Consider the following 48,326-nt stretch of genomic DNA (forward strand, 5'->3'; position numbering starts at 1 on the left):
GGCGGGGGGGGGGTGGGGTGGGGGGGGTGGTGGGGTGGCTCTTCGTTTACCCACCTCTCCCCGGGGGCGGGGGGCCCCTTCAGATCCCCCCCCCCCCCCCCCCCGCGTCCGCATGGCGACTCAGATGAAACCGCCGGGTCGGTGGTAGTGCGTGTCCAGCTTTCGGCGGTACTCGAGGTCGCCGAGGTGTGTCTCCCGGTGGAACTCGGGTGATTCCTTCACCTGGTCCTTGGAGCAGTCGACGTAGATCTTCTGTTCCTGCGGGTCGATGCGGGAGACGAGGCCGGCGGGGAGGAGCACCTCCTTGCCGAAGATCCACACCCCCGTGTCGACCACCAGGTAGGCGTCCCCGACCTCGTCGGAGTGCTTGTCGACCTTGCCGATGCTGCCGTCGGTCGCCTCGACCTTGTAGCCGGTCAGGACCGTGCCGGCCAGATGGCCCGAGGTCGAACCGTAGCTCCACGCATGCTCAGTCACGCGAACAACAACTCCTCCGGTCGGTGGAGGACGACGAGATGGTGTCTGTCGTCCTTCCCTTCTCCGTGTCGGTACGGGCGGACCTCGTGTCCCGCCCACGGTCCGCCTGCCCCGCCCTCATGCTCTCATTCGTGCCACTTGGCCCTGTTTTTCCTCTTCCTTGGTTTTCCCTGCTTCCCCGGTCTTTCCGGAGCCCGTCACGCTGCCCAGCCAGCCGAGGGCGAAGCCGACGGGAACGGAGAAGGGGACGACCGACTGGAGCGGCAGCCAGGCGAAGTCGTGGCCGGGGAGGAGGGAGGAGGGCAGGCCCGAGACCACGGGGGTGAAGGCCTGCAGCACGAGGACGCAGCCGGCGCCGCCCGCGAGCGTCCACAGCAGTCCCCGTTCCGTGAAACGGCTCCAGAAGAGGGTGTAGACCAGGGCCGGCAGAAGGCTGGAGGCCGCGAGGGCGAGGGCCACCCAGCTGAACATCTGGATGTTCCAGTCGAGGGCCGCGTAGGTGAGCGCCATGCCGGCCGCGCTCACGGCGACGGCGCCCCAACGGGCGGTACTGATCTCCACCCCCTTGTCCAGGACGTCCGTACGGCGCAGCACCTGCCGGTAGAGGTCGTGGCCGACCGCCGCCGAGGCCGTCAGGGTGATGCCCGCGATCACCGCGAGGGACGTGGCGAAGACGGCGGTGGCGACGAGGACGAAGAGCACGGCGCCCGCCGCCGTGCCGGGGCCGCCGGCGAGGACCCCGGTGGTGAGCATCAGGGCGCCGGTGCCGCCCGGGCTGACCGCGGCCAGCTTCGCTCCGCCGACGGTCGCCGCGGTGCCGAGGCCGATCACCACGGTGAACACGATGACCGTCGTGACGACGAGCAGCGCGCCACGGACCGAGCGGCGTGCCGCCGCGGGGCCGGGGGTGGCGTGCAGGCGCATCAGGACGTGCGGCATGACGGCCGCGCCGAGCACGATGCTGAGCTGGAGCCCGACGAAGTCGAAGGTCCAGCTGGCGCTGGGGTTGGAGCGCTGGAGCAGCCCGGGACGCAGATACGCGGAACCGGCGCCGTTGTGGTCGCGCGCCGCGTCGAGCAGGGCGGCGGGACTCCAGCCGAAACGGGCGAGGAGCGCACCGGCGACCAGGGTCAGCGCGACGAGGACGACGACCGACTTCGCGCTCTGCAGGGCGGTCGCGCCGCGCATCCCGCCGACCGCGGTCGCGCAGGTGATGAGCACGCCGGTCATCACGGCGATCGTCCGCTGCGCCCCCACCGTCTCCAGGCCGAGGAGCTGGGCGGTCACGAGCGCCACGGCCGAGAGCTGGACGACGAGGTAGAGCAGGCACACGAGCAGGGTGACGACCGCCGCCGTGATCCGGACCGCCGTGCCCGGCGCCCGGTCCGCGAAGACGTCGGCGAGCGTGAAGCGTCCGCGCGCCCGCAGCCGCCCGGCGAGGAAGTGGAGCACGGCCAGGGCGGCCAGGGTGCTGCCCGCGACGAACAGCCCGTCGAAACCCATCAGGGCGACGGTCCCCGCCGTCCCCACCACGGTCGCCGACGAGACGTAGTCCCCGGCGAGCGCGAGGCTGTTGCGCACGGGTTTGTCGCGGCGGCGACCGATGTAGAAGTTCTCGGCCTCCTCGCGTTGCGGCCCCAGGAGCAGGCAGGCGAACAGGGCGGCGACGACGACGAGGAGGAAGCCGATGAGGACCGCGGCCCGGGTGTCACCCGTGGACATGGACGGTTCGGCGGCGAGGAGGCTGTGGACGGGCATGGTTCTCCGGAGCGCGTGGGACGGGAACGGGGGCCCACGACAACACGGTGCGGGCCGCCGCGGCAGAGGCACGCCCGCAGACGGGTCACGGGCACACCGGCACGGCCCGGGTCTGTGCGTACGTCCAACACCCGGCGGTGCCAGGGACGTTACGCAGGGGGCGTCGTGCGCCGGCGCCGACGGCCGCGCCGACGTCCGTGAGAGGCGGGGACTCGGGGACGAGCGCCGCGAACAGGTCCTGCGCGGACCGCACGACGTGGCTGTTGCCGACGGGCACCCCCCGGTTCACCGACCTGCTCATGTACCGCCTCGACGTCAACGTCCGCTCCTCCCTGGTCCTCGTCCTGATCACGGCGGTCGACCGTCTGTCGGCAGCCGTCCGGCGCCGGCTGCCGTGACCCACGCGCCGTTCGCCGGTCCGGGGCCTGGTCTGCGACGATCGAGGGATGTCACGAACGTTCGAGGATCTGGTCACCGAGGCGGAGTCGGTCCCGGTGGAGGGCTGGGACTTCTCCTGGCTGCGGGGACGGGCCGACGAGCAGCGCCCGCCGTGGGGCTACCAGCGCACGATGGGCGAACGGATGGCACGCGCCTCGGCCGCGCTGGACATCCAGACCGGCGGCGGGGAGGTGCTCGCCGGGGTGCCGAAGCTGCCGCCGCTCGCGGCGGCCACCGAGTCCTGGCCCCCGAACGTCGCCAAGGCCACCCGCCTGCTGCACCCCCTGGGCGTGGTCGTCGTCGCGGACGAGGACGAGCCGCCGCTGCCGTTCGCCGAGGGGGCGTTCGACCTCGTGGTCAGCCGGCACCCGGTGACCGTCTGGTGGGAGGAGATCGCACGGGTGCTCCGGCCGGGAGGCACGTACCTCTCCCAGCAGGTCGGCCCGGCCAGCGTCTTCGAACTGGTCGAGTACTTCCTCGGCCCCCAGCCGGAGGAGGTGCGCCGCAGGCGCCACCCCGACGACGCCCGCCGGGCGGCCGAGGCGGCCGGCCTGGAGGTCGTGGACCTGCGCTCCGCTTCCCTGCGCACCGAGTTCCTCGACGTCGGCGCGGTGATCTACTTCCTGCGGAAGGTGATCTGGATGGTCCCCGGCTTCACCGTGGACCGGTACCGCGACCGGCTGCGCGAACTGCACGAGCGGATCGCGGACGAGGGCCCGTTCGTCGCGCACACCACCCGGTTCCTCATCGAGGCCCGCAAGCCGTCCTGACCCGCCCAGCCGGAACGGGCGAGAACATGGGGGGCCGTTCCCCATGTCGCCGGGACACCTTCCGTACCAGGATCGGGGGTGCGCCGAGCGGTGGACCGGGTGGTGGAGGAGGGACGATGGCGACGGAGACGGGACAGGGGCGGGCCGGGACCTCGCTGTCGGCGCTCGCACGCTGGTGGGAGGCCGGGCAGCTCTCCGGCGAAGCCGACGGGGGCGGGAACGGCGACGGCGACGGGGGCGGAGGCCGTCCGGACTGGGCCGCGTTCGCCGAGGAGGCGACAGCCGCCGCACCGGCCCGGGCCGTGGCGCCCGCGGCGGAGTATCCGGGGCTCAGCGGTTTCGAGTGGGTACTGCGGCCGTTCACCGCCCGCGCCGGGGAACGGCTGGACCGGGGCGTGTCGGGACGGGCCCGGGAACTCGTCGACATGACCGCCGTACGGAGCGACCTGGAGCGGCAGCTCAGCGGCAGGCTCGCACGGGCGGCTGCGCGGACGCTGGTCCTCGAACTGCACGAGGCCCGGACCGCCGGCCGCCTCGAAGGAGAGGACGCACGGGCCCGTTTCCGGGACTTCCTGGGACGTACGGCGTCCCGGCGCGGCCTCACGGCCCTGCTGGCCGGACGGCCGGTGCTCGCCCGCATCCTGGGGCGTACGGCGCTCGACACGGCGGACGCGGTCGGCGAGGCCCTCGAGCGCCTCGCCGACGACCACGCCCGGCTGACCGCCGGTCTCCTGGAGACCCCGGGCGGGGGACCGGGACCGCTCGTGGGCGTCGAGACCGGCGCCGGGGACGGGCACCGGGGCGGCCGGAGCGTCATGCTGCTGCGCTTCGCCGACGGAACCCGCCTGGTGTACAAGCCCCGTCCGCTCGCCGCGCACCGCCACTTCAACGACCTCGTCACCTGGTTCAACGGACTCCCCGGCACCGCGGACCTGCGCACCCTGCGACTGCTCGACCGGGGCGCCTACGGATGGGTGGAGTTCGTCGCCGCCCGCCCCTGCGACACCGTCGCGGAGGTCGGGACGTTCTACCGCCGCCAGGGCGCGCTCCTCGCCCTGCTGCACCTGCTCGACGGGACCGACCTCCACCACGAGAACCTGATCGCCGCCGGCGCCCACCCGGTCCTCGTCGACGTGGAGACCCTCTTCCACCCGCCGCTGCCGGGCGCCGCCGCCACCGACGACCCCGCCGCCCGCGCCCTCCACGACTCCGTGTACCGGGTCGGGCTGCTGCCCCAGCTCCTGGTGGGCGACCACACCGCCCTCGACGTGTCCGCCGTCGGCGGCGGACACGAGGCGGTGTCACCAGTGGCCCGGGCGGACTGGGCCGACGCCGGCACCGACCGCATGCGCCTGGTGCGCAGGGCGGGAACGTTCGGCGAGTCGGCCAACCGGCCGCGCCTCGCGGGCGGCGAACCCGTCGAACCCGGCGCCCACATCGAGGCGCTCTGCGCCGGGTTCCGCACCGCGTACACGGCGCTCAGCACGGCCAGGGACCAACTCCTCGACGACACCGGGCCGCTGACGGCGTTCGCCGAGGACGAGGTACGGGTGGTGGTGCGCCCCACCTGGATGTACGGCACGCTCCTCGACGAGTCGACCCACCCCGACCTGCTGAAGGACGCCGACGCACGGCAACGGGTCCTGGAGAGCCTGCGGACCGACGCGTTCGGCACGGTGCTCACCCCCGGTCTCGTCGCCGAGGAGATCGCCCAACTCTGGTGCGAAGACGTCCCGTTGTTCACCGCCAGGCCGGGCGGCGACCGTCTGTGGGGCGCGCCGGAGCGGCCACCGGCCGGCCGCACGGAGCTGCCGGGGGCCACCCGCGTCGCCGTGAAGATCGCGGCCCTCGACACGGTCGACCGGCAGGACCAGGAATGGATCGTGCGCGCGGCGATGGCGACGACCTCCCGCACGCCCGCGCACCGGCCCGCCGAGGGTCGGCGCACCCGTACGGCGGACCGCGCCCCGGAACCGGAACGGCTGCTCTCGGCGGCCCGGTCCGTCGGGGACCGGCTGGTCTCCCTCGCGTACCGCGAAGGCGCACGCGGCAACTGGATCGGCCTGGAACTCCTGGACGACCGCTACTGGCGCATCGGCCCGATGCCGGCCGACCTGGCCGGCGGCTACACGGGACCGGCGCTCTACCTCGCCCAACTGGCCGCGCTCACCGGAGCCGCGCACTACGCGGAGGCGGCCAGAACCGCCCTGGCGCCGGTGCCCCGACTGCTCGACGCGCTGCGCTCCCGGCCCGGGGACCTCGGTGCGGTGGGCTCGGGCGCCTTCTCCGGACTCGGCGGCATCGCGTACGCGCTCGCCGGGACGGCACGGCTGCTCGACGACCTGGAGGTCGGCTCATGGGCGTCCGCCGTACTGCGGCTGGCAGGGGAGGCGGCACGGTCCGAGCGGGAGTACGGGGTGGGCACGGGCGCCGCCGGCGGACTCGCCGCCCTCCTCGCGGCCCACGGGGCGGACGCTTCCACTTCTGCTTCCGCTTCCGCTTCCCGTGATGAGGCGCGGGAGACCTGGGGAGCCGCCCGGGCCTGTGCGGACCGGCTCGTCACCGCCGATCCGACGGCCGCCGGACGGGGGTTCACGACGGGGGCCGCCGGGATCGGATGGGCCCTGCTGCGGTTCGCGGAGGCGTCCGAGGCCGTCGCCGGGCCAGGGGGAGGCCCCGCCGGTGCCGGGACCGCCGACCGGTACAGGACCGCGGGTCTGGCCGCGCTGCGGGCGGCCGTCGACGGGGAGCCGGCCCGCGACCGGGCAGCGGGCAAGGGGCCGGAGAGGGGCCGAGGGCCGTACGGGGACCAGGGACCGGACGAGGGCCGGGGACCGGACGGGGGTCGCGGGGGAGTCCCCGTCCGGGCGGCGGTCGACGGCCATGGGAGCGGCGCCCGGGACTCGGCCTGGTGCCGGGGCCGCGCCGGGATCGCGCTCGCGGTGCTCGACGCGCCGGGCGCCCTGGACGACCCTTACCTGGCGGCCTGGGCCCGCGGGGCCGTCGAGGAGCTGGGCCGGGGCCGGCCGGCTCCCGACGACAGCCTGTGCCACGGCGAGGCCGGACTGTGCGAACTCCTGGGCCACACCGCGCTCGCGGAGGCGCGCCCGCACTGGATCCGGCGGGCCGGAGCGCTCCTCGCGTCCGTCGAGGAGACCGGTGCGCGGAGCGGCGCCCCGGGCGGGGTTCCGCACCCGGGCCTGCTGACCGGGCTCGCGGGAATCGGCCACGGTCTCCTGCGGGCGGGGTTCCCCGAGCGCGTACCGTCCCTGCTGCTCCTGCGGACGCCCGGCCCGGGACCCGACCTGTAGCGCCGCGACCGGCGGCGGTACGACCCCACGGAACACACCGACACACCGACCGCACCACCCGTCACACCGCACCACCCGTCACACCGCACCACCCGGCACAGCGCACCACCGCACCACTCGGCACGACCACCACTCCTGCGGACACCAAGGACGAGTGAGGACCCATGCAGATCAGTGACTCGGTGAGGTACGTCGACGGCGGCGCCGGCGCGGAGACCGCGGCCCAGGACCACCCGGTGGGCGAGGTGACGTTCGGGGCGAGCGGGGCCCTCGGACTGCGCAGCAGGCTGCTCGGAACGGCCGGCCTCGACGCCGCCGCCTCCCTGGACATGCCGTACACCACCGGCACCGTCCCGCTGTCCTAGGAGAGGGCGCGCACGACTCGACGAAGTGGCGTGGATGTCGTCTTGACGCGGTGAACGGGGGCCGGGGCGATCCCCGGCCCCCTGCCGTGAGCGAAAAGGACCAAGTAACCTGCGCCCATGCGAGCGACGTCGTCGGTCATCGTGGGGCGGGAAGCCGAGATCGGACTGCTTGACGATGCCCTCGCGGGCGTCGGAAGGGGCGCCGGCCGGGCGGTGTTCCTCGTCGGCGAGGCGGGGATCGGCAAGTCCCGGCTGGCCGGCGAGTGCGCCCTCCGCGCGTACGACCGGGACATGCCGGTGCTGCGTGGCCGCGCCACGTCCACCGGGCTCGTCGTGCCGTTCCGGCCGTTGATCGAGGCGCTGTCCTCACGGTTCCGGGCGGCCGGCGCCCCGGACGACCCCGAACTCGTCCCCTACCGGCCCGCGCTGGCCGGCCTCGTGCCGGAGTGGCGGGCCGGCGCGGTGGCGCCCGGATACGCGATCTCGCTGGTCGAGATGGCGGAGGCGCTGCTCAGACTGCTCGCTGTGCTCGGCCGCGAGCGGGGATGCGTGATCCTCCTCGAGGACCTGCACGACTCCGACACCGAGACCGTCGCGGTCGTCGAGTACGTCGTCGACAACGTGGCGGACCTGCCCGTCCTCCTTGTGGGCACGCTCCGGCCCGACCCCGGCCCGGCGCTCGACCTCGCGCTCGCCGCGGAGCTCCGCAACACCGCCTCGCTGAGGGAGCTGGGACCGCTCGGCGCCGACGCCGTACGGGACATGGTGGACGCGTGCCTCGACGCCGGACCGGGTGAGGTGCCGACGGCCGCGCACCGGCACCTCGCGCAGCGGGCCGGCGGAAACCCTTACCTGGTCGAAGTACTTCTGGCCGACCTGCTCGACACGGGCCGGCTGAGCAGGGCGGACGGCGGGTGGCAGCTCGTCGGCCAGGGCGAGGCGCCGGTGCCGACGGGCGCGGTCCGCAGCTGGGCGCGCCGTCTCGACCGGCTCGACGAGCCGGTACGGGAGCTGCTGCTCATCGCGGCGACACTGGGCGGCCGGTTCTCCGTCGGAGCGCTCAGGGCGGTGACCGGGCTCGACGACCGGGCCCTGTTCGCGCACCTCAGGTCGGCCTCCGAGGCGGGGATCATCGCCCCGGACGGGGCCGCCCACGATGACTACACCTTCCGCCACGTCCTCACGGCGGACGCGCTGCGGGCCTCGCTGCCGCCCGCCGAGCAGGCCGCGCTGGCCAGACGGGCGGCCTGCGCCATCGAGGGGTCCGCCGGCGTGCTGTCGGGCGAGGAGCGCCAGTTGGTGGCGACCCTGTGGCTGGCGGCGGGTGACAGGGCGACGGCCTCCCGGCAGTTCGCCGAAGTCGGACGGCGGATGCTGGACGCCGGAGCGTCGGGCTCGGCCGCCGTGCTGCTCGAACGCGCCCGGGGACTCGCGGCCGACGAGGAGCGCGACGCGGTCACGGTCCGGCTGGCGATCGCCCAGGCCGAATCGGGGCGGCTCGACACGGCCGCCGCGCTGCTCGACGACCTGCCGCCGGTGCCCGCCGGGTCGCGCGCGGCGGAGGAGCGCGCCCAGGCGCACACGCAGGTCGCGTGGGTCGCGACCATGGCGGAGCGGCAGGAGGAGGCGCGCCGCCGCATCCGGGCGGCCCGCGCCCTCTTCGGTGGCGCGCCGAGTCCCGAGCAGGAGGCGGCGCTCGTGGTGGTCGAGGGCCATCTCGCGCTGCTGCCGGGCCGGGACGGCCGCGAGCCGCTCAGGGAGGCGGAACGTTCCGCCAGGCGCGCCGCGCTCACCGCGGAACAAGGAGACAGACCCGTGGTGGCCTGCCGTGCGTGGCAGCTCCTCGCCCTGCTGTCCCGGGAGCACGGCTTCGACGAGGCGGACGCCTGCCTGGTGCGGATGCTGGAGGTCGCCGAGAAGCACCGGCTGGCGGTGTGCCGGGCCGAGGCACTGGTGCGGCTCGGCACCAACGCGTTCATGCGCACCGGGGAGGCGACCCAGCTGGAGACCGCCCGTACGGCGGCTCACGAACTCGGTTCGCTGGCCCTGCTGCAGACCGTCGACGGGCTGCTCGCCATGCAGAGCGTGCTGACCGGGCGCTGGGACCGGGCCACGGAGATCGTCGAGCGGTCCGTGGAGGCGAGCGCCCGCCTCCAGAACCTGTCGGCACACCGCTATCTGCTGCTCGTCGACGCCATGCTCGCCGCCCACCGGGGGCGGGGCCGCGACCAGGAACGGGCCCTGGCCCGGTTCCGCCGCGCGGGCGGCGAGGAGTCGATGCTCGTCCCCCTGCAACGCGGGCTGTGCCAGGCCGTCGGCGCGCTGATGGCGGAGGACGGGGAACGAGCGAGGGCCGAACTCGACGCGGCGGCGGCCTGGGAACGGGAGCACCCGAGCTTCTTCTACCTCAGCGGCCGGTACGGGCTCCGCCCCCTGCTGCGGATCCTCGACGGCGACGGCGACGGTGACCGCGACGGCGGGGACAGGGGCCGGAAGGAGTACCGGGAGGCGCTGGCCTCGCCCGGCGGACAGCTGGCCTGGAACCGGATGTTCCTCGGCATGGCGGAGGCGGTGCTGCGCGGCAGGAACGGCGACCCGGACGGCGCGCGGCGCGCCGTGGAGGAGGCCGGCCGCGCGGCGGCGGTGTTCCCGCAGGCGTGGCATCTCGCCCTGCGGCTGACCGCAGAGGCGGCGCTCACCGACTCCTGGGGCGAGCCGGTCGCGTGGCTGCGGACCGCGGAGGAGTACTTCCACGAGGCGGGCGTACCAGCGGTGGCGGGGGCCTGCCGGGCCGTCCTGCGGCAGGCCGGCGTCAGCGTTCCGCAGCGCCGGGGCGGCCGGGAGCGGATCCCCGCGGAGCTGCGCACGGTGGGCGTCACGCCGCGCGAGTACGAGGTGTTCGCCCTGCTCGGGGAGCGGCCGGGCAACCAGCAGATCGCGCGGCGCCTGTGCATCTCCCCCCGGACGGTGGAGAAGCACATGGCGAGCCTGATGGCCAAGACGGGCTGCGCGGACCGCTCGGCGCTGTGCGCGCTGTCGGCGGAACGGGCGGAGGAGGAGAGACTGCCCGGCTCCACGCCGCAGGCGCGGCCGCCGGCCGCCTGACCGTCACGGACGAGAAGAGCCGCCCCGTCGGGCAGGGGGCGGGGCGGGGCGGGTGGGCGGTTTCGGCGGTCGCGACGCGGTCGTGCTCGTTCCCCGACGGCACGGCACGGTCGGTGGTGCGGCGGTGCGGCCAGGGCGTGTCAGGTGGCTCGGCGGTCGCGGCGTGGTCGTTTCTCCGGCGGCGGCTGCGGGAGCGTCCGGTGCTTCGGCGGTCGCGGCGTGGTCCGTACTCCCGTACTCCTCCCGTACTTCCGTGGTCGCAGCCGCACCCGGTGCTCGCCGCCCGGTGGCCGGAGTGTCGGGCCGTGGGGGCCGGTGGACCCGGGATGGGGGCGCTTCCCCTCCGTATGGGGGTCAGGTCCCCCATGACACGGGCGTCCGCCGCGCGACTCTGCGGGTCCGGCACCGATGTGCGTCGGGCGGGGGCGGCGGATCATCGAGCGACCGACCAACTCCCGTCCCCCTACGGAGGTTCGCTCGATGCCGCGTCCGTCCGCGCGACCCGCAGCGTTACCCGGCACTCTCCGGTTCTCCGTCCTCGGCCCGCTCGCGGTCCATCGGGACGACCAGGCCCTGTCCCTCGGTCCGTTGAAGCAGCGCGTCGTCCTCGCGACGCTGCTCGGCTGCGCCAACCGTCCCGTCTCGGTCGACGCGTTGACCGACGCCGTCTGGCCGGAGGAGCCCCCGCGTACCGCCCGCAAGAACCTCCAGGTGTACGTGAGCACCCTGCGCGCGCTGCTCTCCGAGGACGAGGAACAACGCCCCCGGCTCACCCACACGGGCGGTGGATACGCGCTGCGCGTGGCGGAGGACGAGCTCGACCTCCTGCGGTTCCGCTCCCTCGTACGGGCCGCCGAAGGGCAGGGCCCCGGCCCCGCGGCGCGGCTGCTGCGCGAGGCCCTCGGCCTGTGGCAGGGGCCGCCGCTGGGCGACGACCTCCGGCAGTCGCCCCGACTGGCCGAGGAGGCCGAGCGGCTGGAGCTGCGCCATCTGACGGCGTACGAGAACTGGGCGGAGGCGGAGCTGGGTCTCGGCGGTGCGCCGGAGGTGGCCGAGGGACTGCGCGACCTGGTGGAGCGGCACCCGCTGCGGGAGCGGCTCCGCTGTGCCTGGATGTGCGCGCTGAGCCGGTCGGGCCGGCAGGCAGAGGCGCTCGCGGTCTACGACGACTACCGGCAGCTCCTCGCCCGGGAACTGGGCCTCGAGCCGAGCGGTGCCATGGCGGCCCGGTACCGGGCGATCCTCGCGGGTGACGACCGGGCCGGTGCGGCCGGGGCCGCCGGGCCGCCGGGGCGGCCGACCGCCGAAGGCCGCCGTCCGGCGCCCGTCGTCCTGCCCCCCGATCCCGTCGACTTCGCCGGACACGGTGAGGAACTGCGGCACGTCGTCGACGTGCTGGAGGACGACGAAGCCGGCCGGGTCGTCCTGCTGTCCGGTCCCGCGGGGGCGGGGAAGACCACCCTGGCGGCGCGTGCCGCGCACCTGCTCGGCGACCGCTTCGCCGACGGGCGGCTCTGCGTCTCCCTGCGGGCGGCGGACGGCCGCCCCCGCCCCCTGACCTCCGTGCTCGCCGAGATCGGCGAACGGACGGGCCGTGCCGGGCTGTCCGGGCCCGGGGCGTGGCGCGAGTGGCTCGCGGAGCACCGCGTCCTGGTGATCCTCGACGACGTCCCCGAAGAACGCGCCGTACGGCCCCTGCTGCCGTGCGGCGGAAAGGGCAGGGTGCTGCTCACCGCACGCGGTCAGCTGGGCGGCCTGGCGCCCGTGCACCGGGTGGCCGTCCCGCCCCTCGGCACCGCGGAGGCCGTGCAGCTGCTCGCCGGGCTCGTCGGCCGGAGCCGGGTGCGGGCCGACCGGGAGGCCGCGCTGCGCATCGTGCGCGCGTGCGGGGGGGCGCCGCTCGCGGTCCGGGTCAGCGGGATGCGGCTCGCGGTGCTCCGCCATGTGCCGCTGCGGGAGTTCGCGGACCGGCTGGCCGACCCCGCCGGCGTACTGGACGAACTGACCTCGGGGGACGTGTCCGTACGGCGATGGCTCGCCGACGGCTGGGAGGCGCTGCCGGCGGAGTGCGGCCGGGATGCGGGACGTCTTGCCGCGGGTACGGGGGACGGCCCGTTCGGCCTGAGCGAGGCGGCCGATGCCCTCGGCTGCGACGAGCGGCACGCCGTACGGGTGGTGGAGGCGCTGATCGACGCCGGGATGGTCACCTCACCGGGCGGCGAGGTCACCGCGCACGCGGCGCAGTACGAACTGCCCCACCTGATACGCCTGTACGCCCGTGCCACCCGGCTCGGGGCGCCGGTACCGGCGCCGGGCTGAGAGCGGCCCCCGGGCCGAGTGGTTCGGGCCCGGGGGCGTGCGGCGGTCACAAGGTGGCCGCGAAGAAGGCCGCGAAGAAGGCCACGGAGGTGGTCAGAGGGGCGGCAGCCGTCGGTGCAGGAGGCAGAACTCATTGCCCTCCGGGTCGGCCAGGACGTGCCAGTTCTCGGCGCCGGTCTGGCCGACGTCGACGGGCTTGGCACCGAGCGCGAGCAGCCGCTCCAGTTCGGCGTCCTGGTCGCGGTCGGTGGCGTTGACGTCGATGTGCAGGCGGAGCTTCCCGGTCCGGGGCTCGCTGCTGGGGCTGAGGACGAGCGTGGGCTGCGGGCCGCCGAAGCCGACGCCGGGCGGTCCGATCTCGATGCTCCCGTCGTCGTCCCGGTCGAGTTCGACGTAACCGAGGACCTCGCTCCAGAACACGGCGAGCCGTTCGGCGTCGGCGCAGTCGATGACCAGTTCACTGATCCGGCATGCCATGCCCGTCACTCTACGCGGACGCCCCGGGAGCCGACCGGGACTCTCCGCACTTCCCGGGCCGTGGCTCCGGGGCCGGCAGGCCCACGTGCCGGGCGAGGAACGCGAGGCATTCGGCCTGGAGCGCCACCGCGCGGGACGCGGCCCGGTCGGCGTGGCCGACGCCGTGCTCCAGCCGCAGCAGGACCGGACCGGGACCGGTCGAGGCGTGCTGGAGCGCGGCGCACATCTTGCGGGCGTGCAGCGGATCTGTCCTGGTGTCGCCGTCCGCGGCGGCCAGCAGCACCGCCGGGTACGCGGTCCCCGGTGTGACGCGGTGGTACGGCGAGTAGCCGAGCAGCGTCGGCAGCAGCTCCGGGTCCCGCGCGCTGCCGTACTCGGGCGTCCAGCTGGGGCCGAGGCCCGACAGCTCGTAGCGCGCCATGTCCAGGAGCGGCGCCATGCATACCACGGCGGCGTACTTCGCCGGCTGCTGGGTGAGGGCCGCTCCGACGAGGAGCCCGCCGTTGGAGCCGCCCATGACCGCGAGCCGGCCGGGCTCGGTCCACCCCGCCGCGATCAGCCGGTCGGCGGCGGCGTCGAAGTCGTCGAAGGTGTTCTGCTTGTGCTCCCGGCTGCCGGCCCGGTGCCAGGCCTCGCCCTCCTCGCCGCCGCCGCGCAGCCCCGCCCAGGCGAACACCCCGCCCGCCCCGACCCAGGCGAGGACCTGGGCGCGGTACCGGGGGGACATGGTGCGGCCGAAGCCGCCGTACCCGGTGAGCAGCGTCGGACGCGGCACGTCCGGGCTTCCCGTCGGGGAGATCACGAACATGCGGACCGTCGTCCCGTCCCGCGAGGGGAACGCGACCTGGCGGGTGACCGCGCCGCCGGCCCCGGACGCGTCCGGGGCGTCCCGCTCCCAGCGCGTCACGCGACACGTGCGCGCGTCGAAGCGGAGCACCCGCGGCGGCGTGACGAAGTCGGTGTACGCGAACCAGGCCTCGTGACCGCCGGGCGGCCCGGCCGTGAAGTCGCCGACCGCGCCGGTGCCGGGCAGCGGGACCGTGGCCACCTGCCGGCCCGCCACCAGGTCGTGCACGGTCACCTCGGCGACGGTGTCGCGGGTCCACGCGGCGAGGCCCAGGGGGTGTTCGAGATCCGGTCCCGACAGAACGACGAGGTGGGTCAGCACCGCGTCGGGCCGTTCCGGGATCACCTCGCGCCAGGCGGCGGGGCCCAGGTGGAGTTCGGCCGGCCGGCACGCGACGACCCGGCCGCGGGCGGCGTCGCGGTCGGTGCGCAGCCACACCGGGTCATCGGGGCCGGTGCCGGGCACGGCGTACAGGCGGGTGGCGGCCTCCCTGCCCTCCTGGACCGGCCGCAGCAGCGGCCGGTCGAGCGGGCCCGCGGTGAGGTCGGCGAGGTAGAGGTCGGTGCCGCGGCCGGTGCCGAGCGTGGCCGTGACGCCGAGCCAGCGGCCGTCCGCCGTCACGGAGACGCTGTAGAACTGGGTCCTGTCCCGGCCTTCGCCGAAGACCAGGACGTCCGCGTCGGCCGCCGTCCCGACCCGGTGCAGGTAGACCCGGCGGTGGTAGCGCTCCTCGCCGGGGTTCAGCCGCGGGTCCAGGTGCCGGACGTAGTAGAACGCCTCACCCCCCGGCAGCCAGCCGACCGACGACTTCCGCACCCTGTCCACCGGCCCGTCGACGACCTTCCCGGTCGCCACGTCGATCACCTGGAGGAGCGAGTCCTCCGTGCCGTTCCTCGACATCTGACACGCGAGCAGGTCGCCCTCCACGGACGGCTCCCAGGCGTCGAGCACGGTGCGTCCGGTCGGGTCGAGGACCCCGGGGTCGAGAAGCACCCGCTCCACCCCGCCGTTCCCGCCGGCCCCGTCGGCTCCGTCGGCCCTGTCCTTCCCCTCCGACCCGCCGGTCCCGGCGTCCGCGACCATGAGCACCGGATGTTCCCGGCCGGCGTCCTGCCGCAGCCAGAAGACCCGGTGGCCGCGGACCTTGGGCGACCTGGCGCGGTCGACGGCGTCGAGCGCCGCCACCTCCGCCCTCCACCGCTCCAGTCCGGGCCAGGCCGCGCGCTCCGCCTCGTAGAGGGTCTCCTGCTCCGCGCTCCAGCGGAGCGTCGAGGGGGCCTCGGCGTCCTCCAGCCACCGGTACGGGTCGGGGACGCGCAGCCCGTGGAGCTCCTCGACGACGTCCTGCCGCTCCGCGTGGGGGTACTGGCGCCGTGGCGGTCGCACGTCGTCGGTGGTCACTCGATGCTCCCTCGTTCGTGTCGGGGCTGTCGGGGCTGTCGGGGCTGTCGGAGCTGGTGGGGCGGACGGCGCTAGTGGGACTCATGGGGCGGGCGGTGGGCGGGTGCCGACGCGGTGGCCGTACCGACACCGGCCTCCACGACGGGCCCCTCGGCCTGTCCGCCGGCCGTCTCCGTACCGGGCAGGGCGAGCCAGGCGTAGACGCCGGACAGCACGACGATCAACCCGGACACCGCGAAGATCGTGTCGATCGGGCCGAACCGGAGCCCGCCGACCGAGCCCGCGAAGCCGTGGAGCACGGAGCCGGCGAGCCAGCCGGACAGGACCGCCGAGAGCATCGACGCCAACTTCGTCACCGGATAGAACACGGCCATCACCCGTCCCCGGTAGTCCGGGGGCGCCGCCGCGAGCAGCAGCGGAGCCATCGCGGTGTTCAGGACGGTGAGCGGGACGGCGAAGACGAAGAGCAGGGCGACACCGGCGAGGAAACCGCCCTGCCGGGAGTACGCGACGAGCAGCACACCGCTCACGAGGAGACTGATCCAGGTGCTCCGCCGCGCCCCGAACCACTGCACCACCCGGCCGGCGCAGAGGGCTCCGGTGATGCCGCCCACGCCCATGGCCATGCCGACGTATCCGTAGAGGTGGGGCTCGGCGTGGAGGTTGTCGGTGGTGAAGAAGACGTTGAGGGTGCTCAGCGCGCCGATCCCGAACTGGCCGATGACGGCGAGCAGGAGCAGCGCGACAAGGAACCTGCTGCGCGCGAAGAACCGCAGGCCGTCCGTGAACTCCCGCCGCAGGCCGCCCCCTTGCTTCCCGCTCGGCTTCCCGCCCGGCTTCTCCGGGGAGCCCGCCCCGGCCGGTCCCGCCGGCGTCGGACGCACGCCGATGGAGCGGATCGCGACGTACGACACCGCGTAGGAGAGCGCGTTGAAGAGCAGCGCCCACTGGAGTCCGGCGGTGAACAGGAGGGGCGCGGCGAGCGGCGGACCGATGATCCAGGCCGTCTCACCGGTCGCCTGGGCGATGCCGGCCGCCCTGGCGCGGTCGGCGTCCCCCTTCACGAGATCCGCGAGGATCGCGAAGCGCGCCGGAGAGAAGAACTGGCCGGCCGCGTGCAGCAGGAGCACCGTCACGTAGACGAGGGCGAGCCAGACACCCGCCGGGAGGGCGTCGGTCGGCAGGAACGAGACGACGGTCAGCAGGGCCACCAGGACGCCGCGGACCGCCTCGCTGAGCAGCATCGTGCCGCGCTTGTCCCAGCGGTCGACGAACACGCCCGCGAGCGGACCGATGACGAGCACGGCGGCGCTCGACGCCATCAGGACGCCGCTGACCGCCACCGGCGCCCAGGTCTCGTCCTTCGCGAGGACGGTCGCCACCCACAGCACCAGGGTGGTGCTGAAGACGGCGTCGCCGACGGACGAGACGGCCTGCCCGAACCACAGCCGGGTGTAGTCGCGGTTGATCAGCGTCAGGCGCGGCGTCACGACGGCCTCGGCGACCGGACGACGAGCGCCATGAGGGCGGTCACCAGGGTCGTGTGGTAGGCCTTGCGGAAGAACTCCCCGGCCCCGGCCAGGGCGGACGGGGACGCCATGAGCGCCGCCGACCGCGCCGGGATCGCCCCGTCGGGCCGCTGGGCCCGCACCAGGCACTCCACGGCGGCGGCGCCCGAGGGCGTGCGCAGCGGATCGCTCCCCAGGATGTACTGCGTGAGGACGAGCTCGGCGGCCAGGTCCCACCGGTCGTGCGCCACGCAGTGCCACAGCATCCGGTCGACCAGGTCCGTCGTGTGCGCCGCCGTGTGCACCGGCGCGTTCCCGGTCGGACCGGGAGCACGCCGGCCGAAGTCACCGAGGTAGAAGGCGGTGTGCGTCAGGGCGTACGCCTCCGGGGTGGTGAGCGGCGCCCCGTCCCGCGGCCGCGCGTCCCCGGGACCGGCGGCGCGCGGCGCGACCAGCGGGCTTCGCGGGACGAGCTCGGCGTACGGCTCGATGGCGTGCCGTACGCCCGCCTTGTCCGCGTAGTAGCGGATCTCGATGCGCCGGTACGGTGACCTCCCGCCGGCCGAGAGGAAGCCGGGGTCCAACCGGTCGACCGCGTCCCGGCACAGGGTGTCGTCGATCCCGTCGGGGGCCAGCGCGGCGAAGACCAGCCCGTACGTGGGGGCGTACGCGGGGTCCTCGTCGAACAAGCGCGGGAACTCCGGTTGCTGCCAGAGCTTCCGGACGAGGGCCGTCGCCCCGTCGAGCGCGTCGGGGGTGTCGGGGGCGCCGTCCGGGTGTGCCGCGCGGTGGCAGAGCAGCGCCAGTTCCAGCGCGGCCTTCGCCCTGCCGTGCGTCGCCGGACGGGCGCGCGCCGAGAACGGGTCGAAGTGGTCCAGATTCCCTCCGAGCCAGTCGAGCGCGCCGGCGGAGAGCTGCTCCAGGGGTGCGAGTGGGGGCATGGCTACAGGCGCCCCGTCTCGTGCAGATGGTCGAGCAGAGCCGTGTCCACGACGTCACGGAACCTCGCGAGCGTCCGCGCGTTCTCGTCGTAGCGGTACAGGTCCTGGCAGGCGATCCAGCGGTCCCGGGTCTCCGCACCGGGCAGGTAGCCGTCGTCGACCGTGCCGACCTCCCAGTCGGGTTTTCCCGCGGTCTCCCAGCAGCTGGCCAGGGTGCCGTCGGCGCTCACCACCGCGCCGTAGCGGCCGTCGGCGTGACCGCAGGTGACGCAGGTCTTCCGGGCGCCGGGGCGGCTCACGGTGAAGCCGAGGTCGAGCGCCCGGCGCTGCCAGCGGGTGAAGGCGGCGGGGAGTTCGCCGGTGTGCAGCAGGCTGTTGGCGTATCCGACGCCCACGTCGCCGACCCGGGCGAAGTACAGGGTGCACCGTGCGGGGTCGACCGCGCCGACGAGCCGGTCGATGAGCGCGTCGACCCCGTGGAAGGTCTCCTGGGAGACGTTCACCCGCAGCGTCCACTGGATCGGCGTGACCTCGGAGGCCTTGACGATGTTGCGGACGATCTTGTCGAAGGTTCCGCTGCCGTCCGCCCTGCCGACCCGGATCCGGTCGTGGTCGGCGCGGTCGCCGTCGAAGGTGACCTGGATCGACGTCAGGCCGCGGTCGGCGAGCCGCCGCGCCAGGGACGGGGTGAGCAGGGTCGCGTTGGAGATCATCCAGGCCGAGGTCGGGGCGATGTCCGCGGCACGCTCCAGGAGTTCCAGACAGGCGCGCGGGTTCAGCAGCGGCTCCCCGCCGAAGAGGAGGATCCTGAGCTTCTCCAGACCGACGGCGGCCATCTGCCGCTCGGTGAAGCCCAGGATCGAGGTGATCGTCTCCGAGGTGAGGCGGGTCCTGGCGATCCGGGGCGGCCGGCTGCCGCCCGCCTGGTCCTGCGCGGTGTTCTGGAAGCAGTATCCGCAGCCCAGGTTGCAGTGGGTGCTGGTGAGGACGGTCAGCGCGTAGGCCTTGACCCGGGCGGGGGTGAGCATGCCGCTCTCGCGCAGCCGGTGTTCCGCCTCGGGGCGCAGGCCCCCGTCGGCGGTGACGTGCCGGCCGCCGAGACGGGCCACTCCGCCCGGACCGAGGAACCACCAGTTCCGCTCGCCCCGGAGAAGACGCGCGCCGGAGGGGAGGGCGTCGGAGGGGAGCGGGCCGGGGGAGAGGGCGCCGGCTCGGCCGGTCTCCGACCCCGTCACCGCTCCGGTCGCTGCTCCGGAGCTCGGTACGGGCGCGGGGCCGGCCACCTGCGCGGAGAGCACCGCTCGCTCGGGGCCCACTGCCTGGTCGGTGCTCATCGTGCCTCCCGCACTGCCGGTGCTCCCGCCGTGGAAAGTCCGCCGGTCCGGCCGCTCGTGACGATCAGCGTCGCCAGCGCCGTGACGAGGGTCGCCTGATAGGACTTCCGGAAGAAGTCCACGGGTGTCGCGTCCGCCGGAGCGCGCCTGAGGACGGACCGTCCGGGGATCGCGCCGCCGGGCGACCGGACCTCGGCGAGCATCCGGAACCCGGCCGCTCCCGACGGGGTGTCCAGCGGATCCGCGCCCAGGCAGTACTGGGCGAGCACCAGTTTGCCGACGAGGTCCCACTCGCCGAGCCCCACACAGTGCTCCGTGAGCCGTTCCACGAGACGGAGCGCCTGCCCGCGCGCCTCCTCGGTCAGGCCGGGGTCGCGGAGGCCGAAGTCGCTCAGGTAGAAGACGGTGTGCGTGACCACGCACACGTCCAGGCCGGCCACGGGCAGCCCCTCGGCCCGGGCCGGCAGACTGGCCGCGTACAGCTCCCGGTACGAGGCGAACCGGTGCTCGGCTCCGGCGAGGTCGGCGTAGAACCGCGCTTCCAGGTGCAGGTACGGCGACTTCCGGCGCGGCGCCAGATAACCGTCGGCAGCCAGCCGGGCCAGCACGGCGCGCGGCGCGTCGGTGACGGCCCCGGCCGGTGCCAGAGCCGCGTACATCAGCTCGAACTCCCGGGCGTACCGCCGGTCGAGGGTGAGGAGCCGCGGGAAGTCCGGCTTCTCCCAGGCCCGTTCGACCACTTCGGTCGCCCGGGCCAGGGCGGCGTCGGCGGGCGCGGTCTTCCCCCAGTACCGGCAGAGCAGGGCGAGTTGCAGGAGGGCCTTGACGCGCGGGGTCACCGGCAGCTCGGCGCGGCCGGCCGTGGAGTCGAGGTACCCCGCGTGTTGCCCGATCCAGTGCCGCACACCCGCGGACAGACTCGTCACGGCCTCATCGAGGCCGGCTGGTCGCGTACTCATGGTCCTCCTTCGGGGTTGCGGATGCCTGGGTCGTCGGGGACGCCACGGACGCCCGGGCCACCCGCTCGACGATGTCGGCCGCGCGCGCCGCGCCGCCCTGCGCGGCGAGGCCGACGCCGAGCGCACGGGCGCGGCTCCGCAGACCGTCGTCGCGCCACGCCCGCTCCAGCAGCGCCGACGGGTGCGTGGACAGGCCCGCGGGCGGATGCGTGGACGGGTCCGCGGACGGGTTGTGGGGGACACGTACGGCCACGCCGGCCCGTACGCAGGCGCCGGTGAGCAGCGGCTGCTCGGAGCCGTTGGGCGAGAGCGCGAGGGGGCGTCCGCGCACGAGGGCGGCCAGCACCGGAGCGGAGGTGCCGTTGGCCAGTACCATCCCGGCCAGGTCGACGAACGGGCCCATCCACGGCCTGCGGACCAGCAGGATGTCGGCGCCCGGAGCGGGCCGGGGGTCGGTGGACCGGCCCTGCTCGACCACCGCCTGGAACCGGCCGCCGGTGAAGATCTCGTTGAGCCGGGGCCACAGGCTCCTGCCCCCGAAGAACCGGCCCAGGTGGACGTAGACGACGGGCTTCCCGGACCGCGCCAGGTGATCGCCGACCGCCGCCACCTCCGCCGGGTCGGGCGTCGGCTCCCAGTCGAGCGGACCCACGTGCCGTACCCGCCCGGGGAGTTCCGCGCCCGGGTACTCGAGGTCCGGATCGCCGCGGAGCAGCAGTGCGTCACCGGACAGCGGGTCGTCCTGCCACCGGGAGGCACGCCCCTCGAGACCGGTCTCCTCGCGCGTGGCGGCGTAGATCCGCCGGCAGTCGAGGGTCCGGCTCCGCCGGGTCCTGCCCAGGTGCGGTTCGCCGCCGCCGCCCGACCGGTAGTCCCACAGATGGACCGAGAGCCCGATCACCACCACCGGGACGTCGAGCTCCTCGGCGGCGAGAAGGGCGCCGTTGCACAGCACCGAGGTGACCAGCAGGTCGGCCCCGAAGTCCCGGGCCGCGCGGAGGGTCGCCCGGTACTGCGCCGGACCGGTCTTCCCCCACCAGGTGGCGGAGAACGCCCGACGCCCGCCGAAGTCCTCCGCCGCCGCGAACGGAAGCCCGGCCTCCGTCGCGAAGGGCCCGGCGGTGGACCGGCCGAGAACGCCGACGTGATGACCGCGGCGCCGCAGTTCACGCCCGGCCGCGATGGCCGGGTAGAGGTAGCCGCCGTCGCTGAGCGGGCAGAGCAGGATCTTCACGACGTGCGTGCTCCCTCGGACGGTGGCGGATGGGTGACTGGGCGGCGGGTCCCGCCTGGCGGGCCGGGCACGGGCACGCGTACGGGTCCGGCGCGGGAGGGGAGTGGGCCGCGGGCCCCCCGGCTCCTGGCACGATCTGCCGAGAACCGGGTGGCCCGCGCGGTGCTTCAGAACTCGTCGACCTCGGGTCAGGAGAGGTCGCTGGAGTTGTTGACGATGCAGCCGGCCTCGGCCTCCTCGTCCTCGCTGTGCGCCACGACCTCGATGTCCTCGTCCTCGGTCGGCTGCGGGTTCGTGTTCTCGGGCATGTTCGTCCTCCTCGGTCGGCGGCGTCGCTGCGCCGGCTGGGAATGAACGTACGGATGCCCGGTATGGGAACGCCTGGCCGCCGGTTCGACGCCGGTTCGTCGCCGGTTCGAGGCCGGTATACGGCGACCACGCGGACGTGGAACGGCCCCCGGGCCCGCCCGTACACCGCGCCACGCGGTCCCGTCCGCCCCTTCGACGGGCGCACGGACCCGCGCCGGCCTGGGACCCAACCGATTACCAGGCGTTCCCGAACCGGAAGTGTGGCGCCCCGGGCCACGATCCGGGCGACGCCCCGCGCGCCGCATCGGCGACGTACGGGCACGGAGGAGGAGACGTGGACCTGGCGGAGCTCATCGGCCTGCGGCCGGTGCCCTGCGGCGGCCTCCTGGTGGCGCTCACCCGCCGCTGCCCCCTCAGCTGCGCACACTGCTCCACCGACTCCTCCCTGTCGGTGTCCGAGCGGCCCGACCCCGAGCACCTGCTGCGCTTCGTCGGCTCGTTCGGTACGGAGGACCGCCCGGAGGTGGTCATGCTCACCGGCGGCGAACCGCTGCTGCTGCCCGAGCTGGTCGAACGCCTGGCCGGACACGCGCGTGCGGCGGGTTCCCGGGTGGCCCTGCTCAGCGGCATGTTCTTCGCCCGTGACGGACGCCTCCCGGACCGGATCATGCGGGCGATCACCACCCTCGACCACTTCTCGGCGAGCCTGGACGTCCACCACGAACGCGAGGTTCCGCGTACGGAAGTGCTCCGCGTCCTCCGGACCGTCCTCGACGCCGGCGTTCCCGTCAGCGTCCACCTCACCGGTACAGGACCCGACGACCCGTATCTGGCGGAGGCGGTCGCGGACGTCCGGCGCGTCTTCGCCGCCGAGGTGCCCATGCTGGTCAACGAGGTCCGGCCGCTCGGCCGCGCCGCGGGCCTCGTCCGGGAGACCCCGCCGGGACCGGACGGCTCCCTGGCGGCGCCGTGCGCCCTCGCGGCCTGGCCGGTGGTCGCCTTCGACGGGACCGTGGCCGCCTGCTGCAACCAGTGGACGGTGGACCGGCGTCCCGTACCCGGGCACCTGCGACTCGGCCACATCGCCGAGGACGACTGGCCGGCCGTCCGTGCGCGTTCCCTGGACTCCCCGGTGCTGCGGATGCTGCGCGCCGTCGGCCCCCGGCGGCTGCACGCCCGCCACGGGACCTCACCGGCCCCGAACGGTTACTGCCGCAGCTGTCACGCGCTCGCCGACCACCCCGAGGTCCTCGCGGGCGCGGCCCGTGACGCCGGCGGCCGCGTCGGCGAACTCCTCGACCGGCTCGGCGCGCAGCAGCAGCTGGCCGCCGGACCAGCGGCCCTGGTGCGCCGCCTGGGCTGCGCCCGCTACGCGCACCTGGTCGAGTCGCCTCCCACGGAGGAGGGCAGCCGTCGATGAGCACGTGGAGCCGCCGATGAACACCACCGTGTCGTCCCGGAACCGGAGGAACCGCCGATGAGTACCACCGTGTCGTGCCGGAACCGGGGGGAACCGCCGATGAACCCCACCGCCTCCCTCGCGCTCAGGACCACGCTGACGCCCACCGCGCCCGTGCTGCGGGCCGCGATCGCGTCCCTGTGGCGACCGGACGGGCTGCGGCAGCGGTATCCGCGCTACCTGGCCGCCATGCACGCGCTCGTACGAGCCTCGGTGCCGCTCCTCGAACGGGCCGCCGTACGGTGCGCCGAGCTCGACGACCCGTCGGCGCGGCGCCTCGCGGCGTACTGCGCCCGCCACGCCGAGGAGGAGCGCGACCACGACCTCTGGCTGCTCGACGACCTCGCGGCCACCGGTGCCGGGCCGGACGCCGTGCCGCACCCCGTCGCCGTCGAACTCGCCGGTGCGCAGTACTACCGGATCGAGCACGAGCACCCCGTCACCCTGCTCGGCTACATCGCGGTCCTGGAGGGCAACGCCCCCGGGCCACGGCTCGCCGACCGCCTGGCCGAGACCACCGGGTTCCCCGGCGGCGCGTTCCGCACCCTCAGGGAACACGCGGAGCTCGACGGCGGTCACCTCGACGACCTCTACCGGGAACTCGACGCCCTCGCGCCGACCCCGGCCCTGCGGACCGCCGTCTCCCTCAGCGCGCTGCACACGACTCACCTGCTGACCCGCCTCTTCCGCTCCCTCGCCACCGCTCCCGGAGGACACCCGTGACCGACGACGCCGCTCCGTACGACGCCCCCTCGTCCTCCGCCTCCGGTTCCCCGTACACACCCACCCTGGAGGCGCTCGCCGCCGCGGGGTTCGTCGTCGACGCGCTCAGCGACGAGCAGCACGAGGTCCTGCGCGCGCTCACCCCGGAGGAGCTGGCCCTGCTCGTCGACATCAGGGGACGGCTCGACGCGGCGGCCCCCGAGGTACAGGCCCATGCCGACGTGGCGGGCGGCGCCCTCTTCTGACCGGAGGCGCCCCGCAACCCCGCCGCCGTCCCGTGCCCACCGGAGGAACCCATGCCCTGCGCCTCGTGCCGGAGCGCACTGCCGCCCGGCGCCCGGTTCTGCCCGTCCTGCGGCAGCCCGAGCTCCCCCGGACCGGTCATGGCCAAGCCGACCGGCCGCAAAGTGGTGACCGTCCTCTTCTGTGACCTGGTGGGTTCCACGGCACTCTCCGGAGCACTGGACGCGGAGACCCTGCGCTCGGTGACACTCCGCTGGTTCGACCTGATGCGGTCACGGATCGAGGAACAGGGCGGCACCGTCGAGAAGTTCATCGGGGACGCGGTGATGGCCGTCTTCGGCGTGCCGGCCGTGGGGGAGGACGACGCCCGCCGGGCGCTCGCGGCGGCCCTGGCCATGCGGGAGGCGCTCGCCGGGCTCAACGCCCGCCTCGAGCAGGCCGTCGGCGTGCGGCTCGAGATGCGCATCGGGGTCAACACCGGCCAGGCGGTGACGGGTTCGGCGACGCTGCGGCAGGCGATGGTCTCCGGCGAGGTGGTCAACGTCGCCGCGCGCCTGGAACAGAACGCGGGGGCGGGGGAGATCCTCATCGGCCCCGACACCCTGGCGGCCGCCGGGCCGGGCGTCCGGACGACGGAGACGGGCCCGTTGCTGCTGAAGGGCAAGAGCGACCGTGTCGCCGCCCACCGCCTGCTGGGCCTGGACGAGGAGGACGGCCCGGAGGCACTGCGCCGGTTCGACCTCGCGTTCGTCGGAAGGGTGCGTGAACTCGCCCTGCTCGACGAGGCCTTGCGCCGTGTGACGCGGACTCGCCGGGCCGGTCGGGTGGTGGTCGGCGGGGAGGCGGGCCAGGGCAAGACGAGACTGGTACGCGAGTGGCTCCACCGGACGGGGACGACGGAGGGGGCGGCGACGGGGGACACACCAACGACGGCGGACATGGCGGGCACGCCAGCGACGAGGGCCAGGGCAACGACGAGGGCCAGGGCAACGACGAGGGCCAGGCCGGCTCCGACGGCCACCGCTGCCCCGGCAGTCACGGCGACCCCGGCGGTCGGATCCTTCGCAGGAGCCGAGCCGCGCCACGGCGTAGGGCGCTGCCGGGCCCGTGGCGAGCAGCCCAGCCTCGGACCGCTCGCCGACGCCGTGACCGGTCTGCTGAGGACCGCCGGCACCGAGGCCGTACCCTCGCCCGAACTCGATCTGCTTCAACAGGGTCTGCTCCTGGACGGTACGCCCAACCCGTCACCGGCCGACACCTGCGCGGCGCTCGCCAAAGTCCTCGCCGAACTGTCCGCGACGGGACCCGTCGTGCTGGTGATCGACGACTGTCACTGGGCCGCGCAGCCGCTCTTCGACGCCCTCGACCGGCTGCTGCGCGCACTCACCGACGCGGCCGTCCTGGTCGTTCTGCTCACCCGCCCCCCGCTGTTCGACGTACACCCCGAACTGGCCCGGTCCGCCGTACCGCTGGGCGGGCTCTCCGACGCCGAGGCGCAGCTCCTCGCGGCCGAACTGACCGGAGGCACGCCGGGCGACGAGCCGCTCGCCCCCCGGGTCCTGGCGCGGGTCGGCGGGAATCCTCTCCACCTCGAACAGCTGCTGATCGCGGGGAACCCCGTGGACGCGGACAGCGTCCCGCTCCAGCTGCAGGCGCTGATCGGCGCCCGGATCGACGCGCTCGACCCGCCGGAACACCGGGCCCTGGGCCTGGCCTCCGTCCTCGGCGGCGACTTCACCGTCGGCGAACTGACCGCACTCGCCGGGCATCCCGCGGAGTCATGGACCGGGGCCGAGGTCCGGCCCACGCTGCACCGGCTGGTCCTGCACCGTTTGATCAGGCCGGACGGTGAGGCGTTCCGGTTCGCCGGAGGACTGATCCAGGAGGTCGTCTACGCCACCCAGTCCAAGATGGACCGGGCCGACCGGCACGAACGGGCGGCCCGACTGGACTCGGTCCGTGCACGGGGCAGCGCCGCGGTCGGCGCCCATCTGGAACAGGCGTACCGCTACCGGGTCGAGCTGGGCGCCCAGGACCCGCACACCGACGGGCTGCGCCGGCGCGCCGCCGACGCGCTCGCCGAGGCCGGGCGGCTCGCGCTCGCCCACGCCGACCCGGTATGGGCCGCCGACCTGCTGTCCAGGGCCACGGCCCGGTACGCGGCGGGCGAACCGGGGAGCACGGCGACACGCCGGAGGCTCGGCCAGACGCTGCTGGACCTCGGGCGCGGTGCGGAAGGCAGGGCGCTGCTCGAAGAAGTACTGGAAGAAGCACTCGGGGAAGTGCCCGGAGAAGTGCTCGCCGAGGCGCCGGCCGACGGCACGGCCGTGCTGGAGGCCGCGCACGCGCGGCTCGCGCTCGCCTCCGCCGGTCCGTCCGCCGGACGAGCCGAGTCACCCGCCGAAGCGGCGGGCGCCACCCTGCCGGTCTTCGCCGCCGCGGGCGACGACCTCGGCCAGGCCAAGGCCTGTCTGCGGCTCGCCCAGCGCGCCCAGGAGCAGGGCAGGCACGGGACGGCGGAGCGGCTGCTGGCCCGCGCGCTCGGCCACGCGGTACGCGCGGACGCCGAGCCGGAGCGGGCCGCGGCCCTCGGCGCGACCGGGGTCTCGCTCTGGCGCGGCCCCCAACCGGTCACGGACGCCGTGGCCCGCTGCCGTGACCTCCTCGCCGACCAGGGGACCGGCCGCAGGGCCGTCCGCCTGACGCTCAACTGCCCGCTCGCGGTACTCCTCGCCCTCCACGACGACCGTGACGGGGCCCTGAACTGCCTCGCGGAGGCGGAACACCTCGCGAAGCGGCTCGGGTACGCCGAGGCCGGCGCCTTCCTTCCGATCTTCGCCGCGACCGTCGCCGACCTGGCGGGCCGGCCGGAGGAGGCGCTTCTGAGCCTGGAGCGGGCCGCCACCGCGGCGGGGGAACTCGGCGCCACGGCGCTGCGGCGCGGGGCCCTGCTCGACGCCACCCGCGTCCGGCTGGACCTCGGCGACTGGCGCACCGCCCACGGCACCCTCGCCGAACTGGCGGGGGAACGCGCCGAACCGATCCGCCCGCGCGCCGAGTCGGCCGACCTCGACGGCCTGCGCGCCCGGATCGCGGCGGCGCGGGGGCGGTCCGAGGCCGCCATCCGGCTGGCCGCCCGCGCGGTCGCCACCGCCGCCCGCACCGACTCGCCCATCGTCCAGGGCCTCGCCGCCCTCGACCTCGCCCGCACGGCCCTCGTGCTGGGCCGCCCGGCCGATGCGGCCGAGGCGGCGGCCCGCGCCCGCGGGTACTTCGCGGCGAAAGGCCATCTCCCCGCCGTACGCCAGGCTGAGGCAGCGTCCGAGGCGGCCGCCGTACGCCGACCGGAGACCCGTGCCGTACGCCGCACGGAACCCGGTCCCGAGCCCTCACCCCGCCACGACCGCCCGCCGGGGCCGCCGGGACACGGTCCTGGCGTCAGCCGAGCCACAGCCGCAGGAACAGGCACCGACACAGGCACAGGCACCGGCACCGACTCGGACTCCGGAGAGGAGGCACCACGATGACCACCGTGCGGCGACCGGCGCCCGGACTCACCTGGGGGCTGCGCGGACGCGGTCCCGAGGACGTACCCGTGGAGGCCGACGGCCCACCGGACGCACCCGAGGGGGGTCTCGGCCTCCTCGGCGGTACGGGGCACGGCATCCGTGTCTGCGTGGTCGACTCGGGTGTCGAACGGGACCACCCCATGGTCGGCCCGCTCGCCGGATCGTGGCGGGTGGTCAAGGACGACGGCGACGGCGACGGTGTCCGCGTCCGCGTCGAGGAGACGGAGGAGGGGGACGCCTGCGGTCACGGCACCGCCTGCGCCGGGATCATCCGGCGTACCGCGCCGGACTGCGAGCTGACCAGCGTCCGGGTACTGGGCGAGCGTTTCTCCGGCAGCGGGGACGTCCTGCTCGAAGGCATCCGGTGGGCCGTGCGGCAGCGGTTCGACGTGGTGAACCTCAGCCTGTCCACCAGCAGCGACCGCTTCGTGGAGCAGTTGCGCCGACTGGCCGACGAGGCGTACTTCCAGCAGACGGTGATCGTCGCCTCGGCGCACAACACGCACGTGGAGAGCTTTCCCTGGCGCTTCTCGTCGGTGATCTCGGTGGGCAGCCACCAGGAGGACGACCCGGACCTCCACCTCTACAACCCGGAGCCGCCGGTGGAGTTCTTCGCCCCTGGCCAACGGGTCCGGGTGGCGTGGCTCGGCGGTACGTCGATCCGCAGCTCCGGCAACAGCTTCGCCACACCGTTCATCGCGGGGCTGTGCGCACGGATCCTGTCGAGCCGCCCCCGGCTGACGCCGTTCCAGCTGAAGAACGCCCTGTACCTGTCCGCAGCCAATGTCCGTGTCCACGGACGCCGGTAACGACCGGCGCCGGAAGGGAACCCCCATGGCTCAGACGATCACTCCCGTCGCGTCCGCGGCACGCCAACCCGATCCGGCCATGGAGGAACTCCTGCAGTCGGTGGTGGACACGGCGCGCGCCATCTTCGGCGCGCAGGCGAGTTCCATCCTGCTCCTGGAGGCCGCGGCGGACGAGCTCGTCTTCGAGGCCGTCTCCGGGCAGGGGCAGGACTTCCTGGTCGGCCGGCGGTTCCCGGCCGGCCGGGGGATCGCCGGGTGGGTCGCCGCGTCGGGGGAGCCGATGGTGGTCGACGACCTGCACGACAGCACGTCGTTCGACAGGGACATCGCCAAGTCCACCGGCTACGTACCGAACGCGCTGATGGCCGCCCCCCTCATCCACGGGAACCGCGTCCTCGGGGTCCTGGAGGTGCTCGACCCGTCGCCGCAGGCCCGTTCCAGCCTGACGGAACTCGACCTGCTGTGCCTCTTCGCCCGCCAGGCCGCCGTGGCCCTGCACGTCCTCACCACCCACGCGCGACGCCGGGCGGCGGCCCCGGACACCCCCGACGACCCCTCGCGTACCGAGCTCCTGCGTCTCCTCTCGGAAGCCCGCCGCCTCCTCGGAGAGTGAGAGGGCCTGCGGACCGGGCGCGGATCAGGCCGCGGGGCGGCGGGCGTGGAACAGGCGGACGCCCTTCACGGCGTGGACGGCGACGAGGAGCGGGAAGCCAGGACGGAGAACCACCGGGGAACTTCCGGCTCAGGCCTCGGGAGCCGTTCCGGAATCCGGTGGATTCCGCGCCGGGGGGCGAGGCACAATCCGGCGGGGAACCGGGGAGAGGGGAAGCTTGTTTGGACGTGTTCGCGTGTGCCGGGTGCGGTACGGACCTGACGGCGCCGGTGTTCCGGGTCGCCCTCCCCGTCCACACCCACTACGGAGGATGGGAGGAACTCCATCCTCCGCTGATGGAGCCCGGCACGTACGCCGTCGACCCCCGGCCCACCGGACCACCCCGGCGGTTGTGGGAGGAGGTCGGAGCGGAGGCGGCCGCCCGGCAGGGCGTGTACGCCCCGGTGTACTCCGTCTCCTTCGGCGCGCGGAACAGGATCGTCATCGCCCCCGGCGACTCCCGGTCCATGTCCCTGATCCTCGAGAAGTGCGAGGGCTACTGCCGGGGCGTGGACGGCAGGGCCGGTCCCAACCTGGCGTGCGAGGGATGCGGGCAGGCCGTGGCGACCCGCGTCGACGACTGCGGGATGTGGCAGACGGTGTGGCTGGAGCCCGACGCGGTCGAGCGCCGCCCCTCGGGGCTCCCGGCCGGGCCGCCTGCCGGGGCGCCTGTCGACTGGGGCGACCTGGAGCGCGCCGAGCACCGCGTCCCGCCCGTCGAACCCGACGGGTCGTGGAACCGTCGCTGGGAGGCTGCGCTCGGAGTCGCGCTGGCCCACCTCGTGGCGGCCACCGAGGGCCACCCCGTGGCCCTCCCCGCCGGACCCGTCGCCGACCTGCTCGGCGACACTGTCGGCCGGTACCTTCCCGCCGGACCCGACACCCGGACCCTGGGGCTGGCCGGCCCCGGGATCGGCACGCCCCGGCCCCGCCCCGACGTCCTCCTCGTCCCCCGCCACCCCCTCACGGGCGCGCCCTGGCGTCCGCCCGGCGACGAGGGGGCTGTGGTGCCGCTGGACAGCGGGGCCTGGGCGTACCTCGCCCTCCCGGGCGAGACCTCACCCATGCCCGCGACCGGAGTGCTCCCGGAAGGTGTCCTGCGCGACGACTACCCCCTGCCGCCACACCCCTGGTACCCGCTGAGGCCCCACCCCGACGCTTTCGACGGCACCCTGGTCGGGCTCCCCGCCGTACGCGGCCCCCGACTGCGCGGGTATCGCGACGCGCACCGCTGAGGCCCCGGGCCGAAGTTCCTCGTGGATTCCCTGCCTCGATCGATTGATCGATCGGCGGTCCGGTCCGCTTCCGGCCCGGGGCACCGGGCCGTTTCCTTCGGGTCGTCTCCCTGGTACTGCAACGGTCTTTGACCGGATGGTTTTGCGGTTTCGGGTGGTGTGTGGCCGCGTCGTTCGTAGTGGCTGACGCGTGCCTGGTGTTGTCGTCGGCGTCGCCAGTTCGACCGGTGCGGGACGTGGTCGAAGGGTGTGGGTCGGCGGCGGGTGAGGCGGTGGACCAAGCGTCGGAGTTCAAGAAGGCCGAGGGGGACGAGTGGTCCAGGGTGGTGTCGGCGGGGCAGCAGGCGATGTAGGAGGAGATCTCCTCGGGCCGGCTCACGCCGCGGCGGGCGATCACCCAGTGCCGGCGGTCCTCTCGGTGCCAGGGCCGGACCTCGACCCTGGCCCAGTCGAAGACCCGGGGGCCGTGAGCCCCGTTTCCGCGACGCTCCACCACGTAGTCCCGAACGTCGTCCAGGACCTCGTCCGCGTCCCATTCGATCCGGTTCAGCAGCCGGTGGATCCGGTCCGGACCCGCATGACCGGCCTCCTCGGCCGGCGTCCAGCCGTTCTTCCGCTCCAGCGGAGCTATCAGCCCTCGCATATACGCCAGCGCCGGCTCACGCGGCTCCGACCTGGCAAAACGGTGCACGAACCGCTCGTGCAAAGACTTCAGTTCACCCGCCCACACCCGGGCCTCAGCAAGTTCCCCGCCCATACACACACCAACCACCGTCCTGGCCCCCAGTCACGACAAACACCGTTGCAGTACGAGACGTCATCTCATGTGGTGAGGTGTCGTCGGATGAACGGTGCCGTTCCCAGGACGAGTACGGCGAAGACGGTCAGTCGTTGAAGGCCAGGCTGAGCGGCGAAGCAGCTGTGCTGGATGCCGTAGACCGCGTACCAGTTGGCGGCGAGGTCGGTCGCCATGATGGCGCAGGCGAGGTCGGTTCCTCGGCGTTCGCCCCTGATCAGGAGCACAGCCGCGAGCGTGTCGAAGAGCGCCAGCGACGACCAGTAGAGGTTGAGCCAGCTCGGTGCCCAGGCGTAGGGGTGCAGACCGTTGCTGAGAAGGTCGGCTACATGCGCGGAAGCACCGACGAAGAGCAGCACGGCCGCGATCACGCAGACCGATATGACCGCCCAGCGCGGGGTGTGGCGCATCCATCCGATCACGCTGTGGATCGTCCCATTTCCGGGCGCTGCCCGTCAGGCCGTCAGCCTGCGATAGCAGATGAGGGCGGCTGTGATCCCGGCGAAGGCCAGGAAGTTCTCGGCCTTGCGCTCGTAGCGGCAGTGCAGGCGGCGGAATCCGCACATCACGTTGCGGCAAGCCTTGGAATACTTCTCAGTATGGGAGAGTCAGTCGAGATCGTGCCTTACGACCCTGCTTGGCCAGCCATGTTCGCCAAATGGGGCACGTGCCTACGTGTCGCCCTCGGTGATGCTGCGGCTCGTATCGACCACATCGGGTCCACCTCGGTGCCAGGATTGGCGGCCAAGCCGGTGATTGACATCCAGATCTCAGTGGCATCGCTGGAAGCGACGGATGCATTCCTGCGCCCGCTGACAGAGATGGGGCTCGTGTACCGGGCGGACAATCCCGAACGGACCAAACGATACTTCCGGGAACCTCCAGGTCAGCGCCGGGCCCACGTGCACGTGCGGCAACTGGGCAGTTTCTCACAGCAGTTCCCCCTACTGTTTCGCGACTACCTCCGGTGCCACACGGCCGTCGCGAACGAGTACGCGGCAGCCAAGAAGCACTGCGCAGCCGAATTCCGCAACGACCGTCCCGGCTACGTCCAAGCAAAAGATGCCTTCGTATGGGACATCATCCGACGCGCTGACGTCTGGGCCCAGCACACCGGCTGGGCTCCCGGCCCCAGTGACGCCTGATCAAGCCCTCCGATCACAGTCGAAGCCAAGGCCGTCGGAGTCACGAGACAACCCTTACGGCAGAAGTCACCCCATTTGGCGAGTGGAGTCTGCGGTAGCGGATCAGGGCGCAGGCGATGCTGGTGAAGGCGAGGAAGTGCTCGGCCTTGCGTTCGTAGCGTCGGTGAAGTCGTCGGCAGCCGGCGAGCCAGGACATGGTTCGCTCGATGGTCCATCGGTGTCGCCGGTCGCGGCGTGGACGGATCGGGAGTATGCCCTTCACCAGCGGGATCAGGGCCTGGCTGTCGTGGAGGTTGGCGTCGGAGATCCCGACGGAGATGGGCAGACCGGTCCGCTCGGTGATCAGATGGATCTTCGACCCGTACGTGCCCCGGTCGACAGGATTCGGACCCGTCAGCTCCCCCTTTTCATCGCCCGCACGCTGACCGGGTCGATGGCGCACCTCGACCGGTCCAGCTCGCCCCGAGAGCCGAGCTCGTCGAGGACCAGGTGGTGCAACTTGGCCCGCCCCCTGGCTTTCGACCACTCGGCGAACCGGCGGTGAGCCGTGGCCCCGGACGGTCCGAACGACGCGGCAGGCAGCTGCTGCCAGGTGTATTTGGAGGTGGCTACGAACACGATCGCGGCCAGCACCTCACGGTCGCCATGCCGACGCCGGCCACCGCCCTGGGGTCGCGATGGAGCCTCCGGCACCAGCCGCTCAACAATCCCCACCACGGGCCCACAGCCTACCGATTCAACCAAATGAGATGGCTTCTTACTGATCGTTTCAGAATGCGGTTCGTAGGCGGCGTAGGCATATGAGGCTGCAGGCCAGTTCGAGCAGGCCTTGGTGGAGGTCAGCGCGTCGTTCGTAGCGGGTGCGGAGCCGTTTGAACTGGTGGAGCCGGGCGAAGGTGCGCTCGACCACCCAGCGCACCTCGCCCAGTCCGGAGCCGTGGGCGACGCCGCGTCGGGCGATCAGGGGCTTGATGCCGCGCTTCCACAGCAGGCGGCGGTACTTGTCGAAGTCATAGCCCCGGTCGGCGTACAGGCGACGGGGCTTGCGGCGAGGACGTCCCCGCGGACCCCGGATCGACGGGACGGCGTCGAGTAGTGGCAGGAGCTGGGTGAGGTCATGGCGGTTCCCGCCGGTGAGGGTGACCGCGGGTGGGGGGCCGTGGCGGTCGACGATCAGGTGGTGCTTGGAGCCGGGGCGGGCGCGGTCGACTGGTGAGGGGCCGACGTGATCCCCCTTTGAGAGCCCGGACGCGCGATCCGTCGACGGAGCAGTCGTCCAGGTCCAGCAGGTCGGCGCGGCGCAGCTCGGCCAGCAGGGCGGCGTGCAGGCGTGGCCAGACGCCGGCCTCGTTCCAGTCCCGCAGCCGGCGCCAGGCCGTCACACCGGAGCAGCCCACCGTCTCCGCGGGAGCATCACGCCACGCGACACCGGTCCGCAGCACGAACATGACGCCGGCGAGGGCCACTCGGTCGGGAACGCGCAGCCGCCCGGGGTGGCGATGGCGCCGTTCGGGAGCAGGTGGCAGCAGCGGAGCCACCCGCTCCCACAGATCGTCAGGAACAAGATCAGCACGCACCCCGGACACCTTGCTGACCAAGATCGCCGAGCGCAAGACCCGCGTCTCAACGCATTCTGAAGCGCTCGGTTAGAAGAGCTCGACCACGATGGCGACGCTCACTGCGGTGACGGCCAGCCCGACGAGAAGGATGACCAGGGAGAAGGAGGTGAGCCACACCTTGCGGAGCCATGAGTGCACGAAGGTCGATATGTCGGGACGCCCCGGGCGGTAGGCGACCTGGACGGTCGGGGCAGTGCTCTTCCCGAGCAGGTCGATGCGGCTGTGGGTCGCGCCCTGCACGTCGGTGTACACGTAGCTCACGCCGTCGCGCTTCGCCTCGACGGTGATGCCGTGCCGGGGCAGGTACCAGACGTCGTACATCCCCTTCACCGATACGGCGCCGAACACGGTGATCCCCACGCCGAACGGGGTGACCAAGAGGAATAGGACCGCTAGCTCCATCGGCCCCAGGAGCGCGATGACCACGGCCATCGCGACGATCAGAAGGCCGGCAGTCCACGCCCAGAACGTGAATTTGCGGAACCACGCGTCCTCGTCGGACTCCGTCAGCGTGCTCACGGTGACAAGGACCGATCCGTCAGCGGCCTCCGCGGACTCGTCCGCGCGCTCGGGCAGGCTCGCGTTGACCGCGTCGGCGAACATCGTGGCCGCCGCCTCGCTCACGCCCCCGACCCGATGGACGGCCGGGGTCGATCCGCGTGGGGCCTTGAGCTCCACGGCGACGGCACGGCCCTCCGTCCGGACCGTCCGAACGGCCTGGAGCGGAATCCGCGTCTCCTGGCGGCCCCGGGTCAACACGAGATCGTCGTCCTCGGCTTGGAGGACGACTCCGCCGGAGCCGCGCAAGACGGGTATGGGTGAGGTGATCGACATGGGCGTGATCGTAGAGGGCGGCCATCCGATCATCCAGGGCTGCTACGGCGTCAGGACCCCGTTCAGCAAGCGCTCGACGGTCTCGCCCCAGGCCTGGGGAGTGGAGGAGGTGCCCGGGCCGTCGGGGATCTCCGCGTATGCGTCGTGGGACAGGACGCAGGCCGTCCTCTCCGCACGAACGACGCGCCGACCTCCACCAGGGACTGCTCGAACCGGCCTGCGGCCATATGCGCCTCCGCCGCCTAAGAAGCGCATTCTGAAACGATCAGTTAGGCCCGTCCGACGGATCGTGCCGGGCGGCCCACCGGCGTCGAACCGCGGTAGTGACCCACCGGGCAAGGAGCTGTGGGGCAGGTTGAGCCCGTCCTTAAATGCCTCGACATCGGGCGCGGTGATCGGGGACGCTTCGCCCGATGACAAGAATGGACGACACGCCGCCCGCGTGGGACGAGCGCACCCAGCTCACCACGTTTCTCGACTACACACGTGACACCGCCCGCGCCAAATGTGATGGCGTCTCGGTGGAGAACGCCCGCAAGGCCCTCCTGCCGGGCTCACCGCTGATGACCATGAGCGGAGTGATCAACCACCTCCGCTGGGTCGAGTACTACTGGTTCCAGGTCGTCTTCCTCGGAGAGGAGGACCAGGGCCCCTGGACCGATGAGGACCCCGACCGCGAGATGCGCATCGCCGTTGACTTCCCGCTCACGCAGTTGCTCGACGAATACGCGGAACAGAGCGCCCGCCACCGCGAACTGGTCGCCGGGAACGACCTGGGCAAGCAGGCCCAGCGAGCCACCCGCCACGGTCTCCACGTCGACCTGCGCTGGATCCTTCTCCACCTCACCGAGGAGACAGCCCGCCACAACGGCCACCTGGACATCCTGCGCGAGATGCTCGACGGCACGACCGGCGGCTAGGGCGTGTCCGCGAACCAGGAGCGGCCCTGGGCCCAGTGGGTCGCCCAGCCCGCGAAGCCGGGCATGCCGGGCATCAGGGCGTCGGGCGACTGGGGACCGAAGGGAATAGCGCCCTCGCCTGCGATCTGCCAGACGTGACCACGCTGCGGACCGGTGACGATCAAGTGCCAGTACATGCCGCATCCGTCGGTGCCCAGCAGCAGCGAGCCGTGGTCGAACACGCGGCCCGTCCGAGCCTCGAACTCCTGCTCCGACAGCGCCGTCTCGTCGTCCTCCGCCTCCCACAGCCATGCCTCCGTGAGAGGGAAGGGTTCGGCGAGCAGGCGCTCGGGGCGGTCCGAGCCCCAGTCCGGGGGCGTCTGCGCGAGGGGCAGCAGACCGTAGAAGGGCGGTCCGGCGCGCAGTCCGTCGCAGACCTCCGCCACGAACGTACGGTACGGCTCCGGGAGCACGATGCCGTGGTCCGCCTCGAAGGACCGCACCGCCTCCCAGCCGGCCGGCGGCGCCGCCCCGGGGCGGGACGCGAAGATCTCGCGGAGGGCGGCCGATTCGGCCGGGTCGCATGTTTCCGTGTTCATGCCGGAATCATGGCAACAGCCACTGACAGCCGGGCGTCCCGTTGTCGTAGGCGTCTGCTGAAATGCGAGCATGACCGTTCTCGACGTCGCACGGCGGCTTCCCGACATCCCGACTCTGCGTGACCGGTGCCGCGCCATGGGCATGACGGAGGCGATCCTCGCGCCCGACAGCCCGTACCGACGCCATGGCTTCGACGCCCACTGGTCCCGGGGCGCGAACTCGGCTGGATGGACAACGGTGCCGGCGACGCGTACTCCGTCGTCTTCTCGCCCGAGGGCGTGTACATCCGCGGCTTCGATCACGAGTCGCCCATGAGCCCCTTCGTGGACGCTGACGAGAACGTCTGGCCAGGAGTCCTGGACGCGGTGCCGGAGGTGTTCCGGTCCTGCGTCGAGGAGCCGTCCTTCGTCGAGGACGGGATTCGGTGTGTGACGGCCTGCCTGTGGCGCGAGACGGACGACGACCGGTGGCGAACGGGGCGGATCGAGTACGACGGCGGTGGCAGCGACCCCGACGGGGCGTCGTACCTGTTCTCCTTCCTCATGGACGGCGATCCCGAGAACTACGCCGACTGGGCCAGGAGTTACTACGACACCCCGGTGGACGTCGACGCCGTACGCCACATCTACGCCATGCGCCCGCTGACCCCGGACGTGGTGGTGGCGCTCAACCCCGACGTGACGCCCGAACAGCTGGCGGCCGAGATCACGGCCGTCGGCTATCCGGGGCCCGTCCCGGTCCCGACCCGCCCGGACCACCGGTGACCCGCGGCCCCGAGGCCGGCCTGCCGCGGCTCGCCGCCACGCTCACCGCCCGCCTCGGCCACGACATCCACGTCCACGGGGGTGACACGGACCCCCGACTCGTCTGGACGGACGGCCCGACCGTCCCACAGGTCCGGCGGGCCGCCGCAGCGACGGCGTCGCGACAGCTCCCGTGCCTGCGACGGCTCTCCGAGGGTGCCGTCGCCCTCGGAGCCGTACGCATCGCCATGACCGGGACACCCGACGGCCGGGCCCGCCCCGGGATCACCCCGTCGACCGTCGAGGAGTTCTGGTACGAGACGCCCCTGCCGTCACCTGCGACGGACCGTGAGCGGGCCCTCGTGTACGCGGTGGGCTACCAGGTGCGCGACGACCACCACCGCAACACCGCCCCGCCCGCCGAGATCTGCGCCCTCGTCGCCTCGGGCCTCGCCCCCTTGGCGCGCCGCGCGGGCGTCCCCCTGACCCCCGTCGAAACCCTCACCGCCCAGTACGCCTCGGGCCCCGCCCGCCACGCCTGGCACCACGCCCTGACCCCGATGCCCGCCCTGGACGCCGTGCTCGCCGTCCGGGCGGACCCACGTGCCGGACCCGAGCACATCACCGCGGCGCTCGCCCTCGCCCCCGTACTCGGCGATCCGGACTACCCTCCGGGAGACCGAACGCCCCGCGAACGAGACGAAGAACGAAGGAACCGTCTTCATGAGCAGCATGAACGTCCGGCACCCCGAGACCCATCCTGACCCGACAGACATCAGCCGCGGCGAAGGCCGCCTCGCCCTCGTGATCGCCGAATCCGCTGTCACGGCAGCGTTGTCGGCGTGCTGGCTGCTGCTTGCCCTGGCGATGTACATGGAGTCGTACGACCTCGACCCCAGCGCCCCGGGACAGCCGTACGGCCAGGGAGACCTCGCCCTGCTCGCGGTCGGCTGCCTCGCCTCCATCGGGGTCACCTGGCTTCTCAGGGCCACCCGGAAGCCCGGCGTGCGCCTGGCCGTCGACGGCCTCGTCGCCCTGCGGCTGCTCGTCGTCCTGGTCCTTACGGGGTTCCTCACCGCAGACCTCCTCAACGGCTGAGGACAAAGCCCGTGGCCGACACCTGTCCCGGCGGCGGGCGGACCGCCTCAGCGGGCCGGGCCGGGTGTGCGCCGTAGCCACCGGCGGCGGTGGGGGCGGGGATGTACCGCGCGGCCCATGCGCCGCCCGACGAGCAGATAGCCGATCAGCGCGCCGGTGGTGTTGAGGAGGACGTCGTCGATGTCGAAGGCGCGGCCGGTGATGAGGGCGCCCTGGATCAGTTCGACGATCAGCATCGTCACCACCGTGAGCAGGCTGACGCGCACCAGACCGCGCGTCCTGCGCGACAGGAGCGGCAGGAGGATGCCGAACGGCACGCCGAGCGCGACGTTCCCGCCGAGCTGCTTCACCGTGTCCACGAAGCCCGGCTGCTGGAGGTAGGCGCGGATCGAGCTGCCGGGCGAAAGGTTGCTGTGCGTGAGGGACACGGACGCGGGTGACGCGTTCAGGGTGAGTCGGGCCAGGACGATCGCGAACGCCACCATGCCCGCGAGCCCCACCAGTGCCACCAGCGCCCTGACCGGCCGGCCCGGTCTGCGCCGTCCGCCCTCCTGCCCGGTCCCCGGCGGCGCGGCTCCGGGCGGCGTGACCCGTGCTTCGTCGTCCTGTTCCGGCACCTCGCCACCGACGACCTTGCTCGCGCCCCGGTCGCGTCGCCACATCTTCATGCTCGTCCCCCCTGTCGCAGGTCTTCCCGGAGGACTTCGACTACCCGGGCATCCGCCCGGCAATCCGCGGCCGGGCGCCCGGCGGCCCGGCGCCGGTCACAGCAGCCGCACCTGCCACAACCGCGCTTCAACGGAGGGCAGTTCGGGCTCGATGCGAATGGCCCCGCGTGCGACGGGCAGCAGACTTCCATGCGACGCGACGGAGATGACCGAGACGACCGGGACGGCCGGGACGATGCGGAGAACAGACCCTCGCGCGAGAGGCGGCGACGCGGACGCGGGGCCCGGAAGTGGCCCGCCGTCGTCGCCGTCCTCCTCGCGCTGTCCCTGGTACTGCTCCTCCTGGGGCGGTTCTTCCAACTGCCGTCCCTGGGCGACCTGTTCGGAACCGAGACCCACGACCGGTCCGGCCCCGCCGTCCTGAAGTCCATCCAGGACATGAACCGCCACGAAGGCGCCGTCGGCACCTACCAGGTCGTGGTGGACCTGGAGAAGGACGCCCGGTTCCTGCCCGACGCGATCCGGGGCACCCGCACCCTGTACGTGGCCACCGGCAACGTCAGCGCGTACGTCGACCTCGCCGGCCTCGGACGCGACGCCGTCACCATCGACGACCGGCGCACCACGGCCACGCTCCGCCTGCCGCACGCGCGGCTCGCCGAACCCTCGCTGAACCCCGAGCGGTCCTACGCCGTCTCGAAGCAACGAGGCCTCCTCGACCGGCTCGGCGACCTCTTCTCCGACAATCCCGCCAGTGAACACGCCGTCCACACCCTCGCCGCCCGGCACATCGGCGAGGCCGCCCGGGAGAGCGATCTCACCACCCGCGCCGAACGCAACACCACCAGCATGCTCCAAGGGCTGCTCCACGCCCTCGGCTTCGAGCGGGTCACCGTCACCTACACCTGAGCGGAGCCCGGCCGGCCCGCCCCGGGCCGGTCGATCCGGTAGACGTAGTGCAGGCGGTCGTCGATCGGGTTGTCCGGCTCGAGCTCGCCCTCGGCGACCCGCACCAGACCCGCCTTCTCCAGCGCCCGCCACGACGCCCGGTTCGCCGCCACCACCGGAACGACGACCGACGGGGTACGCGGATGGTCGCGCCACGTGCGCTCGATCATGGCGCGGATGACGCGGGGGCCGACGCCCAGGCCGGTGCGTGCCGGATCGCCGATCAGATAGTCGACGCTGGCCGCTTCCGCCGGGACCTCCAGCACCGCCGCCAGCTCGTCCCGGTACTCCGGGTAGTCACCCCAGAGGCACCGCTGGACCAGCCCCACCGGTACGCCGTCCAGCAGGGCGATCCAGTCCTCCGAGGGTTCCTCGCCCCGGGCGGCCGGGCCGAAGTCGCGGGCCACGGCCTCCGCGTCCGTCTCGTGGTTCCACCAGCGCGCCACGTGCGGCTGGGACAGCCACCGCGCGAGCAGGGGAAAGTCGTCCTCGGTGACTCGACGCCAGGTGATGATCACGGTGACTCCTCCGGCCTTCCTTCGGCCTTCCTTTTTCCGGCTTTCGCTCAGTGACCGAGACGGGCATCGGGAGCGGTGGGCCTGCCCAGGTACAGGACGGGGCCGGGATCGGGCACCGACAGCGGCTCGAACCCGAGACGGTCGTAGAACGCCCGGGCCGTGGTGTTCGCCCGCACCATGCACAGGTGCACGGCCGGGACGCCCCGGGAGTGCAGCGTCCGCAGAAGGGCGCTCATCAGGGCACGTCCGTAGCCGCGGCCCTGCCACGGGGGCAGCAGGTCGATGTGGAGGTGCGCGGGATACGCGGCCAGCTCCTCGTGGACCATCCGCTCCGGTGAGTGCAGGAGGCCGGTCATCTCCTCGGCCGGTGTGACGGGCGCCGAGGCGGACGCCGGGTGGCGCGCGGCCACCCCGGGCAGCCACTCGGCGCGGAACCGCCCGGCGAACTCGGCGGTGTCCGGCACTCCGAGGACGTACCCGACCGCACGGCCGGCGCCGTCGTCCAGGACGAAGGCGAACTCCGGCTCCAGCTCGACGTACGGGTAGGCGAAGATCGACGGCATCAGCTCGGGATCGGGGTACAGCGCGGAAGAGTCCCGGCCCTCGTGTGCCGTCCTGACGCAGATGTTCCCGAGGTCGGCGCGGTCCGACGGGCGGTAGCGGCGTACGAACGGTTCTGTCTCCACCCGCACCATGATCCTGGCAGCGGATCGCGCCCGCACCGGGTTTCTCTCTCCTCAGCCGTGATCCGTGCGCTCCGGTCCCGGTGGTTCAGGTGAGGGTCTGGACCGCGTAGAGGGCGCCGAGTCCGGCGGCGAGCGCGCCGAGCAGAAGACGCAGGGCCCTTTCGGGAAGGCGCGGTTGGAGGCGGGCGCCGAGGTATCCGCCGACGAGCCCGCCCACCCCGCACGCGAGACCCAGCCACCAGTCAGGGGCGACGTCGCCGGAGCTCGCGAGGGACAGCACCGCGTACGCGGCGGCGCCGACGACGGAGGTGACGAACGTCGAGGCGAGCGCCGCCGGAGCGACCAGCGCCATCGGCAGGCCCCGGGCGGCGAGAACAGGGCCGAGGAGGGAACCGCCGCCGATCCCGTAGATCCCGCCGACCACTCCCACCGCGAGCGCGAGCGCGGTGAGGGCGGCGGGGGAGGGCTCCGCCGCGGCCTCCGCCCGGTCGGGGGCCGGGCGGAGGGTACGAAGACAGAGCCACAGCCCGAGCGGAAGGAGCAGGGCGGCGATCAGCATCCTGAAGACACCGGGTCCGGGGAGGGCGAAGACGCGGACGGCGGCGCCCACCACGACACCCGGGAGCGTCCCGGCCACCAGACGCCTCGCCAGGCGGCCGCGCAGAGCGCCGGTCCGGCGGTGGCGCCACAGGGCGCCGGGCCCGGCGACCACGTTGAAGAGCAGGTTCGTCGGGGTGACGGCCGGGCTCGGAACCCCGAGGACACTCAGGTGCACCGGCAGGAGGAACACCGCTCCCGACACCCCGACCGGGGCGGTCACGATCGAGATCAGCAGGCCGGCGACCAGCCCCGCCCCCACCGTCCACTCCACGCCGCTCCCGCTCGTCCGTCGTCCCGGTGCAGTATCGGTGACGATCGGCCGTCCGGCCGGTCCGGCAACAGGATGTTCATGGGGCGCGTCGCCCGTCGAGACACGAACGCCCCGGCCCCCGGCCGAAAGAACCCCGCGTCCGGCCGCTCGGTCCGCCCGGCCACTCAGCCACCCGGTCCGCTCGGTCCACCCGGCCGCTCGGTCCCCCGGTCCGCTCAGTCCACCCGGATCCCCAGGACGCACGCGTCGTCCTCGTGCCCCGCGAGCTGCTCGTCGGCCAGCAGCGTGTCGATCACCTGCCGGGGCGTCGCCGGAGACGACGCCGCGACCACGCGGGCCAGCCGGTCGATGCCCACGGTCACGTCCTCGTCCCTGCGCTCGACCATGCCGTCGGTGTAGAGCACCAGCAGGTCGCCCGGGAGGAGCGGTGTCGACGACGTCTCGTACGCGTATCCCGGCAGTGCGCCGAGGAGCGGGCCGCGCTGCTCGGCGCTCAGCGGCTCGGCGCGGCCGTCGCGGAGGAGCAGCGGCGCGGGGTGCCCGGCGTCGGCCCAGTGCAGGACCTTGTCCTCGTCGAGGTGGCCGGCCACCATCGTGGCCGTATGCCCCGCCGGGTCGCTGCACACCAGCTCGTTCAGCCAGGTCGTGATCTCCCCGGCGGACGCGCCCGTCTGCGCCAGGCCGGCCAGCGCGTGCCGCTGCTGTGCCATCCGCGCCACGGCGTCCAGGCCGTGCCCCGACGCGTCGCCGATCGCCACGAGCACCCGGCCGTCCGGCAGCAGCCGGCACTTGTACCAGTCGCCGCCGACCGCCGCGTCGGGCTCGGCCGGCCGGTAGGAGGCCGCCACGGTCAGCCCGACCGCCGCCAGCGCCTCCGAGTGGGTGGGGAGGATCGCCTCGCGCAGCGCGTCCGCGACCCTCCGTTCCGCTTCCGTCTGCCGCCGCAGCCGGTCCGACTCCCGCTCCGTCTCGGCGAGCCGCCGTCGGCTGCGGATCTGTGGTGTGAGGTCGCGGGCCACCAGGTTGAGTGCCCAGGCCCTGCCGTCCGTCCCGGTGACCGGCCGCCCGAGGAGGTCGAGCGTACGGATCTCGCCCAGGACGACGAAGCGGATCCGGGTCCAGGCGGGTTCCTCGCCCGCCAGGACCGAGGTGAGGAACTCGGCGAGCGCCGTCAGATCGTCCGGCAGCAGCGCGTCGCACAGCTGCTCCAGCGTCCACGGCATGCGCACGTCGGCGTGGAAGATCCGGCTGAGCCCCTCCGACCACGTGATCTTCCCGGAGAGCAGGTCCCAGTTCCCCCACCCCATCGACGCCAGGAACTGCGCGTCGATGGTCAGCAGCTCGGCCTGGCTCTGCACGGGCTGCCACGTCGCCAGCACCTGCTCGCCGCAGCGGGCCGCCGAGTACAGCAGCGGGGCCCGGTGGATCCGGCCGAGCCGCTGTTCGGTGTAGTCCACCACCCGTCCGTGCAGGGGCTTGCCGGTGTCCATCACTTCCGCCAGCGCGGTCAGCAGGCCCGAGTGCGCCGCGCCCGGACGCGCCTCCAGGAACCGCTGGCCCACCTGGTGGTCCGGCTGTTCCAGCCAGTCGGCCGAGCGGACCCGGTTGCCGGCCACGATCCGGAAGTCAAGGACGGCGCCCGCCTCGTCCCACGCCGGTTCGAGCAGCACGGCCGACGCGGGGATCGCGGCGAGCACCGAGCAGACCCCGCTGCCGCCGGGCTCATGGGTACTGCACAGACACGGAGACGCCCCGTCCGCCTCCGCGGACGGCGGGAGCACCGCCAGGGACCGCAGAGGGGATGTCAGTTCCGTACCGGCCGATCCGCCCGGTGGGCGCTCCGCGGTCCTGCGTACGGACGCGCGCAAGGCGGAGACCTCGCGGCTGATCACGTCCTTGAGGGCGTCGACGCTGTCGGGCAGGGGGAAACTCATTCGACCGCCTCCGCGAACCACACGACACGCCGCTCGCCTCGGGGTACCGGCGGCATGTCGCCCGGCTCCGCTGACCACTCGACTGTTGGTGGCGGCCCGTCGGACGCCGGGTCCCGGCCGCCACGAGGCGGGTGCCCGCCGCTCTTCCGTTCATGCGCGGACGGCCGTGCCGGTCACCCGGTCACGTCGAGTCACCCGGATCGCGTCACCCCATCGGAAACGACGGTGTGGTGGTTGCCTCTTGGCGTGCGTCGGGGCGCGCCATACTGGAGGTGTGCTCCGGTCACCGTCGTGCGTCGGCGCCCTGCGGGAGCGAGCCGGGGAGTCCCTGCTCCACCGGGTCGCGGGCCCCGAGGCGCACCGGAAGCGTGATCGCATCCACGGCACGCCCGGCCCGCGCTGGTTCGGCCCCGACCGCCCCGTCCGGGTCGTGCACGGGGACGCGTCGATGTACGTCGGCGGTCTCGCCGCCCTCCTGCTCCAGTCGCTGCACCCGACCGCGATGGCGGCGGTCGCGGCCCACTCGGGCTTCCAGGGGGACCCGTGGGGGCGGCTCCAGCGGACCAGCACGTTCCTGGCCGTCACGACGTTCGGGACCAGCGAGGACGCGGAGCGGGCGGTGGCCCGCGTACGGGAGGTGCACGCCCGCGTCCGCGGCACGACGTCCGAGGGCGTGCCGTACCGCGCCTCGGATCCCCACCTCCTCGGCTGGGTGCACGTCGCCGAGACGGAGTGCTTCCTCAGGGCGCACCAACGGTACGGGCGGGCTCCGCTGGACCCCGCCGACGAGGACGGGTACGTGGCCGACATGGCCGAGGTGGCGCGGCGCCTGGGCGCGGAGCGCCCGCCCGGGACCCGCGCCGGACTCACGGCCCGGCTGGCCGAGTACCGGCCCGAACTGCGCGCCACCCCCGAGTCCCGGTCGGCGGCGCGCTTCCTGCTGTCGGAACCGCCGCTGCCCGCGCTCGCCAGACTGCCCTACGGGTTCCTGGCGGCCGCGGCGGTCGAGCTGCTGCCCGGCTGGGCACGGGCGGCCCTGGACCCGCCGGTCGCCACACGGCTCACGCTGCCGCTGGCCCGCCCGGGAGGCCACGCGGTCACCGCCGCCCTCCGCTGGGTGATCACGGCCACGCCGCCCCCGCCCTCGCCCGCGTGACCGGGGGAGCGAGGGGGGCGGCCTCCTCGCACCGCCGTATCGCGCGTGGTGAGCGTGTCGTACGCGGGTAGAGTTGTGGACCGGGAGTGCGGCGTACCGCCGCCTCCCGATGCCGTGTCGGGGCCGATGGCGCCCCCGGCGAAGATCCGACGCCTGCGGGAGAGAAGCGTGCGCGAGCCGATGCCGCCCGGCGCTGCCGCCTGTCCGCCGTGACGCTTCGCCCCGGGAGCTGAGCCGGTCACGCCGACCGCGGACCCTCGCTCGACCCCGTCTCCGCCCATGTCTCCCGGCTCCGCCGCACCTCCTCGGAGCACCCGCTTCCGGCCCCGCCGCGCACCCTCGGGGCCATCCGCCTCCGGCCCCGCCGCGGACCCTCGGGGTCATCCCCTCCCGGCCCCGCCCCCAGGGGCATCCGCTTCCGGCCCCGCCCCTGGGGGGCCGTCCGCGGGGCGCCGCCCGGCTCCTCCGCTTCCCCGCACGCCCCCGGTCCCCGACCCGGGGCGTGCCCGAGTTCGACAGGTCTCCGTCCTTTGTCCTCTCCCGCCTCCGCCGTGTCCCCGGCCGCGTACCTGCGCGGTCTGAAGCCCGACTGGCTGCGCGATCCGAAGGTCTGGCGCACCGAGGTGCTGGCCGGTCTGGTGGTCGGGCTCGCGCTGATCCCCGAGGCGATCTCGTTCTCGATCATCGCCGGGGTCGACCCGGCGGTCGGTCTGTTCGCCTCCTTCACCATGGCCGTCGTCCTCTCCGTCGTCGGCGGACGGCGTGCGATGATCTCCGCCGCCACCGGAGCCGTCGCCCTGGTGATCGCCCCGCTGAACCGGGAGCACGGTTTCGGCCACCTGGTCGCCGCGGTCATCCTCGCCGGGGTCTTCCAGGTCCTCCTCGGCGCGCTGGGGGTGGCGAAGCTCATGCGGTTCATTCCGCGCTCGGTGATGGTCGGCTTCGTCAACTCCCTCGCGATCCTGGTCTTCGTGGCGCAGATCCCCGAGCTGTGGAACGTGCCGTGGGCCGTGTACCCGCTGTTCATCGGCGGTCTCGTCCTCATGGTGTTCTTCCCGAGGGTCACGACCGTGGTCCCGGCGCCGCTCGTCTCGGTCGTCGTCCTCACCCTGGTCACCGTCGCGGCCGGGATCGCCGTTCCGACCGTCGGCGACAAGGGGGCCCTGCCGTCCTCCCTGCCGGTACCGGGCCTGCCCGACGTGCCGTTCACCCTGGACACCCTGACCACCATCGCCCCGTACGCCTTCGCCATGGCGCTCGTCGGCCTGATGGAGTCGCTGATGACCGCGAAGCTCGTCGACGACATCACCGACACCCACTCGAACAAGACCCGTGAGTCCGTCGGGCAGGGCGTCGCCAACATCGTCACCGGCTTCTTCGGCGGCATGGGCGGCTGCGCCATGATCGGCCAGACGATGATCAACGTGAAGGTCTCCGGCGCCCGCACCCGCCTCTCCACGTTCCTGGCCGGCGTGTTCCTGCTGGTGCTGTGCGTCGTGTTCGGCCCGGTCGTCTCCGACATCCCGATGGCCGCCCTGGTCGCCGTCATGATCATGGTGACGTTCGCGACCTTCGACTGGCACTCCGTCGCCCCGAAGACGCTCAGGCGGATGCCCGCCGGGGAGATCGCCGTCATGGTGATCACCGTCGTGTGCGTGGTGGCCACCCACAACCTCGCCGTCGGCGTCGTCGTCGGCTCCCTCACCGCCATGGTCGTCTTCGCCAGGCGCGTCGCCCGCGTCGCCGAGGTCACCGCCGTGACCGACCCCGACGGCACCACGGCTCGTTACCGGGTCACCGGCGAGCTGTTCTTCGCCTCCTCCAACGACATCGTCGGGCGGTTCGACTACGCGGGTGACCCGGACAAGGTCGTGATCGACCTCTCCGCCGCCCACATCTGGGACGCCTCCTCCGTCGCCGCCCTGGACGCCGTCGAGACCAAGTACGCCCAGCGCGGCAAGACCGTCGAGATCACCGGCCTCAACCACCCCAGCGCGGACCTCCACAGCAGGCTCACCGGCGAACTGACCGGCCACTGACGGGCCCGACGGCGCTCGGCCGGCAGGGCGGGGGCCCGCCCTCCTCCCTCCCCGCCCCGAGTGGTCCCGCCGATGGGGAAGGGGGACGCTGGAACCAAGGGCGTCCGGGTGCCGAGGGCGTGCCGAACGGAACGCCTGCCCGGTCGCGAAAGGCCGCGCCATGCGCATGCTGCTGAAGGTTCAGATGGACACGCAGGCCTCCAACGAGGCCATCAGGCAGGGCAACCTGCAGAAGCTGATGGAGACCGCGATGAGCGAGCTCCGCCCCGAGGCCGCCTACTTCGGCACCGAGAACGGCTGCCGCACGGCGTACCTGTTCATCGACCTGGCCGATCCCTCCCAGATGCCGAAGTTCTCGGAGCCCTTCTTCCTGGAGCTGGGCGCCAGGATCTCGTACACGCCGGTCATGAACCAGGAGGACCTGCGCAAGGGCCTCGGCGCGCTCTCGGCCGGGAAGTGAGCCGGGGGAGTGAGGACGTCCGAGCGCGCGTGCGCACGTGACGCCGCCGGAGGTCACCCGGCGGGGTGACCGGCACTGTCCGTGTGTCCCGCCTGGCTGGAGAACTTGTTCAGGAAGACGTCGTACCGGCCGTCGGAGCGCTGCGTGAGCGTCGCGCCGTCCTGCCAGATCCCGTTCTCCGCCCACCACTGGGAGCCGGCCGGATCGCCCTGGTTCTGGTGGATGTTGTGCATCCCGAGGTCCTTCTCGGGATCGTCCTCGAAGGGTTCGCCGAAGACGAGGACGCGTCGGCCCGGTACGAGCATCGGCTCCAGGGCGTCGGCCGCGTCGACGTTGGAGCCCGCGTGCCAGGGCCGTGAGCCGAGCAGGTCGAGGAGGTCCTGCAGCCAGGACGGCGGGCGGCGCTGGAACAGGAGGCCGGCGCGGTCCACCAGTTCCGGGTGGCGCAGGTAGTCGAGGGCGCCGGACTCCGGCGTGGAGGCGAGGTCGTGGTAGCCCGGGGCGAGGGCCGTGGCCGCCCCGACCAGGCCGGCGTCCAGGGTGAAGGTCTTCCACTGGACCCCCACGTTGGACTTGTGGCTGTCGACGTCGATGGCGCAGTGGTAGCGCCCCTCGGGCGCGTCCACCTCCAGGTTGACGTGGAACCAGCGGCCCTGGCTGTCCGGCTGGTCGCGGTAGTGGCCGTGGAGGGTTCCCGCGAGCACGCCGTAGCTTGCGAAAGGCATGGCGCAAGTGAAGCACCCGCCACCACGTCGGGCATGTCGGAGGTGACGTTCCGTACGCGGCCCGCAGCCGTGCCCGCCGGTCCGCTGACCTCGGGAAACGCAGGTGAACCGCACCGCCGGCCCCTGATATATTCGTACCCGTCGCCACCGCGGATGATCGTCCTCCGGAGCGACGCACACCTGTCCAAGTGGCGGAATGGCAGACGCGCTAGCTTGAGGTGCTAGTGCCCTTTATCGGGCGTGGGGGTTCAAGTCCCCCCTTGGACACGGATGTACCGTCGAAGTGGGGGGGGGGGGGGGTACGCGGCCACCCCCCACACTGTGTTGGGGACCAACACAACCGG

General features: G+C 73.5%; 41 protein-coding genes, 1 tRNA gene and 3 pseudogenes. 23 read left to right on the forward strand and 22 right to left on the reverse strand.

The window, feature by feature from the left end:
• Positions 1-120: 120 nt before the first annotated feature.
• Together ACFWUY_RS10330 and ACFWUY_RS10335 are read right to left on the reverse strand one after the other, a co-directional pair.
• Entirely contained in the window at positions 121-477 is a 357-nt protein-coding gene (locus ACFWUY_RS10330; RefSeq protein ID WP_384104912.1) for a PRC-barrel domain-containing protein, read from the reverse strand.
• A gap of 117 nt (positions 478-594) precedes the next feature.
• Positions 595-2,235, reverse strand: coding sequence for a cation acetate symporter (locus ACFWUY_RS10335; RefSeq protein ID WP_384104915.1), 1,641 nt, complete (start codon positions 2,233-2,235; stop codon positions 595-597).
• Between the two features lie 263 nt (positions 2,236-2,498).
• On the opposite strand from ACFWUY_RS10335, the gene ACFWUY_RS10340 reads away from it, so the two are divergent.
• From ACFWUY_RS10340 to ACFWUY_RS10365, 6 genes are all read left to right on the forward strand, one after another.
• On the forward strand, positions 2,499-2,633 hold the full coding sequence (locus ACFWUY_RS10340) for a hypothetical protein (RefSeq protein ID WP_384104918.1): 135 nt from the start codon (positions 2,499-2,501) through the stop codon (positions 2,631-2,633).
• A gap of 48 nt (positions 2,634-2,681) precedes the next feature.
• Positions 2,682-3,443 (forward strand): class I SAM-dependent methyltransferase, encoded by a 762-nt coding sequence (locus ACFWUY_RS10345; RefSeq protein WP_384104922.1) that lies wholly within the window; start codon positions 2,682-2,684, stop codon positions 3,441-3,443.
• A 116-nt stretch (positions 3,444-3,559) separates the two neighbouring features.
• A complete protein-coding gene (locus ACFWUY_RS10350) occupies positions 3,560-6,754 on the forward strand; it encodes a type 2 lanthipeptide synthetase LanM family protein (RefSeq protein WP_384104924.1) in 3,195 nt (1,064 codons plus the stop codon).
• Between the two features lie 164 nt (positions 6,755-6,918).
• A complete protein-coding gene (locus tag ACFWUY_RS10355; RefSeq protein WP_384104927.1) occupies positions 6,919-7,119 on the forward strand; it encodes a hypothetical protein in 201 nt (66 codons plus the stop codon).
• Positions 7,120-7,236: 117 nt separating this feature from the next.
• Entirely contained in the window at positions 7,237-10,224 is a 2,988-nt protein-coding gene (locus ACFWUY_RS10360) for a helix-turn-helix transcriptional regulator (protein ID WP_384104930.1), read from the forward strand.
• Positions 10,225-10,704: 480 nt separating this feature from the next.
• Positions 10,705-12,543, forward strand: a complete 1,839-nt coding sequence (locus ACFWUY_RS10365; RefSeq protein ID WP_384104933.1) for a BTAD domain-containing putative transcriptional regulator — start codon at positions 10,705-10,707, stop codon at positions 12,541-12,543.
• A gap of 93 nt (positions 12,544-12,636) precedes the next feature.
• Here ACFWUY_RS10365 and ACFWUY_RS10370 read toward each other — a convergent pair whose 3' ends face one another.
• The 7 genes from ACFWUY_RS10370 to ACFWUY_RS10400 all read right to left on the reverse strand — a co-directional run bounded on the left by ACFWUY_RS10370 (position 12,637) and on the right by ACFWUY_RS10400 (position 21,244).
• Complete coding sequence (locus ACFWUY_RS10370; protein ID WP_384104936.1) at positions 12,637-13,020, reverse strand: VOC family protein; 384 nt, start codon at positions 13,018-13,020, stop codon at positions 12,637-12,639.
• A gap of 10 nt (positions 13,021-13,030) precedes the next feature.
• The gene (locus ACFWUY_RS10375; RefSeq protein WP_384104939.1) at positions 13,031-15,268 is read right to left on the reverse strand and encodes a prolyl oligopeptidase family protein; all 2,238 of its coding nucleotides are present in this window, start codon (positions 15,266-15,268) and stop codon (positions 13,031-13,033) included.
• A gap of 71 nt (positions 15,269-15,339) precedes the next feature.
• Entirely contained in the window at positions 15,340-16,758 is a 1,419-nt protein-coding gene (locus ACFWUY_RS10380; protein ID WP_384104942.1) for an MFS transporter, read from the reverse strand.
• Complete coding sequence (locus ACFWUY_RS10385; protein WP_384104946.1) at positions 16,755-17,717, reverse strand: DUF6895 family protein; 963 nt, start codon at positions 17,715-17,717, stop codon at positions 16,755-16,757. Before ACFWUY_RS10385 ends, ACFWUY_RS10380 begins: the two co-directional genes overlap by 4 nt.
• Positions 17,718-17,719: 2 nt before the next feature.
• Entirely contained in the window at positions 17,720-19,051 is a 1,332-nt protein-coding gene (locus ACFWUY_RS10390) for a radical SAM protein (RefSeq protein WP_384104949.1), read from the reverse strand.
• Complete coding sequence (locus ACFWUY_RS10395; RefSeq protein ID WP_384104953.1) at positions 19,048-20,010, reverse strand: DUF6895 family protein; 963 nt, start codon at positions 20,008-20,010, stop codon at positions 19,048-19,050. Before ACFWUY_RS10395 ends, ACFWUY_RS10390 begins: the two co-directional genes overlap by 4 nt.
• Positions 19,982-21,244, reverse strand: coding sequence for a glycosyltransferase (locus ACFWUY_RS10400; RefSeq protein WP_384104956.1), 1,263 nt, complete (start codon positions 21,242-21,244; stop codon positions 19,982-19,984). The genes ACFWUY_RS10395 and ACFWUY_RS10400 overlap by 29 nt, the downstream gene beginning before the upstream one ends.
• A 643-nt stretch (positions 21,245-21,887) precedes the next feature.
• On the opposite strand from ACFWUY_RS10400, the gene ACFWUY_RS10405 reads away from it, so the two are divergent.
• The 7 genes from ACFWUY_RS10405 to ACFWUY_RS10435 all read left to right on the forward strand — a co-directional run bounded on the left by ACFWUY_RS10405 (position 21,888) and on the right by ACFWUY_RS10435 (position 30,243).
• Positions 21,888-22,973, forward strand: a complete 1,086-nt coding sequence (locus ACFWUY_RS10405) for a radical SAM protein (protein WP_384104959.1) — start codon at positions 21,888-21,890, stop codon at positions 22,971-22,973.
• Positions 22,974-23,072: 99 nt separating this feature from the next.
• Positions 23,073-23,735, forward strand: coding sequence for a hypothetical protein (locus ACFWUY_RS10410; protein WP_384105043.1), 663 nt, complete (start codon positions 23,073-23,075; stop codon positions 23,733-23,735).
• A gap of 65 nt (positions 23,736-23,800) precedes the next feature.
• Positions 23,801-23,980 (forward strand): aroma-sacti cluster domain-containing protein, encoded by a 180-nt coding sequence (locus ACFWUY_RS10415; protein ID WP_384105046.1) that lies wholly within the window; start codon positions 23,801-23,803, stop codon positions 23,978-23,980.
• Between the two features lie 51 nt (positions 23,981-24,031).
• Positions 24,032-27,505, forward strand: a complete 3,474-nt coding sequence (locus ACFWUY_RS10420; protein ID WP_384104962.1) for an adenylate/guanylate cyclase domain-containing protein — start codon at positions 24,032-24,034, stop codon at positions 27,503-27,505.
• On the forward strand, positions 27,502-28,356 hold the full coding sequence (locus ACFWUY_RS10425) for a S8 family serine peptidase (RefSeq protein ID WP_384104965.1): 855 nt from the start codon (positions 27,502-27,504) through the stop codon (positions 28,354-28,356). The genes ACFWUY_RS10420 and ACFWUY_RS10425 overlap by 4 nt, the downstream gene beginning before the upstream one ends.
• Positions 28,357-28,381: 25 nt before the next feature.
• Complete coding sequence (locus ACFWUY_RS10430; RefSeq protein WP_384104968.1) at positions 28,382-28,969, forward strand: GAF domain-containing protein; 588 nt, start codon at positions 28,382-28,384, stop codon at positions 28,967-28,969.
• A 221-nt stretch (positions 28,970-29,190) separates the two neighbouring features.
• The gene (locus ACFWUY_RS10435) at positions 29,191-30,243 is read left to right on the forward strand and encodes a hypothetical protein (RefSeq protein ID WP_384104971.1); all 1,053 of its coding nucleotides are present in this window, start codon (positions 29,191-29,193) and stop codon (positions 30,241-30,243) included.
• 316 nt (positions 30,244-30,559) lie between these two features.
• Here the strand turns inward: ACFWUY_RS10435 and ACFWUY_RS10440 are convergent.
• From ACFWUY_RS10440 to ACFWUY_RS10450, 3 genes and pseudogenes are all read right to left on the reverse strand, one after another.
• A pseudogene (locus ACFWUY_RS10440) lies at positions 30,560-31,000 on the reverse strand (IS701 family transposase); the annotation flags it as partial.
• Between the two features lie 65 nt (positions 31,001-31,065).
• The gene (locus ACFWUY_RS10445; protein ID WP_384104974.1) at positions 31,066-31,461 is read right to left on the reverse strand and encodes a hypothetical protein; all 396 of its coding nucleotides are present in this window, start codon (positions 31,459-31,461) and stop codon (positions 31,066-31,068) included.
• Positions 31,462-31,494: 33 nt separating this feature from the next.
• Positions 31,495-31,605: pseudogene (locus ACFWUY_RS10450) on the reverse strand (IS5/IS1182 family transposase); the annotation flags it as partial.
• Between the two features lie 33 nt (positions 31,606-31,638).
• On the opposite strand from ACFWUY_RS10450, the gene ACFWUY_RS10455 reads away from it, so the two are divergent.
• Positions 31,639-32,184: a GrpB family protein gene (locus tag ACFWUY_RS10455; protein WP_384104977.1), complete on the forward strand. Its 546-nt coding sequence runs from the start codon at positions 31,639-31,641 to the stop codon at positions 32,182-32,184.
• A 40-nt stretch (positions 32,185-32,224) separates the two neighbouring features.
• Here ACFWUY_RS10455 and ACFWUY_RS10460 read toward each other — a convergent pair.
• The 3 genes and pseudogenes from ACFWUY_RS10460 to ACFWUY_RS10470 form a co-directional block, all read right to left on the reverse strand.
• Positions 32,225-32,928 (reverse strand): annotated as a pseudogene (locus tag ACFWUY_RS10460) (transposase).
• Between the two features lie 25 nt (positions 32,929-32,953).
• A protein-coding gene (locus ACFWUY_RS10465; protein WP_384104980.1) for an IS5 family transposase occupies positions 32,954-33,761 on the reverse strand; the annotation gives its coding sequence in 2 pieces (ribosomal slippage) (positions 32,954-33,407 and positions 33,406-33,761; 810 coding nt in all).
• Positions 33,762-33,830: 69 nt separating this feature from the next.
• Positions 33,831-34,637 (reverse strand): hypothetical protein, encoded by an 807-nt coding sequence (locus ACFWUY_RS10470; protein ID WP_384104983.1) that lies wholly within the window; start codon positions 34,635-34,637, stop codon positions 33,831-33,833.
• Between the two features lie 413 nt (positions 34,638-35,050).
• Here ACFWUY_RS10470 and ACFWUY_RS10475 point away from each other — a divergent pair, with 413 nt between their 5' ends.
• On the forward strand, positions 35,051-35,557 hold the full coding sequence (locus tag ACFWUY_RS10475; protein WP_384104986.1) for a DinB family protein: 507 nt from the start codon (positions 35,051-35,053) through the stop codon (positions 35,555-35,557).
• On the opposite strand, the gene ACFWUY_RS10480 is transcribed toward ACFWUY_RS10475, so the two are convergent.
• Positions 35,554-36,135: an SMI1/KNR4 family protein gene (locus ACFWUY_RS10480; protein ID WP_384104988.1), complete on the reverse strand. Its 582-nt coding sequence runs from the start codon at positions 36,133-36,135 to the stop codon at positions 35,554-35,556. The two genes, ACFWUY_RS10475 and ACFWUY_RS10480, sit on opposite strands and share 4 nt — an antisense overlap.
• A gap of 228 nt (positions 36,136-36,363) precedes the next feature.
• Between ACFWUY_RS10480 and ACFWUY_RS10485 the strand changes: the two genes are divergently transcribed.
• Genes ACFWUY_RS10485 through ACFWUY_RS10495 form a run of 3 tightly spaced genes read left to right on the forward strand, consistent with a single transcriptional unit; the run spans position 36,364 to position 37,977 of the window.
• The gene (locus ACFWUY_RS10485) at positions 36,364-36,900 is read left to right on the forward strand and encodes a hypothetical protein (protein WP_384104992.1); all 537 of its coding nucleotides are present in this window, start codon (positions 36,364-36,366) and stop codon (positions 36,898-36,900) included.
• Positions 36,897-37,643: a hypothetical protein gene (locus ACFWUY_RS10490; RefSeq protein WP_384104994.1), complete on the forward strand. Its 747-nt coding sequence runs from the start codon at positions 36,897-36,899 to the stop codon at positions 37,641-37,643. Before ACFWUY_RS10485 ends, ACFWUY_RS10490 begins: the two co-directional genes overlap by 4 nt.
• Complete coding sequence (locus ACFWUY_RS10495; RefSeq protein WP_384104997.1) at positions 37,603-37,977, forward strand: hypothetical protein; 375 nt, start codon at positions 37,603-37,605, stop codon at positions 37,975-37,977. Before ACFWUY_RS10490 ends, ACFWUY_RS10495 begins: the two co-directional genes overlap by 41 nt.
• 47 nt (positions 37,978-38,024) lie before the next feature.
• On the opposite strand, the gene ACFWUY_RS10500 is transcribed toward ACFWUY_RS10495, so the two are convergent.
• Complete coding sequence (locus tag ACFWUY_RS10500; RefSeq protein ID WP_384105000.1) at positions 38,025-38,645, reverse strand: VanZ family protein; 621 nt, start codon at positions 38,643-38,645, stop codon at positions 38,025-38,027.
• A gap of 189 nt (positions 38,646-38,834) precedes the next feature.
• On the opposite strand from ACFWUY_RS10500, the gene ACFWUY_RS10505 reads away from it, so the two are divergent.
• A complete protein-coding gene (locus ACFWUY_RS10505) occupies positions 38,835-39,554 on the forward strand; it encodes a DUF4230 domain-containing protein (RefSeq protein ID WP_384105002.1) in 720 nt (239 codons plus the stop codon).
• On the opposite strand, the gene ACFWUY_RS10510 is transcribed toward ACFWUY_RS10505, so the two are convergent.
• From ACFWUY_RS10510 to ACFWUY_RS10525, 4 genes are all read right to left on the reverse strand, one after another.
• Positions 39,545-40,111, reverse strand: coding sequence for a GNAT family N-acetyltransferase (locus ACFWUY_RS10510; protein ID WP_384105005.1), 567 nt, complete (start codon positions 40,109-40,111; stop codon positions 39,545-39,547). The two genes, ACFWUY_RS10505 and ACFWUY_RS10510, sit on opposite strands and share 10 nt — an antisense overlap.
• A gap of 47 nt (positions 40,112-40,158) precedes the next feature.
• Positions 40,159-40,797, reverse strand: a complete 639-nt coding sequence (locus ACFWUY_RS10515) for a GNAT family N-acetyltransferase (protein ID WP_384105008.1) — start codon at positions 40,795-40,797, stop codon at positions 40,159-40,161.
• A gap of 85 nt (positions 40,798-40,882) precedes the next feature.
• The gene (locus ACFWUY_RS10520) at positions 40,883-41,668 is read right to left on the reverse strand and encodes a TSUP family transporter (RefSeq protein ID WP_384105010.1); all 786 of its coding nucleotides are present in this window, start codon (positions 41,666-41,668) and stop codon (positions 40,883-40,885) included.
• 215 nt (positions 41,669-41,883) lie between these two features.
• A complete protein-coding gene (locus ACFWUY_RS10525; protein ID WP_384105013.1) occupies positions 41,884-43,602 on the reverse strand; it encodes a PP2C family protein-serine/threonine phosphatase in 1,719 nt (572 codons plus the stop codon).
• Positions 43,603-43,876: 274 nt separating this feature from the next.
• Here ACFWUY_RS10525 and ACFWUY_RS10530 point away from each other — a divergent pair, with 274 nt between their 5' ends.
• From ACFWUY_RS10530 to ACFWUY_RS10540, 3 genes are all read left to right on the forward strand, one after another.
• Positions 43,877-44,758, forward strand: a complete 882-nt coding sequence (locus ACFWUY_RS10530; protein ID WP_384105016.1) for an oxygenase MpaB family protein — start codon at positions 43,877-43,879, stop codon at positions 44,756-44,758.
• Between the two features lie 551 nt (positions 44,759-45,309).
• Positions 45,310-46,797 carry a SulP family inorganic anion transporter gene (locus ACFWUY_RS10535; protein WP_384105049.1) on the forward strand — a complete coding sequence of 496 codons (1,488 nt, stop codon included), beginning with the start codon at positions 45,310-45,312 and terminating at the stop codon, positions 46,795-46,797.
• A gap of 160 nt (positions 46,798-46,957) precedes the next feature.
• Complete coding sequence (locus ACFWUY_RS10540; protein ID WP_384105019.1) at positions 46,958-47,257, forward strand: hypothetical protein; 300 nt, start codon at positions 46,958-46,960, stop codon at positions 47,255-47,257.
• A gap of 53 nt (positions 47,258-47,310) precedes the next feature.
• Here the strand turns inward: ACFWUY_RS10540 and ACFWUY_RS10545 are convergent, their stop codons facing one another.
• Complete coding sequence (locus ACFWUY_RS10545; protein WP_384105022.1) at positions 47,311-47,982, reverse strand: DUF2278 family protein; 672 nt, start codon at positions 47,980-47,982, stop codon at positions 47,311-47,313.
• A gap of 182 nt (positions 47,983-48,164) precedes the next feature.
• Between ACFWUY_RS10545 and ACFWUY_RS10550 the strand changes: the two genes are divergently transcribed.
• A tRNA-Leu gene (locus ACFWUY_RS10550) sits at positions 48,165-48,249 on the forward strand.
• Positions 48,250-48,326: the final 77 nt, after the last annotated feature.

Origin of the sequence: Streptomyces sp. NPDC058664 (assembly GCF_042716635.1) — a bacterium.
Taxonomy (GTDB): domain Bacteria; phylum Actinomycetota; class Actinomycetes; order Streptomycetales; family Streptomycetaceae; genus Streptomyces.

Bases quoted from the DNA above. Each gene is read 5' to 3' on its own strand.
- ACFWUY_RS10475 (WP_384104986.1), top strand. From the start codon at position 35,051: ATGACAAGAATGGACGACACGCCGCCCGCGTGGGACGAGCGCACCCAG.
- ACFWUY_RS10470 (WP_384104983.1), bottom strand. From the start codon at position 34,637: ATGTCGATCACCTCACCCATACCCGTCTTGCGCGGCTCCGGCGGAGTC.
- ACFWUY_RS10545 (WP_384105022.1), bottom strand. From the start codon at position 47,982: ATGCCTTTCGCAAGCTACGGCGTGCTCGCGGGAACCCTCCACGGCCAC.
- ACFWUY_RS10505 (WP_384105002.1), top strand. From the start codon at position 38,835: ATGCGACGCGACGGAGATGACCGAGACGACCGGGACGGCCGGGACGAT.
- ACFWUY_RS10500 (WP_384105000.1), bottom strand. From the start codon at position 38,645: ATGAAGATGTGGCGACGCGACCGGGGCGCGAGCAAGGTCGTCGGTGGC.
- ACFWUY_RS10360 (WP_384104930.1), top strand. From the start codon at position 7,237: ATGCGAGCGACGTCGTCGGTCATCGTGGGGCGGGAAGCCGAGATCGGA.
- ACFWUY_RS10455 (WP_384104977.1), top strand. From the start codon at position 31,639: ATGGGAGAGTCAGTCGAGATCGTGCCTTACGACCCTGCTTGGCCAGCC.
- ACFWUY_RS10370 (WP_384104936.1), bottom strand. From the start codon at position 13,020: ATGGCATGCCGGATCAGTGAACTGGTCATCGACTGCGCCGACGCCGAA.
- ACFWUY_RS10350 (WP_384104924.1), top strand. From the start codon at position 3,560: ATGGCGACGGAGACGGGACAGGGGCGGGCCGGGACCTCGCTGTCGGCG.
- ACFWUY_RS10395 (WP_384104953.1), bottom strand. From the start codon at position 20,010: ATGAGTACGCGACCAGCCGGCCTCGATGAGGCCGTGACGAGTCTGTCC.
- ACFWUY_RS10420 (WP_384104962.1), top strand. From the start codon at position 24,032: ATGCCCTGCGCCTCGTGCCGGAGCGCACTGCCGCCCGGCGCCCGGTTC.
- ACFWUY_RS10345 (WP_384104922.1), top strand. From the start codon at position 2,682: ATGTCACGAACGTTCGAGGATCTGGTCACCGAGGCGGAGTCGGTCCCG.
- ACFWUY_RS10495 (WP_384104997.1), top strand. From the start codon at position 37,603: ATGAGCAGCATGAACGTCCGGCACCCCGAGACCCATCCTGACCCGACA.
- ACFWUY_RS10480 (WP_384104988.1), bottom strand. From the start codon at position 36,135: ATGAACACGGAAACATGCGACCCGGCCGAATCGGCCGCCCTCCGCGAG.
- ACFWUY_RS10425 (WP_384104965.1), top strand. From the start codon at position 27,502: ATGACCACCGTGCGGCGACCGGCGCCCGGACTCACCTGGGGGCTGCGC.
- ACFWUY_RS10485 (WP_384104992.1), top strand. From the start codon at position 36,364: ATGGACAACGGTGCCGGCGACGCGTACTCCGTCGTCTTCTCGCCCGAG.
- ACFWUY_RS10335 (WP_384104915.1), bottom strand. From the start codon at position 2,235: ATGCCCGTCCACAGCCTCCTCGCCGCCGAACCGTCCATGTCCACGGGT.
- ACFWUY_RS10365 (WP_384104933.1), top strand. From the start codon at position 10,705: ATGCCGCGTCCGTCCGCGCGACCCGCAGCGTTACCCGGCACTCTCCGG.
- ACFWUY_RS10390 (WP_384104949.1), bottom strand. From the start codon at position 19,051: ATGAGCACCGACCAGGCAGTGGGCCCCGAGCGAGCGGTGCTCTCCGCG.
- ACFWUY_RS10430 (WP_384104968.1), top strand. From the start codon at position 28,382: ATGGCTCAGACGATCACTCCCGTCGCGTCCGCGGCACGCCAACCCGAT.
- ACFWUY_RS10525 (WP_384105013.1), bottom strand. From the start codon at position 43,602: ATGAGTTTCCCCCTGCCCGACAGCGTCGACGCCCTCAAGGACGTGATC.
- ACFWUY_RS10410 (WP_384105043.1), top strand. From the start codon at position 23,073: ATGAACCCCACCGCCTCCCTCGCGCTCAGGACCACGCTGACGCCCACC.
- ACFWUY_RS10355 (WP_384104927.1), top strand. From the start codon at position 6,919: ATGCAGATCAGTGACTCGGTGAGGTACGTCGACGGCGGCGCCGGCGCG.
- ACFWUY_RS10540 (WP_384105019.1), top strand. From the start codon at position 46,958: ATGCGCATGCTGCTGAAGGTTCAGATGGACACGCAGGCCTCCAACGAG.
- ACFWUY_RS10385 (WP_384104946.1), bottom strand. From the start codon at position 17,717: ATGCCCCCACTCGCACCCCTGGAGCAGCTCTCCGCCGGCGCGCTCGAC.